Genomic DNA, 55,490 nt, shown 5'->3' with positions numbered 1-55,490 from the left:
CCCGAATCATCGGGGCCTTTTTCATACCGTTCCGCTGCGCGGCAGCACAAAGCGCCGGCCTCCACGGGTTCAGGCTTCGCGGGTGAGCAGCATGGCCCCGTAGGAATAGCCGCCGCCGAATACCGTGACCACCACCCGGTCGCCGGGCTGCAGCAGGGGCAGGGTGTCGGCCAAGCCGATGGCCGCGCCCGCGCAGCCCGTGTTGCCCAGCGTTTCCACGTTCGACACCAGCCGCTCGGCCGGCAGGCCCGTGTTGCGCAGCACCACGTCGCTGATGCGCTTGTTGGCCTGGTGCGGAATCAGCCAGGCCAGGTCCTGCACCGTCAGGCCCTGGCGCTCCAGCACCTGCTCGGTTACGCGCGTCATGTACTGGCAGGCGTACTGAAACACGTCGCGGCCGTGGGGCATCACGATGTCGCGGTCCAGCGGGCGAAGCGTGACGGCGGTGGTGGCCTTGCCCATGGTAGCCGCGCCGCCGGTAATAACCTCGTCGATGCGCAGATCGGTGGGGGCGAGGCGCTCGGCCGTGAGCAGCAGCGCCGCCGCCCCGTCGCCCCAGAGGTGGCCGGCCACGGTGTCGTGCTCGTTGTTGTAGGCCGTGTTGTGCTCCGACGTCACGACCAGCGCCCGGCGGGCCTTGCCCAGCGCGAAGTAGCCCTGCACGATTTCCACCGCGTTCAGCAGCGAGGAGCATGCCGAGGAAATGCTGACCACCGGGATGTCGGCCACGTCCAAGGCGTGCTGCACGGCGTGGGCCAGCGTTACGATGGTGTCGTGGGGCGTGTAGGTGGCCCCGATGATCAGGTCGATGTCGGCGGCCTCGATGCCGGGGGCTTCGCGCAGCACCCGCTGGGTGGCCGCCATGGCCATGGTGTTGGTGTTTTCATCCGGCCCGGCCCACCGCCGTTCCCGGATGCCGGTGCGCTCGATGATCCAGTCAGAGGAAAGCCCGTTGAGCCGGGTGAAATGGTCGTTGGAAACAACGGTAGCGGGCAGATAGGCCGCGACGTGGTGCAGATACACGGATGACGATGGGGGTAGGCAACGGAAAAAGTAATGGCGCGGTGATGGGGGAAAGCATCGGGCCAGGCCGAAGGTAGGCAGCCCTGTTGGTACGGGCGGGGCCGCACTGCGTTGTGTGGGGCATGGCCGAAGGGCTTAAGCATCGGCGTAGCCGTTCCGCGCAGGGCCTGCCTAGGGCCGGTATGACCGTGGGTGAACTGGTGCACGGGGCATCAACGAGGGAGTTGCTACCCCTGATAACTGCCTCGAACAGGCGTTTCTGCGTACACCCGGAGTCAGGGCCCTGTCGGCTGCGTGGGCAGGACCGGGAGCGGGGCCGTTACCTCAGCGTATTCGTTATGCGACCCATGCTTTTGCTGCTGGCCCTGTGCACTGCCTGCACCTCGGCCGGCATTCAGTCCGCCGAGCAGGCGCCCGGCGTCGATCTGGCCGCCTACCGCACCTACAACTTCATGGAAGGCGAGGTGCGCACCGAAACCGAGTTCGGCCGCGGCGGCGTAGCGCTGGCCGAGGTAAAGCAGGCCGTGGCCCGCGAAATGGAGCGCCGCGGCTACCAGCGCGCCGCGCAGCCCGAGCTGTGGGTCAACATCGGCGTGGTAAACGAAGAAAAGGTGCAGACGCGCCAGACCGATTTCCGCACCGATGCCGCTCCGTACTACATCGGCCAGCGCCGCTACTCCTGGCACGCCGGCGAAGTGCCGGTGCGCACCTACGAGGTCGGCACCGTGACCGTGGACGTGGTGGATGCCGCCCGCAACGACCTGGTGTGGCAGGGCGTGACGGCCCGGCCGCTGAGTAAAGACCCGGCCAAGTCGGCCCGGCGCGTCGACGAGGCCCTCACCGAGCTGTTTGGGCGCTACCCGGTGGCACCACGCTAGCCCCGTTTCGGGCCCGCTCGATACAAAAAACGGCGGCTGGAAATCCCAGCCGCCGTTTTTTTACTGATTTGCTTCCGCGCTGCTAGAGGCCGCCGCGGGTATCCATGTCATCGTTCTGGGGCGAAGCCGAACGGCGCTGCTGCACGTCCCGGTTGCCTTCCAGGCGCTCCACGTCCACGTCGGTGCGCCGCACCGTGCCGCGGATGGTTTCGTCGCGTTCCTGAACATCCTTGCCCAGGCGCACTTCCTCCACCACGCGGGCTTCTTTGCCCACCACCGGCACTTCGGCGCGCTCGGTGATTTCCATTTCGCCTTCGCGGAAGTTCTGGATGTCAGCTTCCGACGCCGGACGGTTTACAGGCACCCGCTCGATGTTGACGTGCTCTTCGCGCAGGCGCAGGTGCTCTTCTACCGGGCGCTCCACGATGCGGCTGCGCAGGCGGGCGCCGCCGGTTTCCACCACGCGCTTGCCCACCTGCATCTGCTCCTCGATGATGGGAATAGCGCCGGTGGTGTTTTGCTCCGTCATGCTTTGCTGCTGGTTTTGCTGCTGGCTCATGCCTGTCCAGCCGCTGCGGTACTGCTGGGCCCGCTCGTCCACGTCCACGGCGCCGCAGCGGTCGAGTACGTCCCGGGCGCGCTCGGCTTCCTGGGGCGAGTCGGCGTGCACGGTTACCATGGCACCGCGGCGGGCCACTTCGGAGTAGCGCGACACGTCGTCGTCGCTGCTAAAGAGGGAGCGGAAAAAGCCGCTGATGGAATCATCGTTGCGGGTTTCGGGGCTCTGAGTCGTAGCGCCGGCGTTCTGAGCGGCTACATCTATATGGTCGCGGGTTACCCCGATGCTTTCAAGTTGCTGGGCGGCCTGACGGGCCTGGTTGGCATCGTCGAACATGCCAATGACGGTTTGTTGTACCATGGTGTTTGGTTCAGGTTGTGGATGATAAAAGAACGAGCGGGGGCGGGTTAGCCTCCCGCGGAATTGGGAGTGCCGCTGTGGCGCTCCACGATGATTTCTTCCTGCCGAAGGGTCACCGGCTGGGTGGTATCGGCCTGCACCTGGCGCTTGGTGATGCGCACTTCCTCCACGAAAAGGATGCGCTTTTCTACCACCAGCACCTCGCGCAGCACCGGCATGATGGTCGTATCGCCTTCGTAGCGCACGGCGGGCGGCGCCACGTCCACGTACTGGTTGATGGGTACCCGCTCCACCTCGATTTCTTCGCGCACGGTGGGGGCTGTCACTTCGTGGTGCTCCTCGTGCACCTGCTTGGTGACGCGCACCCGGCCCGTTTCCACCACTTCGGTGCCCACACGCAGCTGCTCCTGAATGACGGGAATCACGAGGGGCTGCTCCGGTGGGGTGGGCGGGGTAGGCTCAGCAGCAGGGGTGGGGGTAACTGACATGCAAAGGTGTGGTTGGAGCCCGGCGGCAAGCCGGACCGCGTGAAACATTCCGATACGTGACGGAGGCGACTCGGAAAGCTTACGCCCTGGCAATTGGATTGTTATTGTCCAGATTGATATAATAAAATCAATAAAATTATATATAGAGGGTTTGCCCACGGGCCATAGGTTAGCGGCAGCAGGATATAGTCGTGCTGAGTAAAGGATTGAGAATCAGGAGCGCCCGCGCCAATCGAGCGAAGGGAATAGCCGGAAGCCGGCCTATTGGGCTGCGGCCGCCACTCCCGCGGCAAGCTGCTGCTGCATGGCAACAAAGTCGAAATGATTCCAGCCCTCGTAGATCTGCCCGTCCTCCAAGTGAACCATGCAGATGCCCGAAAACCGGACCGGCGTGCCCGTCAGGCGTTGGGTGGCCGTGGCCGTGCACAGGGCTGCCTCGTGGTCCTCGTCGGCAATGGCCTTGTCGACGGAAATGTGGATATCGGTGAATTCGTCGCAGAACCCGCGGTAGAACTCGCGGAAGGCGGCGGGGCCCCGGCGGGCGTCTTCGCTGGCCAAGCCGTGGATGGTGGCCTCGGGGTGCACCAACTCGTCGATGACGGCTTCGTGGCCCTGGTTCCAGACCTCGTTAAACCAGCGAAACAGCAGGGTAGAATGAACGTCGCGCATGGGGACAGGTAGTTAAAGGGTGGGAAATGACCGCGCCACCGGCTCGGGGCGCAGAAGCAAGTAGCCTTGACTGCTAAGAAGTTACAAATAATATAGCCTAAGCTGAATGCTGGCGGGCGGAAAATCAACCCCGGGGCGCAAGGCGCTGGAGGCAGGCTGAGGGGGCGCGTGTGGCCGGCCCGCCCGGCGGGCGTCGTCGGGGCCTGGGCCCACTTCATCCGGCTCATCCGACGCTTCGGTAGCAGGAAGTGGCCGGGGCAGGGGAGGGCGGCCACTTTTGACGCAGAACAAGCCCTTCTGCGCTATGAAACGCCTGCTACCCCTGCTACTGCTCTGCCTGCTCGCCGCCGCGCGCCTCGCCGCCCAACCCGCCACCGCGCTCAGCGGCACCGTACGCGATGCGGCCGGCCAGCCCCTGCCCGGCGCCAACGTGTTTCTGAAAACCACGTTCGACGGGGCCACCACCGATTCGCTCGGCCGCTTCCGCTTCACGACGCGCCAGACCGGCACCCTGCCCTTGCTCGTCACGCTGATGGGCTACCAGCCCCAGGAGCAGCCGGTGGTGCTCGACGGACAGCCCAGGCGCTTCAGCCTCGCGCTCAAGGAAGTGCGCAACCAGATCGGGGACGTGACCATCACGGCCGGCTCCTTCGAGGCCAGCGACGAAAAGCGCAGCACCGTGCTCAAGCCCCTGGACATCGTGACCACCGCCGGCGCGCTGGCCGACATCAACGGAGCGCTGAACACGCTGCCCGGCACCTCGCGCAACGGCGAGGAGGGCAAGCTGTTCGTGCGCGGCGGGGCGGCCCACGAAACCAAGCAGTACCTCGATGGGCTGCCCCTGCAAAGCCCTTACGGCGCCAGCGTTTCGGGCCTGCCGGCGCGGGGCCGCTTTTCGCCCATGCTCTTCAAAGGCACCGTGTTCAGCACCGGCGGCTACTCGGCCGAGTACGGGCAGGCGTTGTCGGCGGTGGTGGGGCTGAACTCCGTGGACCTGGCGCCCGAAACCCAGACCGGCATTACGCTGCTGTCGGTGGGGCTGAGCCTCTCGCACCAGCAGCGCTTTGCGCGCAGCTCCGTGGCCGTGACGGGCGACTACATGAACCTGCAGCCTTATTTCGGGCTGGTGCCGCAAAGCTTCGGCTGGCGGGTGGCCCCGCAGTCGGCCGGGGGCTCGGTGGCCCTGCGGAAGCGGGTGGGGGAGCTGGGCATGGCCAAGGTGTACGCCGTCGTCACGCGCCAGGAAATGGCCCTGCGCCAGCCCATGCCGGGCTACGCCGACGGCATGCCGGTGGCCCTGCTGAGCAACAATGAATACGTGAATGCCTCCTTCCGCAGCCCGCTGCGCGGCGGCTGGAGCCTGCAGACCGGTGTGGCCGGTACCCGCGACGAGCAAACCATCCGCCCCGACCAGCAGCGGCTCTACGAGCTGGAGCAGTCGGTGGTGGGGCGCGTGGTGCTCACCAACGATTCGGCCGGCACCTACTGGAACCTGAAACTGGGCGCCGAGGGCCTGGGGCAGCGTTTTCAGCAGCAGTACCAGGCCACGGCCGAGGACGAGCCGTTGCGCACGGGCTTCACCGAGGGCCGGGCCAGCGCCTTTGCCGAGTCGGACGTGGCCTTCTCCAACCACCTCGTGGCCCGCGCCGGCGTGCGCGCCGAGTATTCGGGCGTGCTCGGCCGCTGGAACGCCGCCCCGCGCCTGGCCCTGGCCTACCAGCTGCCGGGCGAAGGCAGCCAGCTCTCGGCCGCCTACGGCCACTTTTACCAAACGCCGACCAACGATTTGTTGCGTGTGGGGCAGTACAACGACGCCTTGCGCTTCGAGCGGGCCACGCACTACCTGCTGACCTACCAGCGCCTGAAAAACGACCGGACGCTGCGCCTGGAAGCCTACCTGAAGCAGTACGCTAATCTCACCCGCTACGACGCCGCCAGCCCCTTCAACCCGGGCGCCTACGGCAGCACCGGCCGCGGCTACGCCCGCGGCGTGGACCTGTTCTGGCGCGACCGGAAAACCCTCAAACGCACCGACTACTGGGTGAGCTACGGCCTGGTGGATACGCGCCGGCAGCAGCGCCAAGACCCGACGCTGGCCGTGCCCACCTTCGCCTCGCGCCACAACCTCTCGGTGGTGGGCAAATACTGGATCAGCCGGCTGCACACGCAGGTGGGGGCCACCTTCAGCTACGGCTCGCCGCGCGCCTACCACGACCCGAACCGCCCGGGCTACAACCAGGGCCGCACGCCCAGCTACCAGGATCTGAGCCTGAGCGTGAGCTACCTCACCACCATCCGGAAAAACCTCACCATCGTGTACGCCTCGTGCACCAACGTGCTCGGCCGCGAGAACGTGTTCGGCTACCGCTACGCCGCCACCCCCGACGCCACTGGCCTCTACCAGGGCGTGGCCGTGACGCCCTCGGCCCCGCGCATGCTGGTCGTAGGCCTGCTCATCTCCATCAACAAGAAGCGCCCCGCCGACATCGATACGGCGCCGGAATAAGCCGACTTGCCGGCTGACGAGGCGCGAGCTGGATGCCTCTGCTTCAGCTGCCGCCTATCAAAACGACGACGTGCCTAAAACCTCATCCGGCCCCGGCGGCAGCTCATCCCGCTAATCCGACGCTTCGGCAACCTAAAATTTCAGCCCCTCGGGCTAGCCCACACTTTTGAACCAGCAGCGCCGCAAACGCCGGCCGCTCACCCCTAACCTCAACCCCCAACCTTTCCCGCACGCCATGAAAAAGCCCCTGCTCATCCTCGCCCTTGCCGCCGCTTCCTGCTCCGCCGTGGCCCAGAAAAAAACGGCCCCGGCCCCCGTCCAGGCCGCGCAGCCCGCCGGTTACGCCGACATGATGAGCGCCACCATTCAGGAGCTGATGAGCACCGGCGACCCGGCCCAGTTGCAGGCCGTGGCCGGCAAGCTGGAGCGCGCCGCCGCTGTGGCCCCGCAGGACTGGCTGCCGCGCTACTACCAGGCCTACGCGCTGCTCATTGCCACCTTCACCAGCAAGGAAGAGGGCGACGTGAAGGACAAGCAGCTCGATCAGGCCGAGGCGGCCCTCGGGCAGGCGCGCAAGCTGCGCGGCGACGAGTCGGAGCTGCTGGTGCTGCAGGGCTACATCCACCAGGCCCGCCTGGGCATCTCGCCGATGATGCGCTCCATGAAGTACTCGCAGCTGGTCACCGAGGTGCTGGAGCAGGCCAAGAAGGCCAACCCGGCCAACCCGCGCATTTACTTGGTGCAGGCCAACAACCTGTACTACACGCCGAAGATGTTCGGCGGCGGGGCCGAGGCCGCCAAGCCCCTCTACGAGGAAGCCAAGGCGCGCTTTGCCGCTTTCGTACCCGGCAGCCCGCTGGCACCCAACTGGGGCGAGCGGCAGCTGAAGGGCCGACTGGCCGCCTACGCCGCTCAGCCGGCGGCCCAGCCCGCTAAATAACCCGCGGGTTCCGTGCCCCGCAGTGGGGCGCCGGGTTACCGCCGCGCTTTTTCGCACCTTCACTTCCAGCCATGAATCAGCTGCATACCCTCAACATCGGCCTGCACATCGCCGGCGGCACGCTCGCGCTGCTGCTGGGGCTGGTGCCGCTGCTGGGCCGCAAGGGCGGCGCCATCCACCGGCGCTTCGGGCGCTGGTTTCTGGGCGCGGTCGGCGTGGTGCTCGTCACGGCCGTGTTGGGGCTGGTTGTGTTCGACTTCCGCGCCTACCTGGTAGGCATCGTGCTGCTGAGCGGCTACCGAGCCTGGGCCGGGGTGCGGGTGCTGCGCCTGCGCGCCACCGGCCCGCGCCGGCTCGACGCGGTAGCGGCCGCGCTGGCGCTGGTGGGCGGCGTGGGCTTCCTGGTGAGCCTGCACCTGATCCGGTTGGTCTGGTCGCCGGTGGTGATTTACTCCACGGTGGGGGCGCTGCTGCTCATGAGCGTCTACGACCTGGCGCGCTTCGCCTTCGTGCCCCTGTGGCGCCGCCGGCTGTGGCTGCCCGACCACATCTGGAAAATGGTCAGTTCGTACTTTGCGCTGGTGTCGGCCTTCACGGGCACGGTGCTGCCGCAGTACAAGCCCTACAGCCAGTTACTGCCCTCCACGGTTGGTGTGGCGCTGGCGCTGGGCTTCATCGGGTACTACAGCTGGCGCCGCGCGGCGGCCCACCGGGCCTGGTCCGCACCGCCCGTAACCACCACGGCCTAGGCAGGGCCTGCTTCTTCCGCTATGTCCTTCATGTTTCCGGCCGACGCGGCCGAACGCGCCCAACTCGACCACGAGCCCACCATGCCGCCCATCCGGCGCTGGACGCGCCAGCACAAGCTGCGCTGGCTGCGCCTGCTGGCCACGGTGCTCGTCATTTCCCTGAGCATCGGCTCCTTCACCTGCCCCGACTGCTGGGGCGACGGGCGCAAGGTGCTCATCAACTACGTCATGAACTTCGCCTACACCATGGGCCTGTGGCTGACCAATGGCTACGCGGTCGACTGGCTCGACCGCTACGCCAATTGGAAGCGCGAGCCGGTGCGGCGCCTGTGGCTGACGCTAGTCGTTTCGCTGGGCGGCTCGCTGGTGGTGATTATCGCCATTAACTTCTGCTTCCTGGTGCTGTACCGCGGCCTGAGCCCGGCCGTGATGCTGGCGCCGGCCGCGCTGAGCCGCGTCGTGTTCCCGCTGATTTTTACTTCCATCATCTCACTGGTGCTCCACAGCCGCTCGTTTCTGCTGGGGTGGCGCGAGGCGCTGATCCGCAACGAGCGGTTGCAGAAGGAAATGGCCCAGGCCGAGGCCGAAACCCTGCGCCAGCAACTCGACCCGCACTTCATGTTCAACGCCCTAAACGCGCTGACGTCGCTGGTGGAGGAAGAACCCAAACTGGCCGTGCGCTTTATCCGGCAGCTTTCGCAGGTGTACCGCTACGTGCTCGACGCCCGCGGCCGCGACGTGGTACCCCTGCGCGACGAGCTGGAATTTGCCGAGTCCTACCTGTTTCTGCAGCGCATCCGCTACGGCGAGGCCCTGCAGGCGATGCTGCCCCCGGCGGCCGCCGTGCCCGCCCAGGCCGTGGTGCCGCCGCTGAGCCTGCAGCTGCTGCTGGAAAACGCCCTCAAGCACAACGTGGCCACGGCCAGCCAGCCCCTGCAACTGCGCATCGAGTTGGAAGAGGGGGGGCGCCGCCTGCGCGTGGTCAATAGCCTGCGCCCGCGCCGCGTGGCCCCGGGCGAGTCTACCGGCATCGGGCTGCCCAACCTGCAGGGCCGCTACCGCCACCTCACCCCGGAGCCCGTGCAGATCGAGCGCGGCGCGACGGAATTCACAGTAACCTTGCCCGTGCTGGCGCTGGAAAGCGAACTGGTGGGCTAGTGAAATAGCACGCCGAACGGGAGTTTGCCCCCGTTTTCCTGGTATTTGTACATTGGCCTGCGCCAGTACATTCTCCTATATTTCTCCCCTTTGCCACGCTTAAAGATGACCGCCTTCATCGTCGAAGACGAGCCGCTGGCCGCCCGCCGCCTCACCGATTTGCTGCGCCGCCAGCAGCCGCCTGTGCAGGTGCTGGCCACCGCCGATTCGGTGGAGGCCGCCGTGGCGCTGCTGCACGCCGCATCCACCCCGCCCGACGTGCTGTTTCTGGATATTCACCTGGCCGACGGGCTGAGTTTCGAGCTGTTTGAGCGCGTGGAGGTGCGCTGCCCGGTCATCTTCACCACGGCCTACGACCAGTACGCCCTGCGCGCTTTCAAGGTCAACAGCATCGATTACCTGCTCAAGCCCATCGACGAAGACGAGCTGCAGGCCGCCCTGCTGAAGCTGCGGGCGGTACGCGCGGCCCCGGCCCCCGCCGCGCCGGCACCGGCCTTCGATCCGGCCCTGCTGCAGCAGGTGTTGCAGCAGCTGCAGCCCCAGCAGCAGTACAAAAAACAGTTCGTGGTGAAGGTGGGGGAGCACCTGAAGGTGGTGCCGGTGGAAAACGTGAGCTATTTCTTCAGCCTCGAAAAAGCTACGTTCGTGCAAACCCGCGAAAACCGCCGCTTCGTGCTCGATCAAACCCTGGAACAGCTGGAGAAGATGCTCGATCCGCAGCAGTTTTTCCGCCTGAACCGCGCCTACCTCGTCCACCACGAGGCCATCCAGGACATCATTCATTACACCAACTCGCGCCTGAAAACCACCCTGCAGCCCGCCGGCCCCGAAGGCGACGTGCTGGTAAGCCGCGAGCGGGTGTCGGCGTTCCGGCAGTGGCTGGACCGCTGAGAAATCAGCGTTGGCTGCGGCGCGCGGGTGAGCAAGCCGCCCGAGCCTCGTGCCAAACCCAACCTCCGGCTGCGCACCCGGCCGCGGTGACTATTCCTAAGTATGGCTTTATTAAGGCTGAATCCCCTTCCCCAAATGGCTGATAACGCGGTGCTGCGCCGGGCGGCGGCCGCGGTGTCCCTGCTCGGGCATCCGCTGGTCACGGCGGTGCTGTTCACCGGCTTCGCGGCCTTTCGCCTGCTTGATGCGCGCACCGCCGCCTGGGCCTTGGCGCTGGTAACGCTGGGCGTAGCCGGGCCGATGGCCGCCTGGAGCTGGTGGCAGGTGCGCCGGGGGCGCTACACCAACTTCGACGTGTCGGTGCGGGAGCAGCGGCGCTCCTTTTACCCGCGCCTGCTTGGTTTGCTCGGGGCAGGGGCCGCTTTGGCCTTTAGCATCGATTCCGCTGCCGCTTTTCGGCCGGGGCTGGTCGTGGCGCTCGGACTGCTTGCGCTGTGTTACGTGCTCAATTTCTGGCTGAAAGTGTCGCTGCACGCGGCGCTTTCGTTTTTCCTGGCTGCCGGCGTGGGGCTGCTGGCGGGCGCGGGCTGGGGCAGCGCAGCGCTGGCGCTGGCGGCGCTGGTGGCAGCCTCGCGGCTGGTGCTGCGGCGGCATACGGTGCCGGAGGTGCTGGCGGGTGCGGCCCTGGGGCTGGGCGCGGCAGCCGTGCTGATGAGCCTGCACTAACCCGTTGTCCGCCGCCAACTCAGGGCCCGGGCGTGCGTACTGCGGTAAGCCCCAAGCCTTACTGCCATGAACGATGCCGCTGCCCTGACCGAACTGCAGGCCCTGCTCGCCGCTCCCGCCGACGCGGAAGCCGCCCTCACCGCCGCGCTTGCCCTGATCGGCCCGCAGGTGCGCGCCGACCGTTGCTTCCTGTACGTGCGCGACCCGGCCCGGGGGCGCGGCCGCATTGCCCTGGTTTGGCGCCTCGACGAAGCCGTGCCCGACCCGCGCCACGACTGGCAGGACGACACCGGCGAGCTGCCCCGGCAGGACCCGCTGTTTCGGGCGGCGCTGGCCGGCCAGCCCCCGGTTTATGTGGAAGACGTGGACGCGGCCGGCCCGGAGGTGCTCAACCGCGACTTCGAGCGCCGCACCTTTGGACACCGGGCGCTGGTGCACGCCCACGTGCTGGATGCGCAGGGGCAGCTCTGGGGCATTCTGCAGCCCTGCGTGTTCGGCCACCCGCACCACTGGACGCCCGCCGAGCGGGATTACCTCGAAGCCGCGCTGCCGTTGCTGCTGCCGGTGGTGCAGGCGTACGTGCGCGGGCCGGAGGTGAACTGAAGATTCCGGGCTTGCCGATCAGGCCTCGTCGTCCAAGGCCCGTTGGAGCGCCTCGAGCAGCAGGCCCACGTGGTAGCCGTCGGCCAGGCCGTGGTGGGCATTGATGGCTACCGGCATGAGCAGCTGCTGACCCTGGCGGCGGCAGCGGCCCACCGATATTTTCGGTACCGAATCGGGGTGGGCAAAGGTGCGGGCATGGGTGAGGCCGCTAAACGAAAACCAGGGCACGGCCGAGAAGTGGATGACATCCGGGCGGGCGGTAGTTTCCGACAGGCGCAGGCCGCTGCTGGCGCGCACGGCCTCCATTTCGGCCGTTAGCCCCTGCCCGAAAGCCAGTAGATCTGCCGTGTAGGGCACAAAGCTGAAGCCGAAGGTATTGTCGGGGCGCATGAGCGTGGCGGAGGCGTGCACCGCGTCGTAGCAGTACACCTGCCCCTCCTCGATGCGGTAGCGAAACGCCTCCACCGCGTTGACGGCGCGCAGCACCGCGTGCAGGTACACCTGGAAAAACGACACGCCCAGCTCCTTGGCGCGGCCGTAGGCGCGGGCGGCGTCCACATCGGCCACGATGCCGAAAAAGGGTTCTTCGAAGGCCGCGAAAAAGGCGAAATGCTCGCGGCGGTTCCAGCTTGGGAGGTCTAGCAGGTGCTTCATGGCGGGGCAAGTTCGGTAACTTTGCCCAAGGCGGGCCCACTGCGCCCACCACCAGCTTATGCCCGCTCCCAAGCTTATTGCCTTCGACGCCGACGACACGTTGTGGCCCAATCAGCCGCACTTCGACCAGGCCGAAGCCCGCCTCTACGACCTGCTCACGCACTACGCGGACGCTGACACGCTGAGCCGGAGTTTCTTCGAGGTGCAGCGCGAAAACCTGCCCCTGTTCGGCTACGGGGCCAAGTCCTTTATGCTGTCGATGATCGAAACCGTCATTCGGTTGACCCAGGGGGCCGTGACGGGCACGGAAATCCAGCAGATCCTCGACCACGGCAAGCGCCTGCTCGATTTTCCCATTGAGCCCCTGCCCGATGTGCCCGAGGTGCTGGCCGTGCTTCGGGAGCAGGGCCTGCCGCTGCTGCTGCTGACCAAGGGTGACCTGTTCGACCAGGAAAGCAAGCTGGCCCGCTCCGGCCTGGGCCACTACTTTGACCACGTCGAAATCGTGAGCGAGAAGGACGAGGCCACTTACCAGCGCGTGCTAGCCCGCTACGGCCTGCAGCCCGCCGAATTTGTGATGGTCGGCAATTCCCTGAAGTCTGATGTATTGCCGGTAGCCCGGTTGGGCGCTCGGGCCGTTCATGTGCCCTACCACACCACGTGGATCATGGAGGAGGTGCCGGCCGAGCAACTGGTGAATGTAGCGTTTCACCAAGTGGCGGTGCTGGCCGAAGTGCCGGCTTACCTGGCCACCCTGGAATAGGCGGAGTAGGAATTTTTCGGGGGAGACGCAGGACGTCGCGTAGGCAGTGCGTCCGGGCGACGTTTTTCTTGTGGGCTTATGGTGCTGTATGGGTGGGCAATTGGCCCTCAACAGCTTGGAAACACCTGAAAAGGCGCTAATGCGTGCTGTCGAGCTTTGTGAAAACAGCAAAAACCAAGCGAATTAAAAATCATTAACGACGGTGTTTGTCGGCCGATGTTGCAAATACATTCATAAAAATTTGCTTGCTGCTTAAAAGTAATACTAATTGGCTTCGAATAATGTAATCCTGTTCAACCACAACCTACACGCATGAAGAAAAATCTACTCGTAGGCTCTATTGCGGTTCTCGCAGTAGCCAGCCATGACTTGTATGCCCAGAACCGGTCCGTTACTGGGCAGGTAGTGGGAACCGACGGATCCGGATTGCCGGGGGTAAGTGTGGTGGTAAAGGGTACTTCCAACGGCACCACCACCGATGCTGAGGGCCGCTATACCCTTTCCGTAGCAGAATCGGCCAAATCGTTGGTTTTCTCGTTTATCGGTTACGATACGAAGGAAGTAGCGCTGAGCGGACAGTCCAGCGTCAACGCCACGCTTAACACCAAGACTACCGGCCTCGATGAAGTAGTCGTGGTAGGCTACGGAAGCGGCCAGAACCGGCGCGAACTAACCGGCGCTATTACGTCGGTTAGCGGGGCGGTAGTAGCCCAAAAGCCGGTGCAAAGCTTTGAGCAAGCCCTGCAAGGGCAAGCCCCGGGCCTGAACATCACGACGCCCAACGGCGTGTTGAACAACCCGCCGGTGGTGCGCATCCGCGGCGTAAATTCCGTGAACCTAAGTTCGGACCCGCTCTACGTTATCGACGGCATCCCGGCTTTCAGCGGCAACCAATCGGCGGTGGCCAACGTGGCCAACAACCCGCTGAGTAACCTGAACCCCAACGATATCGAGAGCATTGAGGTGCTGAAGGATGCTGCGGCCAGTGCTATCTACGGCTCGCGCGCTGCCGGTGGGGTTATCCAGATTACCACCAAGAAGGGCCGCCGCGGCCAGAGCCGCGTTACGCTCGACTCGTGGGCGGGCTGGTCGGAACCGGTGCGTCTTTATGAACTGCTCAACGCCGAGCAGTACATGGAGATTAAGAACGAAGCTGTACGCAACCTGAATGCCAACCGCGCCGCCGCGCCGGGTGGCGTGGCCAACAACCTGGAAGGGGCTTTTCGGCCCACGCTCGACGCCAACGGCAATGTCATCGACACGCGCTGGTACGATGAAGTGTACCGCACGGGCTTCTCGCACTCCAACAACGTAAGTTTCTCGGGCGGCACCGACAAGACCACCTTCTACTCTTCGGTAGGCTACACCGGGCAGAAGGGCATGCTGGAGGGCAACGAGTTCAAGCGCCTCTCCACCCGCCTGAACGTGGACCACCGCGTATTCAAAAACGTGTCGGCTGGCCTGCGCGTGAGCTATTCCAACAGCAACAACGCCTCGCCCAACTCGGGCTCGGTGGGCGACGCGGCCTTCAGCGTGGCCGGCCTGGGTCGTTCCCCGTTGGTGTTGCCGCCCAACATTCCGGCCCGCAACCCCGACGGTACGCCCAACCTCAGCGGCGGCGCCGTGGGGCCCAACGTCGGACCGGGTGCCAACCTGAACCCGATTCCGGCGGCTACCACGCCGTCCTTGCGCTACGACCCGCTGGTGCCGGGCTACTACAACCCGATTGTTGACCTGGAGAACAACTACTTCACCTCCGAGAGCAACGACCTGCAGGGCAGCGTGTACGCCAACTGGGAAATCCTGGCCGGCCTGAACCTGCGCACCAACTACGGCATCAACAACCTGGCCTTCGAGGACAAATCGTTCAACACGGCCATTGCGGGCGACGGTTTCTCCACGGGTGGTACGGCTTCCAACTACTTCCGCACCAACAAGCGCTGGAACTGGGCCAACACGCTGCAGTACGACCGCACCATTGGGACCAATCACACCATATCGGTGCTGCTCGGTACCGAGCAGCAGCGCACCCGCATCCAGCGTTGGGGCGCCACTCGTACGCAAGTAGCTGACCCGTTCTTTACTACGTTCCAGGGCAACTACACCAACATCACCGCCGCAGGGAGCTTCCAGGGCGAAAACTACCTGACTTCCTACTTCGGCCGCTTTACCTACGATTTCAACAAGAAGTACCTGCTGGGCTTTAACGCCCGCCGCGACGGGTACTCGGCTTGGGCGAAGAAGTGGGGCAACTTCTACGGTGCCTCGGCAGGCTACATCATTTCGGAAGAAGCCTTCTGGCAAAATTCGCCACTGGCAAAAGTTGTTAACTTCCTGAAAATCACAGGTAGCTACGGTGAAGTAGGCAACGCCAACGGCATTTCTGACTTTGTGTCGCTGGCTACTTACGGCTCGGGCCTGTACGCAGCTTCTCCGACGCTGTACTTTGCCCGCCCCGGCAACCGCGACCTGACCTGGGAAACCAGCAAGAAAACGGACATCGGCTTCTCCATGGGCCTGTTCGACGACCGCCTTACCGGGGACTTTGCCTACTACCGCAACCTCGTCGACGGGCTGATTCTGGATGCCCCGACGGCTCCGTCGCGCGGCATTCCGGCCGGCATCACCGGTGCGGGCGACCTGACCAACATCAACTCCATCGCCGCCAACATCGGCTCGATGCGTAACACGGGTATTGAAGTGAACCTGCGCTTCAACGCCGTGCAGAAAACCAATTTCAGCTGGACGGTGAGCGGTAACGTAACCACGCTCAAAAACCGCGTGCTGACGTTGGTAAACAAAGACCAGCGCATCGGGACGGCCACGTCGGGCCTTGAAACGGTAAACTTCACGCAAGTAGGCCGCTCGGTGGGCGAAATCCTGGCAGTTCCCTCTGTGGGCATCAACCCCGACAACGGGCGCCGCATGTTCCGCAAAGCGAACGGCACCATCGTGCAGTACGACCACCAAGGCACCGGCTGGACCACGCTGGAAGGGCAGGCTGCCACGGCACCCACCCAACAGGTTGACGGTATCTATTACGGCCCGACCATGCCGCGCTGGTTTGGCGGCCTGGACAACAGCTTCCGCTTCCTGAACTTCGATCTGGGCGTGTTCCTCCAGTACTCGGGCGGCAACTACATCTACAACGGTACCAAGGCCGGTCTGCACGACCAGCGCTTCTGGAACAACCACGTGGACATCCTGGACCGCTGGACGCCGGATAACCGCAACGGCTCGTGGCCGCGCGTGGTGTTCAACGACAACGTGTCGAACGGTTCGGCACTGGTCATGTCGTCGAACGTGGAAAAAGGCGATTTTGTCCGCCTGCGCAACGTTTCGCTGGGTTATTCGCTGAAGCAGGATATTGCTACCCGTCTGAACGTAAACAGTGCCCGCATTTACGTGCAAGTGCAGAATGCTGCTTTGATTACCGGCTACTCCGGTATCGACCCGGAAATTTCCACCAACGCGGGCGGCACGGCCAGCAACACCGGCGCCGGTGTTGACCGCAACTCCATCGGCCAGGCCCGCACCTACACCGTCGGCCTCAACATTGGCTTCTAAAAGAGGATTTTCAGATGAACATAGTATTGAAGAACAAACTGGCCGTAGCCGCTCTTTCGACGCTGCTGGCTTTGGGCACAGCCGGGTGCAACAAGGATCTGCTGGAACCCTCACCTGAAATTCTGATTTCCGATCAGGTCGTGTTCGATACCCCGGCGCGTATTGAACTGCAAGTCAACGGCCTCTACAGCTTCGTGAAAACCGGGGCCTTTTACGGCGGACGTTACGTGATTTATGGTGACATCCGGGCCGATGACTTCATCAACCGGACCACCAACAACGTTACCGGTTTCAGTGTGTGGAACCACACCGTGACGGGCACCTCGCAAAACGACGTGGTGAACCTCTGGGCCGCCGCCTACCAGGCCATCAACCAAGCCAACGTGTTCTTGGCGGGCATGGACGCCAACGAGAGCAAGTTTGTGGCGCCGGTTTTCCCGGGCAACTTTGCCACCACCACCGCCAACCAGTACCGCGGCGAGGCCCGGCTGCTGCGTGCCCTGAGCTACTACTCGCTGCTGCAGTTCTACGCCCGTCCTTACGCCGACGGCAACGGCAGCAAGCCCGGCCTGCCCCTGCGCCTGCAGCCCGAAACCACCCTGGCCGGCAACGACCTGGCCCGCAGCACGGTGGCCGAGGTGTACGCCCAGATCCTGACCGACCTTAACTTTGCCGAGCAAAACCTGCCGCTGACCAACGGCAGCCCCACCACCCGGGCCCACCGCAACACGGCTATTGCCCTCAAGACGCGGGTGCTGCTGAGCATGGGGCGGTACACGGACGTCATCACCGAGGCCAACAAGATCGTGTCGGCCACGGCCCCGTTCACGGCTACCACCGGCGTGGCGCACGCGCTGAATCCGTCCATCGCGGCGGTGTTCACCACGGCCCAAAGCAGCACCGAGAGCATTTTCAGCTTCCCGGCCACGGCCCAGAACGCGCCCGGCACGCAAAACCAGCTGGCATATTATTACCTGCCCACGCCCACGGGCAACGCCGAGTTCTTCCTTAACTCGAGCGGCATCCTGGGCAACGCGGCCTGGACGGCTACCGATGCCCGCCGGACGGCTTTCGTAACGACGGTCGGCACGACTTCCTACCTGAAAAAGTACGCTACCGGCACCCCCTACACCGACAACGTACCGGTAATTCGCTACGCGGAGGTATTGCTGAACCTCGCTGAGGCCCGCTTCCGCACCGCCGGGGCCGCCGATCCGCAGGCCTTGGCCCTGCTGAACGCCGTGCGTACCCGCTCGAATCCCACCGGTGCCTATCCGGCCTTTACCAGCGCCGCCGCGGCGGTGGATGCCGTGCTGCTGGAGCGCCGCATCGAGTTCCTGGGCGAAGGCCTGCGCAACAACGACATCATGCGCCTTAATGCTACGATTCCGGGTAAGAGCTCGGTTAGTGCCGTGCCGCCCAGCAGTCCGCTGTACGTATGGCCCATCCCGGCCCCGGAGCTACAAACCAACGGCCTGATGACCGACAACATCTAAGCGGTGATTGACAGTCCAAAAAAACGGCTTCTCCAGCAACGGAGAAGCCGTTTTTTTGTGCGCTCGGTAACGCAAAACGCGGCGCCCGAATGGCTGCTATCCCGGCTCTTCAGCTTTCCAGCCAGCTCTTGACCGCGGCCGCCTTCTCGCGGCTGACGATGACTTCGTCGGCGGGGGCGGGCTGCAGGTCGAGCTTGAGCTTGCCGTTGAACCACGGATGCAGGCGCTGCACAGCAGGCAGCTGGGCCAGAAATTGCCGGTTCAGGCGAAAAAACTGCCGACCATCGAGCAACTGCTCCAGCTGCTCCAGGGTGTACTCGACGAGGTAACGCTGCCCGGCGAGGGTGACCAGCGTTACCGTCTCGTTACGGCTCTGAAACCAGGCAATGGCGGTGGCCTGTATGGGTAATAGCTGCTCGCCCTGGCGCACCAGGAAACGGGATTTGGGCGCTGGAGAGGCATTCGTGCCGGGCTGCTGCGTCAGCAGGCTCTGCAGCCGCTGGGCTACTTCGGATGCCGTCAGGGCCGGGCTATGCCACTGCCGCAGCTTCTGCAGGGCGGCCTGCAGCTCAGCCAGCTTGATGGGTTTGAGCAGGTAATCGACGCTGTGGGTCTTAAATGCCTGCAGCGCGTACTGGTCGTAGGCCGTGGTGAAAATGACGGGCGTGGTTACCACCAGCTGGTCGAACACGTCGAGGCTGATGCCGTCGGCCAGGTGAATGTCGGCCAGGATAAGGTCGGGGGCGGGGTGGGTGCGCAGCCACGCCACGGCCCCGGCCACCGTATCGTGCTGGGCCACCACCCGCGCCTCGGGGGCGGCTTGGGCCAGCAGGTGCTGCAGCCGCTCGGCGGCCGGGTATTCGTCTTCGAGCAGCAGGACGTTCATCTGCGAGTTGAGAAAAAGAAATACGGGGAAGTGGGAGTGCGGAGCGGTTGACCCGGACGTCAACCTCAGCCTTGCCCCATTTCACCAATGAGCGGCAGGCGTACGGTAAAGGTATCGGGGGCGTCGTCGACCTGCACCGGGTGCTCGGGCAGCAGCAGGGCGTACCGCTCGCGGATGTTGCGCAGGCCCATGCCGGTGCTGGGGCCCAGGCGGGTGGTGCGGGCCCGGCGGGCGTTGCAGACGGTCAGCCAGCCCGCTTCGGCTGCCACGTGCACCAGCAAAGGATGCTGGCGGGAGGCCTCGTTGTGCTTGAGCGCGTTTTCGATGAGTAGCTGCACGCTCAGCGGCGCTACATGCCGTTCGAGCAGTTCGGCGGACACCTTCACACTGACTTGCAGGTTGTCGCGCAGGCGGGCTTTCTGCAGGGCCACGTAAGCCTCGACGAAGGCCAGTTCCTCGCGCAGCGGCACGGTGCGCCGCTCCCGGCTCAGGAGCACGTAGCGGTACACGTCGGCCAGCTGCTCCACAAAATTCTGCGCGGCCGCGTTGCCGGGTTCCACTAAAGCGGCCAGGGTGTTGAGGGAGTTGAAGAGGAAATGCGGATCGAGCTGCTGCTGCAGCGCCTCCAGCTGGGCCTTCTGCCCGGCGTTCTGCAACTGCTCGGCCCGGCGTACGTTGGCGGCCCACTGCAGAAAGAAGTGCCGGCTTTCGTAGCCCAGCATGACCACCGTGGTCGGCAGCAGGTTGAAGATGATCTGGGCGGCGAAGGAGTTCGGCGTGAGCTTAAAGAACTCCGGCAGGGCCACGTGCAGCAGCGCTACCACAGCCACGGTGGCCCCGCTGGTGTACAGCAGGCAGGCGCCCAGCAGCAGCCACAGGCGCCGCGTGGTTTGCTCCACCTGCGGGTAACGCTCCACCAGCCGGGCCCAGATGACGCGGGTGCCCTGCCACAGCACCACCGTAAACAGCAGGGAAATGCCCCATTCGACCAAAAAAACCGACCAGGAACTCCAGTGCCGCGCGTAAAGTAGCACGATGAGCAGGCTCAGCAGCGGCATGCCCACCAGGCGAATTCGCAGGTCGTTCATAGCAAGCGGTAAGGCGGCAAGTTACGCCGCGGCGGACGCCCCTCCGCGGCAAGGAATCGTAGTCTACGTGCGGCGAGCCTGGGACGAGTGCGCCGGAAAAGAGCCTCCACGGCACCCGCCAGCACCGGTGCACGGTGTTTAGCGGGCGAGCAGCGGCAGGCCTTGCATGGCGTGCCAGTAAAGGCCCGCTACCGCACCGGCGTACCCCGCTGCTATCAGCACCATGCCCAGCACCTGGCTGACGGATGACAGCGCCCGGCGCCCCAGCAGCCAGCCGGCCAGGGGCAGGGCCTGCAGCGCGTGCAGGCCCAGGAAGTGCGCCGCCCGCAGGTCGCCGTGGCGGGTGCTCCAGCCCAAGATGGGCAAGCCCGCGCCGCCGTCGGCCGCGCCCACGGTGTGGGCCATTTGGGCCGACATGCTGCCGCCCACGGCGCTGCCCACCAGGAAGAGCAGCAGCCCCAGCCGGATGCCCCACACCCAGGCCGCCGAGCCGAACGGGCGGTGCCGGAACACCAGCACGATGGCCCAGCCGATGGCCACGGTGTTGATCAGGATGAAAATGCCCATCACGTTGAACACCATCATGTCGAACACCGAGTCCATGTTGAAGTGCGAGGTGGTACCGCGGGCCGCCTGCATCATCACGCAGCCGATTTCGACGGCCATGGCCACGGCCACCAAGCGGCCGATGCGGCGGGCCGCGCGTTGCGCCGGCGCCGGCACGTCGGCCAGCAGCCAGGCCAGCGTCCAGAGGTAGAGGATGCCCGACAGGCAGAACTTGACCGGCTTGATCCACACGTTCAGCCCGGTGACGGTGCGCTCGTCCCATGGCCAGAGCACCAGCGCCACCGCCAGCAAGGCCACGTGCAGCCAGCCGACCCAGGCCAGCGCGGGCTGGCAGCCATGGAGCGCGCGTAGCCAGGCCGGGCGAATGGAAGACGCAGCGGCGGTGGGCAGCATCAGGGTAGGGGCAAGGGCAGTTTTCATGGCTGGGAAAGGTCTTGGCGTGGATTAATGGAAGTAATCAGGGTTACACCGACTGGGGCGTTGCCTCGGGGGCGGGGCGCAGCTGCCGCAGGCCGGCGTACAGCAGCAGGCCGATGGGGCCAACCAGGAACGTGAGCACCAGCGCGGGCAGCAGCAGCAAGCGGGGCAGGCCGCGGCGCTCCGCGTCGCGCACTTCCCAAATGCCCACGGCCAGATCGAAGCAGAGGTAGTGCACCCAGCCGGCGGTGAGGGCCCACGGGTCGCGAAACAGCGCCGCTACCCCGGCCAGGGAGCTGAAGCCGCCTTCGGCGGCCTGCGGCCCGAGGTAATGCACCACGAGCAGGGCGGCGTAGGTAGCGGCCAGCAGCAGCAGCCAGAGGCCGCTGCGGATGAGGCGCCGCGTGACCACCCAGCGCGGGGCCAAGGCCAGCAGCAGCCAGGCCGGCAGCACGGCCGTATTGGCCAGGGAAAAAACGAGTTCGGGTGTGAGCATCGGCAGGCAAGAGTATGGCCAAAACTACGCGCCGCGCCGCGCCCACCGAACCCCAAGCAGGGCGAAACGTCGGGCCGCGGGGGTGAACCGAAAAGCCGGGCGGGCGAAACGACGGCGCGGGCGCCGCCAAGGGCCGGAGCACAACCAACTCCGCACCGGCGCGTAGCTTTGCCGCGTGAGAGGATTTGTCCAGAAAGCCCTGCCGCCGGTCCTGCTCGGCCTGGTCCTGCCCGCCGCGGCCGCCGCGCTGCCGCCCGACAGCAGTCGGGTGCGGCAGGCGCACCGCCGCGTGGTGTTTCAGTTCGATCAGCGCTTTTCGCTGCTGCAAAGCCAGCTGGTGGGCATCAACGGCCTGAAGCTGGGCGTGGAGTGGCGCGGCCGCCTGCGTACCGGGGTGGGGCTGTACTTCCTCAGCAACGGGCTGCCCACCTCGGCCCCGTTTCCCAGCTTCGTGCCGCCCGGCGCCCGCGACGAGGTGCGCTTCCGCTACGCCGCGCTTTACGGCGAGTATGTGCTCATCGGCAACCCGCGCTGGGAGCTCAGCACGCCGGTGCAGGCCGGGCTGGGCCGCTACTACCTGCGCTACCAGTACCCCGACGGCACCGTGTACCGCACGCCCCGCCAGCACATCTGGCTCATCGAGCCCACCATTGGCGGGCACATGCGCGTGTTCCGCTGGATCGGGCTGGGCGCCGGCGTGGGCTACCGGCAGGCCCTGCTCACCGCAGACAAGCTCGAAGACGACATCAGCGGAGCCATCTTCTACGGCCGCGTGAAGCTGTTTCTCGGCGACCTGTACAAAGTCGTGCGCGGCCGCCAGCGGCTGTTCTCGCAGCAGGGCCTGCACCGCCGCGACTACGCCCCGCGCCCAGCCGGGGCCCAGCCCTAAACCACCGGCGCCCGCCGCAGCTGCTGAGCTGCGGCGGGCGCCGGTGGTTTTTACGAAATCGGGAAGGTTAGCGCGTCACGTTTACGCCCGTGGAGGAGCGCGGGCGCCGCAGCACGTAGTAGCGGTTGCCGTTGGGGCCGGCCCGGTCGATGTTGCCGGAGGAGCCGGCGGGCACCACCTGAATCACCTCCCAGCCCAGGTTGCCCATGTAATTCAGGGCTGTAATGGGGGTGGCAAATACCTGCAGTTTACCTACTTCCACCTTCGACAGCTCCGGGCCGCCCAGCTTCTCAGCGCCGTAGCCGAAGTCGGCGTACACGTCTTTGCCCACGATGCGCACCTCGCAGTACTCGTAGCGGACGGCCTCGGGGGGTGGCGCGGCCAGGTTGCGGGTGCCCGACTGGGCGTGCACGGCCGAAGAGCTCAGGCCCAGGGCCAGCAGCAGAAACAGGGAAGGGAAGAGGTGCTTCATAAACGCTAAGGGAGAGGGGAACACGAAGAAAGCAAAAAGGCCGGCAGCATCCGAAGGTGCTGCCGGCCTTTTTACCTCAAAAAGTGCAAAATAGTTAGTTCACGTGCGGCAGGTAGGAGTACTTGCGGCCGTAGTCGAGCATCTGCTGGGCGAAGTCCGAAGGGTATTCCAGCTTCACGTCCACCACCTTGCCGTCCTGTTCCACCGGCACGAGGCGCGGCTGAATGAAACCGGCGTAGGGCGCGATGTTAAGCTTCTGGTAGCGCTGCAGCACTTCCTTGTGCAGCACCGGGTCCACCTTCACGCCGTAGTTTTCGATGAGGTTCTTGGCCCCGTTGTAGTCGCCTTCGCTCGTCACGCGCTGGGTTTCGCGCAGCAGCTGCCCGAACAGCCCGCGCAGCTTCTGGTAGTCGTTGACGCGGAAGTACGTCTTGCCGTTTTGGGTCACCTTCTCGATAACCTTGTCCTTCTGGCCCTTTTCGTACGCCCACTTGGCCACCATCTGGCGGTTGCGCATGTGCGATTCTTCCACCGTTTCGCCCAGGGGCAGGCGCACCAGCTGGGTCATCAGGCCGTTGCGGATGTAGCTGTCGTACTCGGCCTTGCCCACTTCCAGGCTCGGCACCACGCCCATCTCCACCAGCTTGGGGTCCATCAGGTAGTAGAGGGCCACCAGGTCGGCGCGGCCTTCCTCGATGGCCGAGGCGTAGCTCTTGAGCGTCTCCTTGGGGGTGCCCACGCCGGGGTTGATCTGCCCCGAGGCGTGGCCGATGACCTCGTGCATGTCGGTGTGCAGCTTGCCCGCGAGCGAGCCGAACTGCCGGGCGCGCTGCCGTTCGGCGTCGGTCAGCGTGAACTCGTCGAGCATGCCGCCGGCCGAAGCCTGGTCGTACGCTTCCACGATGTTGCCCAGGTTCACCGACTTCGAGCCGTGCTCCTTGCGAATCCAGTTGGCGTTGGGCAGGTTGATGCCGATAGGCGTCGAGGGGGCGGCATCGCCCGACTCCACCACCGTGGTAATGACCTTGGCCGTGATGCCCACCACGTTCTTTTTCCGGTGTTCAGGCTTGATGGGCGCGTTGTCCTCAAACCACTGCGCCTGGTCGCCGATGGCCTTGATGCGCTTGGTGGCCTCCAGGTCCTTGAAGGAAACCACCGCCTCGTAGGTGGCGCGGTAGCCCAGCGGGTCGCCGTACACTTCGATAAAGCCGTTGACCACATCGGTACGCGACTTGGTGTCGCGCACCCAGGCGATGTTGTACTCGTCCCAGGTTTTCAGGTCGCCGGTGGTGTAGAACTGCACCAGCTTCTGCAGGGCCAGCTTCTGCTCGGGGTTTTCGGCCACGTCGGCGGCCTTGCCCAGCCAGTAGGCAATCTGCGTGATGGCCTCGCCGTAGAGCCCGCCCACTTTCCAGGGCTGCTCCACCACCTTGCCCGACTTGTCCTTCACCAGGCGCGAGTTCAGCCCGTAGGAGACGGGGCGCGGGTCTTTCTTGTCGATTTTCTTGGCGTAGAACGCCTCCACTTCCTTCTGCGTCAGGCCCTGGTAGAAGTTGTTGGCCGAGGTGGCCACCAGATCCTGCCCGGCTTCCTGGTTGACGCGCTTCGCGTCCAGCGTCGGGTCGAAGATGATGGGGGTGATGGTGGCCAGGAATTTCTCCACCGACTCGCCCCCGAGCAGCGGCAGGGTGCTGCGGTCGGCGGCGCGCACCAGCTCAGCGAAATACTCGCGCGAGCAGTCCGGCACGAACTTGCGGGTGCTGTAGTGGTGGTGCACGCCGTTGGAGAACCACACGCGCTTGGCGTACACGTTGAACTTCTGGGCCTGCTCCACCTGCTGGGTATTGGAGGTGGCCGCCATGCGTTGCTGGTTCAGCGGCCAGAGGGCCTCCAGCGTGCGGCGCACGCGCAGGTTGTGGCGGTAGTTCTGGTCGTAGGTGATGTCGCGGCCGGCCAGGGCAGCCTCGTAGAGGTAGTAGAGCAGCTCTTTCTGCTTGGGCTCCAGCGTTTCGAAGCCCGGCACCTGGTAGCGCAGGATGCGCAGGTCGGCAAACTGCTCCGTCACGGTCTGGAAGGGTTCAGCGGCCGCGGGGCGCACCAAGGGGGCGTCAGCCGCTGGCTGCGCGATAGAAGCGGCTGACTCGGCGACGGCCGTGGCCGTGGCGGCGCCCACGGCGTCGGTGGTAGCGGGGGAAGTGGTAGCAGCGGCACCGGCGCAGCCCGCCAGGCCCAGGCCCAGCAGCCAGGCCGCGGGGCGCAACAAGGTATGTTTCATCAAAAAACGAAATAGACGGGTGGAGTCGTGGCTGCAAAGCAACGCATTCGCACGCGATTCGCAATCGGGGCCGGCCGCACTGGCCAGGTCGGCGGCGCTACAGGCCCAGCGCGGCCAGCGTGCGGCGGCGGTCCAGCTTGCCGCTGGCCGTCTGGCCGAACTGGTCGGCGTAGTGCACGGCGCGGGGCAGCTCGTAGCGGCCCAGCCGCTCGCGCAGCAGCGCCAGCACCGCGTCCCAGTCGGCGGCGCTCAGCGGCGCGCCCTCCACGATGGCCGTCACCTGCTGGCCCAGCCGTTCGTCGGGCTGGCCCGTCACGAAGGCGCGGCGACCCGCGTGGCCCAGCTCGGCCAGCGCCACTTCCAGCACCTGTTCCACCTTTTCGGCGGCCACCTTCACGCCGCCGGAGTTGATGACGAAATCGACCCGGCCCAGCCACTCGAACCGGTGGTGGTCGTGTTCGTCGAAACGCACCAGGTCGTTGGTTTGAATCAGCTCCTGGTTGGTCACGTCGCCGCGAACGGCCAGGCAGCCGCGCGCATCCTGCTCCACGTGCAGGCCGGGCAGCACGCGGTAGTAGGCCGAGGCTTCGGGTCCGTTGAGGCGGCGCAGGGCGATGTGCGAGCAGGTTTCCGTCATGCCGTAGGTGTGGTACAGCGGCACCTGCAGCGCCCCGCTCAGTTGGGTGAGCGAGTAATCCACCGCCGCGCCGCCGATCAGGATGGCCTGCAGGCGCTCCAGCCGCGGAGCGTGGCCGTGGGCCAGCACCGTGCGCAGCTGCAGCGGCACGAAGGAGGCGAAATCAAATTCCGCTTCGGGCGGCAGCAGCGCAAACGGGTCGCTGACGGGCTCGGTGATGGTCAGGTGCAGGCCGTACTCAAACGCGCGCACCAGCATCATCAGGCCCCCGATAAACTCGCAGTTCAGGCACACCAGCATGTGCTGGCCCACGCCCAGACCGAGGTGATTCATGGTGCGCTGGGCACTGGCCACCAGCTGGCTGCGGCGCAGCGTGATGGGCTGCGCGGGGCCCGTCGAGCCGGAGGTCGTCAGCACAAACTCCTGCACGCCGTTGAGCCACTGCCGGCAGAAGGCCAGCACGCGGGCCTCGTAGCCGTTGATGTCGCCGCCGGCGTGGCCGGGGTATTGTTGAATGTCGGCGTAAGCGTAGCGGCGGCCGTTGAGCAGCAGCGAGTCGGGGGCGGTGGTAGCGGGCATGCGCGGGATGTAGAAGCGAAAACGGTAGTCAGATACCGCCAAGGCCAAAGAAAGGATGCGCCAGCCAAAGGAGCATCAGCAACACCGCCCTGGCAGGCTTGGAGGCTGGTGGCGTTGCGGCCCTCGAAAACAGCTCTGCCGAATTCGGACGATTTGAATTTTCGTATCTTATAACGGTTGTGCCACCTAGTTAGCTCGCTGCCATGAACACGTTCCCACGCCCCGCCGGTGGTCCGTTGTCAGCCGTCAATCCGGTCCCGGCACCGGCCACCACGCCGCCTCAGAACCCGGGGGCGGCCACGTCGCAGCCGTATCCGGTCCCGCCGCAGATCCAGGACGCGGCGGAAAGCGAAGAGGAAACCCAGGCCAAGCGCGAATTCTACGCCTGGTACGCCGGCTTCGAGGGCTACGGCTGCATCTTCTAGCGCCGCCGGCCTTCCGCCGAGAGCAACCAGCGCTGGTAGCGGCGCTGGGTGGGCCAGGTGAGCAGGGCCAGCCCCCAGCCCATCAGGCCGTAGTAAAACAGGTGGCGCGGGTCGCCGCTGACTTCGTACAGCAACAGCGGCGGCAGGCTCAGCAGCCCCAGCAGGCTGTTGTGCAGCAGCTGCCGGCCGCGGTATACGCGCCGGTTTTCGCGGATGGGCCGGCGCAGATCGGGCCGCAGGTAGCGCGAGAGGGTGTACAGGCTGCTCCCCACCATCAAAATCAGCAGGAAGGCCAGCAGCGCGAACGGCCCAAGCGAGGGCGCCGCGCCGCTGCTTCCGCTGGGGATTCCGCCGCCGATCCATAGCACCAGCGCGCCCATGAGCAGGGTTTGCAGCACGTACTGCGTCAGGTGAAGAAGCTGGGTGAGGCGAATAGGCGTCATGCGTCCGGGAGCCCGGACGCGGCTGGCTCGCCGGGCTATGCGTGATACGCAAAAACTACGGGGCGCTGCCAGGCCAACTCGGACGTAGCCACGGTAAAAGGGGGTGAGGAGTAGCCGCCGAAGCGGCTGACGCTAAATAGGGCTGATTTAACGCGCCGCCGACGCAGGGCTTCGGTCCCAGAGCGCCAGCATGGCCGCTAATTTCTGGTATTCCTCCTTGTCGTGTCCGTCGAGCACGCCGAAGCGGGTCTTGAACGCGGTGAAGTATTGCCGGGCCGCCGAGCTGCCGGATATCGTCGCCAGAAACAGCGTGTGGGCCAGCTCCATCTTGCCCGGCCCTTTCGGGGCGGTTTCGTAGGCAGTGGTGGCGGCCCGTATCTGTTGGCGACTGTACCTGGGGAGCTGCCGGTTCACGGCAAAGGTCCGCACGGCTTTATCGCCGACGAAGTACACCCGCTCGGTGGCCCACACCGTTTCCCGAAAGTCGAAGTTGGGGCCGGTTGGCAGGCGCTCCAGCTGCTGCACCAGCAAGGTGTCGCCGGCTACGGCGAGGCGGCACGTCAGCAACGAGCCCCAAAAGCCCACGATGCGCTGCTGCCCGCAGGCGGCCAGCACAAACTCCGAAAAGCTGGCCGGCCGGCTGTCCTCGTTGCGGTAGCCGCAGAGCACCAGCGTACGGCCGCTGGCAAGGTGGAAAGCCGTATCGGCGACGGTGCCGGCAAACTCGTTGGGGGGACAGGCGCAGGCGGCTTTGGCGCCTTGGCCGCGCACGGTGCCCGAGGTCAGCAGGGCCAGCAGCAGTAGCAGACAAGGGTAGCGCATCATCTGGGAGTGGGGCTTACAGAGGCAACACAAGGTCCTCAACTTCGGCAAATCGGCTGGGTCGCGCAAGCGGCCGCGGCCTTTTCTGCTTAAGCCGGGGCGGCTTGTATTGGACGAAGCGTAGCAAAAAACGGCCCGGACCGCGCGAGGCGAACCGGGCCGTTTTCGGGGCAGTGGCGGCAGTAGCGCTTACTGTACCAGCAGCTTCACGTACTCCACGTGGGTGCGCAGCTGCACGGTTACCACGTACACGCCCGGGCGCAGGTTGGCCGGCAGCAGGTAGCCCAGCGGCTGGTTGGCCGTGATGCTGGCGTGGGTGCCGGTGCCCACGGGCTGGCCGCGGAAGTCACGCAGCAGCAGCTCGGCCGGGCCGTCGTAGTCGCTCACCGTTAGCCAGGCTTTGGCCCCGGGCTCCACGGGGTTGGTGATGCGCACCACGGGCTGCTCGGGCGTTTGCTCGCTCAGCACGCCGGCCGCCGTGCCCGCGCTTCGCCAGGCCACGCTCTGCGTCGAGACGCGCAGGGTATAGGCCGTGGTGTTGCTGGTGGCGCCGTTGTAGCCGTACACGCGCACGTAGTAAGTAGCCGCTGGCGCGCCGTTGTAGGTAATGGTTTCGGGGTTGGTGCCCGACGAAGTGGAGGAATACAGCAGCGTGCCGCTGGCGTTATACAGCTCCAGCTCGTAGTCGGCGGGCAGGGTGCTGAGCGTCACCTTGATGTTGTTGTTGGTGCTGCTGCTCGTAAACGAGTACCAATCCACGTCGGCCGCCGGGCACACGTAGGCCAGGTTGTTCACGTTCACGCCGAGGGCCTTGCTGGCGCTCAGCGTCTCGTTGGCTTCGTAGCTGTCGGTGGGGCAGCTGGTGGTGGTGCCCCCCGAGGAGGTCCAGCTGGCCGAGAAGCCCGGGCGCGTGGTGGCGCAGTCGCTGCGCAGCTCCAGAAACACCTTGCCCGACGTAGCCTTGATGGTGCCGGGGTTCGTGGTGCCCGAGAATTTGCCGATCAGCGGCGCCTGGTTGTTGGCCCCGTTGTACACCAACAGGTGGTCGTAGCCGCTTTCCAGGTCGAAGCTGTTGAAGGTCAGGCTGACGCTGGTGGCGCCGGTGGGCGCTATGAGCTGGCACTGGCGCACGTCGTCGCCGTAGTTGCCGGCGCTGCCGCCCGAGTCGTACACGGTGCCCGAAGCGGCTGTGAGCGTGGTGACCGTCGGCGCGTTGTTCACTAGCTTGTAAAATCGTTCCCAGTCCCAGTTCACGCCCGGATCGGTGTGCGTCTGGTTGGGGTAATGCTGGTGCCCCTTGATTTTGACGCAGGCGCCCGTGCTCAGCGTGCCCGTGGTGGCCGCGCCGTAGAAGGTACGCAGCCCGCTGATGCCGTAGCCGCTGCCCACGATGTCGCGTGCCAGCGCGGCCGAGCTGTTGTACATGGCCGCGGTGTACCACGACGCGTCGTTCACGTAGCCCTCGTGCTCGGTGCCGATGGTGTAAGGGTTTTCGGAGCCCACGTGCCAGGCCTTGTTGGCTTCCGTGACCATCTGCGTCACCTGTCCGTCGCTGCTGCGGATGACGTAGTGCGCCGAGGCCTGGGCCGAACAGTTCTTAAACCACGAAATGCAGCCCGCGTAGGTGCCTTGCACCGTGTGCACGGCGTAGTGCGTCGCGGCCACGCCGTTGCGCGAGCTGTAGTTGCAGGTCGTCAGGTCCGTAATGGCCGGGCCGTAGTTGGTGGAGGCCACCACGGCGTACGTCGAGCCGCTGGGGTCGAAAGCCTGCCCGTTGGCTTCCACCTTGTGCTCCGATACCTGCGCCGTGCCGGCGCTCAGCACCCGGTAGTTGGCCCCGAAGATGCCCGGCAGGTCGAGGCGGTGGTCGGGAAAGCCGTAGCGCTGCTGGTTTTCGGCTTTCGCCAGAAACGACAGCACGCTGTAGAGGTGCGAATCGAGGGCGAAGGAGCCCACGGCATCCTTGCTGAGCGGCAGCTCGCTCAGGGCCAGGAGCACCGGCAGGTGCTCGGCGGGGAGGTTGGCCTTGAGCTGACGCTCAGCGGCCAGCCGGGCATAAGCGGCGGCGTAGGCCAGAATGTTGGTGCGCGGGTCAGCCTTGATGCGCTCCTCGCTGGCATCGGCCAGCTGGGCTACCGTGCGCAGGTTCTCGCGGAAGTAGCCCTTGCCGTCGGCAAACAGGCCCATCACGCCCGCCGGCAGCGGCATGCCCGTGCAGCTGGCTGGTTCCTCGGCCGAAATGTGGCGCATGTGGGTTTGGGTGTGGGCCACCGCTTCCAGCATGCCGCGCGGAATAACCGGGTAGCGCTGGTAGGCCTCGGCGAAGGCGGCCGCGTAGGGCGTGGCCGTTGCCACAATAGCCTGCGGGGCTGTTTGGGCCCTGAGCGTAGGGGACAGGCCAAGCAGCCCTACCCAAAGGAGTAGATTTTTTTTCATGAGCAGAACGGTGGTTAGGTGTTTGGTTTTGGTAGGGGTAAAGTACTGATAATGCGGAATTGTCCATAAAGAATGCTGTCCTGTTTTGAGATTTTGGCAATGCCATTTTGAATAAGGCCACCCAGGCTTATACAGGGCCGTTATGCAACAAGCCCTACCGCACGGCAGGGCTTGTTGGGTAGAAAATCAAGAGATAAAATTCGGCCTGCCCGGTAGCGCGGCCGGAAGCTGGGGCATCAGGGCCGGCCCAGCGCCGGGCGGCTTACACGGCTTCCGCCAGCACCGGTTCGGTGGCCAGCCTGCGCGCTTCCGCCAAGCAGTTAGTTGAGGCGACGCTGCGGGCGGAACGGTGAACCAGCAACGACACGCTCAGGGTGATGGTAAGCACGACGGCGGGCACCAGCCCGATGGGCGTGAACACCCACGTCGGCAGGGTGCTGGCCAGTATCAGCAGCACATGCCCGTACAGGCGCGGCCGGAGGCGCTGCTCGCCCTGCACGTAGCGGCGGCACTCCTGCAGCAACAGGTACGCTTGGTAGAACAAAAAGACCCCGAACAGCTGCAGTGAATAATGGTAGAAGCTGAATGAAGCCTTGCCCGCGGAAATGAAAGTATACGAGTCGTACGCGTTGCGCAGGCAGTGCATCACCATGCAGGTCATCAGAAACAGCGGCCCCCAGTACAGCACCGGCACCACGTGCTTGCGCGTCTGCCAGCTGCGCTCGGCCCGCCAGCGGTAGGCTACCCCATTGCTGAAAGCCACGGCACTTACCAGGGCAATGGGGCCACCAAAAAGCTCCAGAAACTCGGTGACGCGGTCGTAGGGAGGAATTTGCATAGGAGAAAGGCCAAGGGAAGCGACAACGCAAAGGTGGGCGAAGCACAAACCCGGCACAATCACACAAACGGGTGGTTAGAGGTTGATTGTTAACGTGGTAGGATAAATAGGGGCGCTGTCGGATGAGCAGCAGGGTACGGGCAGGGCCGCGCTCAACCTATCCAGCCCGCTCAGCAGCGGGCGTGTAAGCAACTCCGTCTAGAGAGCGTACAAATCAGCGCGGGTGGTTTTGCCGCAGCACTTCCTGGTTCAGGCCCAGCGCCATCAGCGCCTCCAGGTGCCGGGCATCGTCTTCGCGGCCCACCAGCGCCGCCAGCTCCAGCAGGGTGTCGTCGGAGCCGTCGCTGGCCTGGCCGAACAGCGCCGGGTACAGCTCCCCGAACGGCTCGGCGGCTTCGGTGTAGTACCCGGCCGGGTTCACCTTGAGCGCCAGTAGCTCCAGCAGCACGGCCAGGGGGTACTGCAGGCTGGCCGGGCTGGCCGACAACGGCCGCAGCTCGGCGTACAGGCCCTGCAGCGTCAGCCCCAGGTTACGCAGGCCCTGGTAAGCGAACCAGCGTGTGCCGGTGCCGCTGGAATGCGCTTCCCAGGCCGGACTGAAAAGCGCCTGCTTGAAATACGCTTCCCCTTCGGGGCCGCACAGCGAAAAGCCGAGCAGGAGGCCGGCGTTGCAATCGGTGGAGCAGTACTCTGTGCCGGAAGCGTAGAGCCGGGCCAGCCACGCGGCGCGGTCGGGAAGCTTGCTGACCAGCGCCGGCACAAACTCCGGAAAGACGTTTTTGCCGAGCGTGGCTTCGATGGCCGATCGGATGCTAGCCTCCAGGTCCTGGCAATCCAGGTGCAGCAGGCCCAGGGCGGCGTGTTTGGCCGTGTAATAGTCGGCCGGGCCAAATGCGTAGCGCACCAGCAGCGGCTTCACGGCGGTGTACCCGAGGCGGGCCGCCAGGGTCAGCACTTCGGGCGGCGCGTCGGCCAGCAGTTCGCCGGCCGGGCAGCATACGGCGCAAACGGCTTCGGCCAGGGCCGCGTCGCCGTACCGCTCAAAAACGGGCAGCAGGGCCGCGTGGGCGTAGTCAAACGGGTGGCGCAGGAACTGCGCGAGCAGCGCCCGGGCATCGGCCGCGCTGCCGCCCAGCAGCACGGCATTGACCAGCGCCTGCCGCACCGCGTCGTGCTGCTGGGCGGCCGGTTGCTGCAGGTGCGCCAGCAGGGCGTGCGTCGCGGGCAGCATGCTTAGCGGCCCGTCGCCGTTGAGTCGGGCAGCAGGCGAAAGTGCGTGGCCACGAAACGGTTGTCGACGACCTGGCCGCGTACTTCGGCCCGCCGGATGGCGTTGCAGAACCCGTCCTTGGCGTGGGCGTCGCCGTGCGAATCAATGGACGTGCCATCGACGAAGTAGGCCCGGCCGTCCAGGCGCACGGCCAGGTCGCAGCCCTTGCCGGGCAGGCCCAGGCGGCATTGCCCGCAGGAGGCCTCCACCACGCGGGTCGGGGCGGCGGGGGTGGGAGCGGTTTGGGCCAGGGCCGGGGCGGCCAGGGCAGTAAGCAGCGGAAGCAGCGCAAATGCTTTCATGCGGGTGGGGTGGCCCGTATGAGGGCCGCTAGTGAAGGTACGCGCCCGTAACCGGGCAAAAAAAGGCCCGCATCACTGATGCGGGCCCAAACCGGCCGCGGCCGGGCATTACGGGAACTTGGGGTACTTCGAGAAGTCCGGCTGGCGCTTCTCCAGGAAGGCGTTTTTGCCTTCTTTGGCTTCCTCGGAGAGGTAGTAGAGCAGCGTGGCGTTGCCGGCCAGCTCCTGAATGCCGGCCTGCCCGTCCAGCTCCGCGTTGAACGAAGACTTGAGCATGCGCAGCGCCAACGGGCTTTTCTGCAGCATCTTGCGGCACCACTGCAGGGTGGTTTCCTCCAGCTGCTCCAGCGGCACCACTTTGTTCACGAGGCCCATGTCCAGGGCTTCCTGCGCGTCGTACTGGTCGCAGAGGTACCATATTTCGCGGGCCTTTTTCTGCCCCACGATGCGCGCCAGGTACGAGGCACCGAAGCCTCCGTCGAAGGAGCCCACGTTGGGGCCGGTCTGGCCGAAGCGGGCGTTGTCGGCCGCGATGGTCAGGTCGCACACCACGTGCAGCACGTGGCCGCCGCCGATGGCCCAGCCGGCCACCATGGCCACCACGGGCTTGGGAATGGAGCGGATGAGCTTCTGCAGGTCGAGCACGTTCAGGCGCGGAATGGTGTCCTCGCCCACGTAGCCGCCGTGGCCGCGCACGCTCTGGTCGCCGCCCGAGCAGAAGGCCCGGCCGCCCTCGCCGGTGAGGACGATGACGCCGATGTCGGTCCGGTCGCGGCAGATGTGCATGGCCTCAATCATTTCCTGCACCGTGAGCGGGGTGAAGGCGTTGTGAACCTGCGGGCGGTTGATGGAGATTTTGGCAATGCCCTCGTGGAAGGAAAACAGAATTTCCTTGAATTCCTTGATGGGCGTCCAGGTGACTTGCTGGGACATATGGTGGGTCGTTGGGCTCTGCGTCTTCTGCGGTGAACCTCTGCGCCTGCGGCAGGCTAAAAGTCGTGGTTACGATTGTTTAGCCCGCCAAGGGCGCAGAGGGTTTCGCATAGAACGCAGAGGCTGTTCAAGAGGAAAAAGACGTGCGCACGGCGGCGCGGTATTGCTCGAAGAAAGCGGCGTTGGTGGCCGAGTCGGTGGTGATTTCCAGCACGGCCGCGTTGCCCTTCGACGAAGGCGCAAAGAAAACCGGCAGCACCTTATCTAGTTCGGCGAAAGTGGTGGCCGTGAAGTAGCGCAGCCCAAAGTCGCGGGCGGTATTCTCCGCCGTTAGCGCCTGCCGCGTTTCAAAATACTCCGCCAGCTCCGGCTGCTGCCGCGGTCCGTCGATCAGCCGAAAAATGCCCCCCGCGTGGTTGTTGATGAGCACCACGCGCAGGTTGGGCGTGGGGTAGTTGTGCCAGAAGGCGTTGCGGTCGTAGAAAAAAGCCACGTCGCCGGTAAGCAGCACCACGGGCCGCTCGGGCTGGGCCAGGGCCGCGCCCACGGCCGTGGAGTTGCAGCCGTCGATGCCGCTGGTGCCACGGTTGGCAAATACTTCGGCGGTGCTGCCGGCCGGTAGGCCCAGGATGTTGGCGTAGCGCACGGCCATGCTGTTGGCCAGGTGCAGGGCCGCGCCGTCCGGCATCCGCCGCAGAGCGCGGTAGATGGCCGTAAACTCGTTGAAGGGCTGCTTCGGCTGGGCCAGAAACTCCGCCAGAAAATCGGTGGCCCAACCGTTGGCCCGCTGCCACGGGGTGGTGAAGGCGTCTTTGGGGGCGGCCGCCCCGCCGCGCGCCGCGCCGGGCTCCTGCCAGGTCAGGCGGGAGAACGAGGCCCTCGACGGCTCGCCCGCCGTGCCGGCCAGCAGCGCCTCGAAAAACGCGGCCGGCTCCATGCGGATGATACGCGTGAGCGAACGAAACGTATCGGCTACCGCGCCGGCGGGCTGGATGTGCCAGTGCTGTTTCGGGGGGTACTCGCGCAGGTAGTTTTTCAGCGCCTTCGAAATCAACGACTGACCATAGGTAATCAGCAGTTCGGGACGCAGCGCTTCGCGCAGGCCGGCTTCCGGCACCACCATAAACACGTCCTGCCGGCCCAGCGGCGCGGTGCGCGCCGCGTCGAAGTCGGGCCCGACGGGCTGGTGCACGTTGGCAATCAGGTCGCCGACCACGGGCAGCTGGTACGCCGCGCTCAGGCGGCGCAGGGCCAGCAGCAGGTCCTCGTCGTGGGCGTGCTGGCCGGCCACCACAAGGGTCCGTGGGGTTTGCTGTAATTCCCGGCGCAGCACGTTCAGCTCGGCCGTGGGCAGCTGCGGCGCGCCGGCCACCTCCCGGCTGATGCGCACCCGTTCGTACTGGATTTCCTCGCCGGCCTTCGGGTAAAACGGCTCCCGCAGGGGCACGTTCACCTGCACCGGGCCGGCTGGGAAAGCCTGCGCGATGTTGATGGCCTCGTTCACCAGACGCGTAGCCTGCCAGCGGGCATCGGCGTGGGTAAAGTCCACGGGCAGCTCAAAGGCGGCCTTGGCATGGCGGCCGTAGAGGTTGGGCTGGCGGATGGTCTGCCCATCGAGCTGATCAATCCACTCCGGCGGGCGGTCGGCGGTGAACACCACCAGCGGAATCTGCTGAAAAAACGCCTCGGCCACCGCCGGGGCGTAGTTCAGCCCGGCCGTGCCCGAAGTGCACACCAGCGCCACCGGCCGCCGCTGGGCCTGCGCCAGCCCCAGGCCGATAAAGGCGGCGGCCCGCTCATCGGGCACCACGCGCACCCGCAGCTCGGGGTGGCGGGCAAAGGCAATGGTGAGCGGCGCCGAGCGCGACCCGGGCGACAGCACCACGTCGGTGATGCCGAGCCGGGCGCAGATTTCCGGGATGTTGTGGATGGGCTGAAGCGTGGCCAAGGGCAGGAGCGGAATAGGGCGCGGCAAAGGTAGACCGCAGACCGGTTATGGCCTCTTACGAATAACCACTCGGCAGGTATCCCACCACGACACGCGAAGCCGGTCCGCTGGCCGCCAGGGCGGGCGAAGCTTCTGCAGGAGGGCGCGAGCCAGTTTTTCTTCCCGACAGCACCGGCACCGTAACCGGCAGCAAGCAGGAAAACGAAGCCGCCCGAAACCGCAGGTGCTGGTTTCGGGCGGGGCTAGTGGTTGGGCCGGCACGCTCAATGAGACAGAGGTACTTATGCTGACGGAGGCTTCGGCTTGCCATTTCACAACGGCTTGGCGGCTCTGCCGTTACGCGTCGAGAACCGAGCCGACCGTGCGCAGCTTCATTTCCGTTTCCTGCCACTCCTTCGTCGGCTCCGATTCCGAGGTGAGGCCCGTGCCGGCGTACAGAATGGCTTCCGTCGGGCGCAGCTGCATGCAGCGCAGGTTCACGAACAGGCGCGAGGTGCCCGGGGCCGGCAGGTTCACCGGGCCGAGGAAACCGCTGTAATAGGTGCGGTCGTAGCCCTCGTGGCGCTGCAGAAAGGCCAGGGCGGCCTCGCGGGGCATGCCGCCCACGGCCGAAGTCGGGTGCAGCAGCCGGAGCATGTCGGTAGCGAAGGTGGGCGAGGTCACGCGTTTCAGGTCCACGCGAAACTCCGTGCGCAGGTGCAGCAGGTTGCCCGCCTGCACGGTGCGCGGACCGGTTTCGTCGTAGTCGCGGATGCGCAGCTGCTTAAAGCAGCTCACGATGTAGCGCCCCACCAGGGCCTGCTCCTCGATGTCCTTCTGCCGCCACATGGCCGAGTTGGCGGTGATGTCGGGCGTCAGCGGCTGGGTGCCGGCCAGGGCCATGGTCCGGAACTCCGCGCCATCGGTTTCTACCAGCACCTCGGGCGTGGCGCCCAGCCAGGTGCCCGCCTGCGGGGCGCTGACCAGGGACACAAACGCCCGCGGATGCTCCCGGCACAACGCGTCGAAAGCGCGCAGGGTGTCGAAGCCCGGGGGCAGCGGCTGGCGCGCCGCCCGGCTCGATACCACTTTGGTCATCTGCCCGGTGCGGATGGCTGCCACGCCCTGCGCTACCAGGGTTTCGTAGCTGCCGCGGTCGGCGGTGGCGGGCAGGGGCTGCGGGCTCACGTGCCAGGCCAGCTGCTCGGGCTCGGCCGTTTCGTGGATGACGCGCTGCACGGCGGCCACGGCCTCGGGCGGCAAGGCGTGCGAGAGGCGAAGCTGCTGCCCGGCCGAAAAGTCCAGCACCACGTCGGCCGGCAGCAGCATGGCCTCGGCCGTGTCGCCGTCCTGAAAGGGGTAGAAGGCAAAGCCGGCCGGCGCCGCGGGCTCTAGCGACGGCGGCAGGCCCGAGAGGTGCAGCGGCCGCAGGCTTAGCAGCAGCACGGGCGCCGGCGCGTGCGGCAGGCGCCACAGGGCCACCGCGCCCTCGTGGCGCAGGGCCAGGGCCACCAGCCGCCGCAGCGTGGCGGTGGCAGCCGTTTCCGCGGAAGGCTGGGCGGCTACGCTCACGCCGGTAGCTTTTTGGCCGGCAGCTCAATGACGGCCATGGTAATGCGGCTGACGCACACCAGCACGTCAGTTTCCTCGTGGCGGATGCGGATTTCCCAGATCTGGGTGGTGCGCCCCAGGTGCAAGGCCTCGGCCCGGCCCACGACGTAGCCCGAGCGCACGCTCTTGATGTGGTTGGCGTTGATTTCCAACCCCACGCAGGCGTAGCGCGTACGGTCTACCTGCAGCACTGCTCCGATGCTGCCCAGCGTTTCGGCCAGCACCACCGATGCCCCGCCGTGCAGCAGCCCCATCGGCTGGTGCGTGCGGTGGTCCACGGGCATGCGGCCCTCAATGGCCCGCTCGCTCACGGCGGTAATTTCGATGCCCAGATGTTCGCCCATCGTATTGCGCGACCAGGCGTTGAGTTCGGCCACCGTGGGCAGGGTAGGGGAAGCAGGCAGCATAAGGCAGTTCAGCAAAAACGGTCCGGGGGCGCTAAAGTGCTACTTTGGGCTCCCCATCCAGCAAAACTACGCCCCAAACCCGCGTGGTCAAGAAAATCTACCTCATTCGCCACGGCCAGACGTACTTCAACGTGCGCGGCATCGTGCAGGGCAGCGGTGTCGATGCCCCTCTCAACGACACGGGCCACCAGCAGGCCGCCCAATTTCACGCGGCCTACCAAGGCGTGCCGTTCAACCGCGTGCACATCTCCACCCTGATGCGGACCCAGCAGTCCATTCAGCCGTTTCTCGACGCTGGCCTGCCCCACGAGCGGCACCGCGCCCTCGACGAAATCAGCTGGGGCCACCGCGAAGGCACCCGCATTACGCCCGAAGAAGACATCGAGTACCATGGCCTGCTGCGGGCCTGGCAGCGCGGCGAGACGCACCTGGCCCTGCCCGGCGGCGAAAGTCCGGAGGAAGTGGCCGCCCGTCAGCGTCCCTTCATCGAGGAAGTGCTGCGCGGCCGGCCCGAGGAAGAAACCGTGCTGGTGTGCATGCACGGCCGGGCCATGCGTGTGCTGCTGTGTCAGCTGCTGAACTACCCGCTGAGCTGCATGGACCACTTCGAGCACCGCAACCTGTGCCTGTACCGCGTGCACTACACAGGCTCCATGTTCAGCCTGCGCACCTACATGGATACCGGGCACCTGGTGTAGAGGCTTGGCGGCGCATACTTTGCCCGTCACGGCAACTCTTCGGACGGGAGACAGTTAGCAGAGTAAGCGCGCACTTTCCCGCGCAGAATACCCGCAGCGCACTGGAATCGTTTGCGGTAAATCGGGTTTGCGGCCGGAAAAAATCCGGTCTATTTTTGACCCCCTGAACTCAATTGACGACTAGCAATGGCCGAAATCATAAAAATGCCCAAAATGAGCGACACGATGACGGAAGGCGTCATCGCCGCGTGGCTCAAAAAAGTGGGCGACAAGGTAAAGTCCGGCGACATCCTCGCGGAAGTGGAAACCGATAAGGCCACCATGGAGCTGGAAAACTACGAGGACGGCACCTTGCTCTACATCGGTCCGAAAGAGAAAGAATCGGTGCCGGTGGATGGCGTACTGGCCATCGTCGGCAAAGAAGGCGAAGATATTTCCGGGTTGCTGAGCCAGGTGAGCGGCGGCGGCGCTCCTGCGGCTGCCCCGGCTCCGGCACCGGCACCTGCCGAAGCTCCGGCCGCACCGGCTCCGGCTGCTCCTACGGCTCCCGCCCCGGCCCCGGCAGCGGCTACACCGGCCCCCGCGCCCGCAGCAGCTCCGGCTGCCCCGGCCGGCAACGGCAAGAAAGCCACCGTCGTGCGCATGCCCAAGATGAGCGACACGATGACGGAAGGCGTCATTGCCAGCTGGCTCAAGAAGGTTGGCGACAAAGTGAAATCCGGCGACGTGCTGGCCGAGGTGGAAACCGACAAGGCCACGATGGAGCTGGAAAACTACGAGGACGGCACCTTGCTCTACATCGGTCCGAAGGACGGTGAGTCGGTGCCCGTCGACGGTATTCTGGCCATCATCGGCGAAGAAGGCGCCGATGTACAGGCCCTGATCGGCGGGCAGTCGGGTGGTGCCGCACCGGCGCCGGCCGCCGCGCCCGCCCCCGAAGCCGCACCGGCCGCTGAGGCTGCTCCGGCCCCGGCGCCTACTGCTGCTGCTACCGCACCGGCCGCCGCGCCCGCCACAGCTACCGCCGGGGGCCGCGTGTTCGTGTCGCCGCTGGCCAAGCGCATTGCCCAGGACAAAGGCATCGACCTGAGCGCCGTGAAGGGCTCGGGCGAAAACGGCCGCATCGTGTCGCGCGACCTGGAGAACGTGCAGCCGGGCGCTCAGCCCCAGGCCGCCGCGCCGGCCGCTCAACCCGCCGCTGCTCCGCAACCGGCCGCCGCGCCGGCCGCTCAGGCAGCCCCGGCCGCTGCGTCGGCCCCGCAGGCCGCCGAAGGCACCTACACCGATACGCCGGTGTCGCAGATGCGCAAGGTCATTGCCCGCCGCCTCTCCGAGAGCCTGTTCACGGCCCCGCACTTCTACCTGACCATGGAAATCTTCATGGACAAGGCGATGGAAGCGCGCGTGCGCCTGAACGAGCTGTCCCCGGTGAAGCTGTCGTTCAACGACCTAGTCATCAAGGCGGCCGCCGTGGCACTGAAGCAGCACCCGGCCGTCAACTCCTCGTGGCTCGGCGACAAGATCCGCCAGAACAAAGTGGTCAACATCGGCGTGGCCGTAGCCGTGGACGAAGGACTGCTGGTGCCCGTGGTGCGCAACGCCGACGGCAAAGGCCTCTCGGCCATTGCCACGGAGGTGAAAGAGCTGGCTGGCAAGGCCAAGAGCAAGAAACTGCAGCCTTCGGAGTGGGAGGGGAGCACCTTCACCATCTCCAACCTGGGTATGTTCGGCATCGAGGAGTTCACGGCCATCATCAACCCGCCGGATGCCTGCATCCTGGCCGTGGGCGGCATCAAGCAGACGCCCGTGGTGAAGGACGGCCAGATCGTCATCGGCAACGTGATGAAAGTGACCCTTTCCTGTGACCACCGCGTGGTGGACGGCGCCACCGGCGCTGCCTTCCTGCAAACGCTGAAAGGCCTGCTGGAAGACCCGATGCGCATGCTCATTTGATTATAAGCAATAAACTGCCCCCGTTCCTCCTTCCTAGAAGGTGTTTGACTTAGACCAAACACTGGGCAGGACAAGAGGAGCGGGGGCAGTTTATTTTATCGGCTACCTTCGCGCCACCAATGCCTATTCCCGACTTCCAATCCCTGATGCTGCCCGTGTTGCAACTGGCCACAGACGGCGAAGAACACACGCTTTCGGCTTCCGCTCAACACTTAGCAGAACAGCTTCACTTGGCTGATGCCGACAGAGAAGCTGTATATGAAAGCGGCAGCGGTTTGATTTTCAAAGACCGAGTTAGTTGGGCCCGCTCTTACCTGAAGATGGCGGGCTTGTTGGAAAGCACTCGGCGTGGGTATATGCGCATTACGGAACCCGGGCGCGTATTGCTAAGCGAGAACCCCCTAGCCATCAACTTGGCTTTGCTGCGACAGCGTTTCCCCAGCTTTCGAGAAAAGCTAGAAGAAATCAATCGGGGAGCGTCGGGCCGGACCATCGTTACTACTCCTGCTGCCGTTACGGCCTCCCCGCGTGACGTGCTAAACAGTGCCTACCATCAGTGGGACGCCGCGCTGAAGCAAGACTTGCTTGAACGCATGGTGCAGTTGCCTTGGCAAGCTTTCGAAAGGCTTGTAGTTGACCTGTTAGTACGCATGGGTTACGGTGGCTCTTTCGCCGAGGCAGGTGAAGCTTTTCAGCGCGGTGGGGATGGAGGTCTGGATGGAGTTATCAAAGCCGACCGGCTTGGGTTCGACAAGCTGTATGTCCAGGCCAAGCGTTGGCAGAGTGGCAACACGGTTGGCCGACCCGATATCCAAGCCTTTGCAGGGGCGTTGTTGGAAAAAGGTGCGACTAAAGGCGCATTTATTACGACGTCCCGATTTTCAGCAGAAGCTCGTGCTTACCGGCCAGCAAATCTCAACCTGGTGCTAATTGATGGCAACGAATTAGCTCAGCTGATGATTGACTACAGCGTTGGGGTAAGTATTGAAAGCACTATTCAACTGAAACGCCTCGACAACGACTACTTCGACCAAGAACTATGACGAAAATCCGCTCGACGACGGTCCTGGGCATCCGGCACAACGGCGAAATTGCCGTGGGCGCCGATGGCCAGGCCACCATGGACAAGCACGTGGCCAAGAACAACGTGCGCAAAATCCGGCAGCTGCACGGCGGCAAGGTGGTGACGGGCTTTGCCGGCTCCACGGCCGATGCCTTCACGCTGCTGGAGCGCTTCGAGGAAAAACTCGGCGCCTTCGGCCAGAACCTGAAGCGGGCCGCCATCGAGCTGGCCAAGGACTGGCGCAAGGACCAGTACCTGCGCAAGCTGGAAGCCATGATGGTGGTGGCCGACGCGGACGAGCTGCTCATCATTGCCGGCACCGGCGACGTGCTGGAGCCCGACTCCGACGTGGCCGCCATCGGCTCGGGCGCCATGTTTGCTCAGGCCGCCGCCCTGGCCCTGAAGAAGCACGCCCCGCACCTGACGGCCCGCCAGATGGTGGAAGAAGCCCTGCACATCGCGGCCGATATCTGCATCTACACCAACCACAACCTCATCATCGAGGAGCCCACGCGCGGGTAGCGCGTACTGCCTGAAAATTCAGCATCGGTCCGTGAACTACGCCCGTGGGGGCTGCGTTAGGGGCCGGTGTTTCGGTTCAAGTAGCCCGTAGACACCCGTACAACCCAACCCGCAATGAACGTAACCAACTTCCTCAAGCACCACTACCGCCACTTCAACGCCGCCGCCCTCATTGACGCGGCCGAAGGCTACAACAAGCACCTCGCCGAAGGCGGCAAAATGATGATTACGCTGGCGGGTGCCATGAGCACCGCCGAAATGGGCATCCAACTGGCCGAGCTGATTCGCCAGGACAAGGTGCAAATCATCAGCTGCACGGGTGCCAACCTGGAGGAAGATATCTTCAACCTGGTGGCCCACGACTTCTACGAGCGCGTGCCCAACTACCGCGACCTGACGCCCGCCGACGAGCAGGCCCTGCTGGAGCGCCACATGAACCGCGTCACCGATACCTGCATCCCCGAAGAGGAAGCCATGCGCCGCCTCGAGCACTCGGTGCTCAAGTTCTGGGAGCAGGCCGACAAGAAGGGTGAGCGGTACTTCCCCCACGAGTTCTTCTACCAGATCCTCAAGTCGGGCGAGCTGGAGCAGTACTACCAGATCGACCCCAAGGACAGCTGGATGCTGGCCGCCGCCGAGAAAAACCTGCCCATCATCTGCCCGGGCTGGGAAGACTCCACGCTCGGCAACATCTTCGCCGGCCACGTCATTTCGGGCGACATCCAGAACGTGCACACCGTGCGCACCGGCATCGAATACATGATCTACCTGGCCGACTGGTACACCCAGAACGCCCAGGAGGAAAGCAAAGTGGGCTTCTTCCAGATCGGCGGCGGCATTGCCGGCGACTTTCCCATCTGCGTGGTGCCCATGCTGCACCAGGATCTGCAGCGCACCTCCGTGCCGCTGTGGGGCTACTTCTGCCAAATTTCGGACTCAACGACTTCCTACGGCTCGTACTCCGGCGCCGTGCCCAACGAGAAAATTACCTGGGGTAAGCTGGGCCAGGACACCCCGAAGTACATCATCGAATCGGACGCCACGATTGTGGCCCCGCTGATTTTCGCGATGGTGCTGGGCCAGTAAGACTCCACTGCACCCCCAAGCAAAACGCCCGCCGCTGGATTCAGCGGCGGGCGTTTTTGTTTGTCTCTTTATAAGGTTGTGTAAATCGGCTCCCGCAACGGCGCCTGCCGATATTCCGCAGCGGGCGTTTCGCATGTCAGCGTTTAATGGCGGCTATCCAGAGGGTTTAATAATGGTTTCTTGGACAAGCGTATCCGTGACGCCAGATAAATTAAAGTTGATTCCGGCGGCACGATATGCCTTAAATGTCTGCACATATTCATTCCAAGCGCGGGCCACTTCGGCATCGTACGCTGCTTTGGCAAATTCAAAGCGCTTATGAGCATCAAATCGCCTATTCGCAATGTCCCAGATTACCGAATTTGAAGTGTGCACGACCTTTACTTCACTATCGATGCCGGCGCATTCCGGGATACCGCAACCGCAAGTTCAAATAAAATAGCGGCCAGACTTTTCGACGGATTCCCGCAAGGCCAGGATATCTACTGGTAAATCGATCCAAGAAAAGGGCGGTTCATTATCAATAACCGCTTCGGCTGCCAATAGCGGGGATGACGGGAAGTCAGGCGCTTCCCCAAATTTGATATCGATTCGAATACTATTCATTAGCTAATGGATAACGGGGCAATGATGGTACATTATCGGCCAGTATATATTGGGGAAAAGCCTTAATTATTTAGCTACACCATTAGGGAATGTCTTGTGCAAAACAGACACAGTTGAAATTCTCTGACACACCCTCAGAGCTAGGGTAGGATAGCCAACGGTTTCCGCCGGTACGGATCCGCTTGGCGCGCTAGCGGCGGGGCTGCTCGATCGGGGTCTTCCGGGCGGTTTGGGCCTTGAAGTCTTTCAGCAGCGAGGGGTCCTGGCGGATGAGCGAAACCAGGATAGCCACCTGCACCAGCACAATGGTGAGCAGCAGTACCACCGTTTGCAGCACCACCGTGCCGATGCTGCGCACCCATTTGTCCTCCACCGGAATGCGCGCCGGTTCGAGCAGCTGGCGGTACACCCACGCGGCGTAAGCCATGTAGGGCAGCATGGCCAGCATCAGTAGGGACTGCAACGCCGGAAAATGCGGTATCAGCAGCAACAGCGGCAGCATGACGAGGGAGGAGATGATGGTGGTGGTGCCCGACACGAAGGCCTGGCTCAGCAGCATCTCGGCGAAGTTGAACCGGGCCGGCCGCAGCAGCCACGCTGCCAATAGCGCATTGACCGGCAATACCACCAGGTAAATCAGCGTCGGGTACTTGGCATAGAGCTGCATGTAGCGCTCCAGCATCAGCTGCAGCAGCCGCGGCATGTCGTTTTGCTGGCTGGGGGGCACGGCGCTCATGCCCACCGCCGAGAGCAGCAGCATGCTCACGGCCGTAATCAGCAGCAGGTAGGAGATGGGCCGGAAGTGCTGGGCCCGGCGGCCGGCCATGTACTCGTGCAAGGCGGCACCGGGCCGCGTCATCATCTGCCAAAACGTGTACCCGACGCCCTTGTCGACGTGCCAGATGGAGTGCGGTAAGTCGTGCAGGAGTAGGTAGCGCAGGGTGAAGCGATGGGTGTGGTGGGCGTCCTGCCCGCAGTGGCCGCAAAAACGCTCGGCCACGGGCTGGCCGCAGTTCAGGCAGGACGCGTGCGGGTGGGCGGCCGGGGCATCCACGGCTAGGTGCGCGGCGGGCGCGGTTGGGGTAGAGGTCGAATCCATAGCCAAGTTGGGTATCGGGCAGCAACTAGGCGGGTAAGATACGCAAAGCGGCAGGGCTAGTAGGCGACAACGGGCTTTTTGCTGGATTTTCACGGTTTGGCCGCGCGCTTCGCCAAGACACCGGAAAAGCACCGCCCGGCCCCGCAGTGCGGAGCCGGGCGGCTAAATGGTGGCGTACGAGTGCCCCTGCGCGTTAGAAGCGGAACAGCGGCCGCTCGGGGTTCCACACGCCCCACGGAATCATCAGCAGCACCAGCAGCAGCGCGATGCCGAAGTAGATGGCCGCGCGCTTGTGCTTGAGCACCGGGTCGGTGGCCTTCTTCGAGAGCGAGCGGCCGATCTGGGCGAAGACGACGGCTAGGATCATGACTGTGATGTGCTCCACGGCCCAGAAACGGGCGCCGGCGTCCTTCATCACGGCCGAGCCGGCCGCGTCGAACGCTTTCACGCCGAAGGGGCTCAGGGCGAAGTACAGAATCAGGCCCAGCAGCAGCTGCAGGTGCATAGAGCCCACGAAGGCGGCGCCCATGCCGTTGTCGGCCCCGACGTAGGGCCGGCGGTTTTGCCAGCCGGTGAAGGCCCGGAACAAGGCAATCAGCCCGAAGATGAGAACCAGCCAGCGCGACCAGGAGTGCAGCGCGAGTACGATGGAATAAGCAGTCATGGAGAGAGAGTTGGTGCGGGGCAAAGTAAGGGAATGATCAATGAACAATCCGCAATGAACGATGGGTGAAACCGGGCCGGTGAGCGGGCGTAGCCGCATTGCTCATTGCTCATTGCTCATTCATCTTCGCCCTCGAGTGGATAAACCTCCTCGGGAATGAACTGTTCGCCCTCCTGGCGCAGGATGGCCAGGTTGCTGATGCGCAGCTTCAGGTTAAAGGTCTGCTCGTTCAGGTACTGCAGCACCGGGCCCAGCAGCTCGGGCGTGGTATCGTGCAGCGCCAGGGAGATGTGCGGCAGCCACAGCTCGGGCTGACTGAACTTATCGGTGCGCAGACACAGGGGCAGGGTGGCCGTGATGAGGCGGTGGTGCAGGCGGTTCAGCGCATCCGAGCGGAGCACCGGAATATAGATGACCGGGTTTGGGCCCGGAAATAGCCCCAGGCCGGTGGTGTGCGCCTCGAAGGGCGCGGTAGTGGTGGCGATGTCCTCGAGCACTTCCTTCAGGGCCTCGTGCTTGTTAATGCCGGCCAGCAGGTAGGTGATGTGCGGATCGGGCGTGGCCTGCACGTCGTCGAGCCCGAACTCGTCCTCCAGGCTCTGGATGATGCCGTTGATCCGGGCGGCGTTCTGCGGGTTGAGCAGGGAAGTAATGGCTAGCATACGCGGCGCTTAAACTCCGGAAGGGCCGTCAAGGTTGGCGTTGCGGCCATATTGGTTTTGCATCTGGGCGTTGAACGGCCCGCTTTGGCCGCGCGCAATGCTCAGCGTTTGCCACGCCGCTCCGCGGATGGCCTTGGCCAGCAGCACCAGCTGCCCGGTGTGGTAGGCGTAGTGGGCCACCTGCCGCTGCAGGGCCGCCAGCGCCGTGTGCGGTTCCTGCCGGATGTACACCGTGCGCAGCCAGTCCTCGGGGTGCGCCTCCAGGTGGTCGAGCACGGCCCAGAGCACCGGCCAGGCCGCCTGCCACTGCTGTTGCAGGGCCGCGATGCCGTCGGCGGAGGTGGGTTCCTCAAACTCCGCGTCGCGCCGGCGGTTGGGCTTCTCACCATCGGTGGTCCAGAAGTCCGTGAAGCGGGAGCGGAGGTTGCCCGTCAGGTGCTGCACGATGACGGCCGCGCTGTTGGAGCCCGGCTCGGGGCGCCACAGCCACTCGGCGGGCGTGATTTGGGCCAGGGCTTTATCGGCCAGCGTCTGGTAGCTGCGGAAGCTGTGCCGCACGGTGGCCAGCAGGGCCGCGGCCAGATCGGGGGAAACGAGCGAAGACATAAGCGGGCTGAGAGGGCAGAACGGGGCGAAGGTAGGCCGTGACGCCCCAACTCCGCCGCGCATCCGGCCGCGGGGGCGGCTTTTGCGTTAGAAGCCTACTTGCTGCCCGCCGTGTCTTCGACTTCCGCTTCCACCGCTGCCGTTCCCGCCGCTTCGCCGCCCGCCCGCCGGCGCTTTCGCTGGCTGTGGTGGCTGCTGGGTTTACTGGGGCTGCTGGGGCTGGCCGTGGTGGCCGCCCGGCTGTTCGACCCCTGGCTGCGGCGCACCCTGGAGCGGCAGGTGGCGGCCAAGTCGCAGGGGCGTTACGAGCTGCGCATCGGCAGCCTGCGCAGCAGCTTCGCGCAGCGCGCCGTTACGCTGCGGCGGGTGTGGCTGCGGCCCACCGGCTGGCCCCGCAGGCAGCCGGCCGCGGGGCAGCCGGCGCCCTGGGTGCTGCTCACCGTCGACGAGGTGCGCGTGGCCGGCATCGGGCTGGGGGCCCTGCTGCGGGGCGAGGTAGTGAGCGTGGATACGCTGCGCATCCGCACGGTGCGGGCCCGGGTGCTGAGCACGCCCCAGCGTCCGGCGGCCGGCAAGCCCCTGCACGAGCAGCTGCCCACGCGGTTGCCCGGCATTCGGCTGAACCAGCTGCTCATCGACGACGTGCGCGTGGCCTCGGGGCTGCACGGACCGGCGCGCACCCGGCTGCGCCAGGGCCGCCTCGCCGCCACCGACGTGCTCATCAGCCGCGGCGCGGCCCAGGATTCCATGCGCCTGAGCTATGCGGCCACCGTGGAGCTGACCGTCGACGGGCTGGAGGCCAACGTGCCCGGTCACCACCTGCGCCTCGGGGCGGCCCGCTTCAGTTCCCGCGGGCGGCGGCTCCAGATCGATTCCCTGGGGGTGCAGCCCGTAACCGACGGCCAGCAGCCGGCCGGCGCCGCCCGCGCCACGCTGTGGCTGCCCCGCCTGGCGCTGGCCGGGTTGAACCCCCAGCAGCTGCGCCGCCGCATTCTGCAGGCCGATTCACTGCTGCTGACCGCGCCGCGCCTCGCGCTGGCTTTGCCGGCCCAGGCCCCGCCGCCCCTGCACCAAGCGCTGGCGCCCTACCTGCGGCGCGTGCTGCTGGGGCACGTGGTGGTGGCCGGCGGGCGGCTGCGCCTGACGCGCACCAAGCTGGCCCCGCAGCTGGCCGACCTGCACCTGCACGGTACCGACGTGCGCGTGGACGCCGCCGCGGCCCGCGACCCGCGCCGGGTGCTGTACGCCCGCGACTGGACGGCGCGCAGCGGCCCCGGCCAGCTCACCATTGATGCGCCTTACTACCGCGTGGGCTGGCAGGGCCTGCGCCTGGACACCCGCGCCCGCACGCTGCAGCTGAGCGGCGGGCTGATCCGGCCCACCATGTCGCCCGACGGGCTGGCGCGCAGCAAGGGACACCAGGCTTCGCACCTCACGCTGCGGGTGCCCACTGTGGCCGTCACCGGGCTGGACTTCGGGGGCCTGCTGCGCAAGGCGGTGCGGGCGCAGACGGTGGAGCTGCGCAGCCTGCGTCTGCAGATCATCGGCAACGCCAAGTACCCGCTGGGCAGCAAGCTGGCGCTGGTGACGCCCGAAAACGTGCGCCGCCTGCCGTTTCGCCTCGACGTGCGTACGCTGCGGGTGCGTGACTTTCTGCTGGCCATCAAGTTTACCGGGCAGCGCGCCCGCCGGCCGGGCTATTTCCGTATCACCCGCTTCAACGGCACGGGTACCAACCTCACCAACGACCCGCGGCGCATGACGGCCGCGCGCCCGGCGGTGCTGCGCGTCACGGCGTATCTGCAGGACCGCTGCCGCCTGCAGGTCACGGCCTGGCTACCCCTGCTCGATGCGCAGGGCCGCCACCGCCTGGAGGGCACGTTTGGGCCGGCACCCTTTGCCATTCTGAACTCCATCACCGAGCCCACGCGCTTCGCCCGCTTCGAGCGGGGACAGGTGCGCCACATCCGGGTGCGGCTGCAGGTAAACCGCCAGCAGGTAACCGGCACGATGTGGGCCCGCTACTCCGATCTGAAAGTGGACATGCTCAGCGGCAAGGGCGGCGGCCCCGACCGGCAGACCTTCCTGACCAAAGTGGTATCCAAAGCCGCCAACGTGCTGGTGGTGCGCAACGATAACCCCCGCCGCCGCGGCGAGGCCCTGAAAGTTGGGACGGTGCGCTCCGACCGCGACCTGCGCTACAGCGTGTTCACCATCTGGCTGCAGGGCGTCAACAGCGGCCTGCTCAACAGCGTGGGCGTGCCGCGCAAGCTAGCGGAGGAGTTGAGCGAGCTGTAAGGGCTGTGTGAACACGAAGCAAAATGAACGTCCTGCTGAGCCCCGCGAAGCATCTCTACCGCTTCGTTGGATAGAAATTACTATCAGTAGAGATGCTTCGACAAGCTCAGCATGATGGCTTATTGTCTTTTCAGCTACTGTCCACTGACCCTAGAAGCTCACCCGGTTGATGCTGAACGTGGCCACGGGCGGCTGCTGGTTGGCCTGGAGCGCGTTCAGGTTGGAGTACAGCACGTACGGCTGGTCGGCCCGGCGGGCCAGCGTGGTGGGGTACACCGGCGGCGTGCTGAAGGTGCCCGACACGGCGGCGCTGGTCCAGCCGTCGGTGCTAGCGAGGCGAAATACGCGGGCCTGCGCGTTGCACACCACCAGCAGCGTGTTGTTGTCGGCCAGCTGCAGGCCGTCGGCCCCGGCCAGGCTTGGGCCGATGGTCACGCGGCTCAGGGCGCCGGGGTTGTTAAGTGGCACTTTCAGGATGGCGCCCTCGTTGGTTTTGGCCACCAGCAGGTAGCCATCCGGGTGCACCACGATGCCGTTCAGCCCGAAGGCGCCGGCCGGGGCTCCCAGCTGGCTGTTTTCCACCAGCACACTGGCCGTGCCTTGCGCGTCGAAGCGGTAAATGAGGGGCGCAAACGAATCGGTGACGTAGGCAGTGCCCTGCGCGTCCACGGCAATGTCGTTGGCGAAGTGGTTCAGGGCCGGGCGCAGCGCCCCCAGGTCCACCAGGGCGATGAGCTGCTTGTTGTCGCGGTTGAACACGGCCAGCTTGGCCAATTTGCGCTGCGTCACCGCGCTGGTGCGGGTTGCGTTGTACCCCGGGTCTGACACGGCGACGAGCAGGCGGTTGCGGGCGTCGTCCACGTGCAGGCCGATGGAGGACACCAGGGCAGGGTCGTTGACGAAGACGCTGTAGCTGCCATCGTCGCGCACGAGGCCCACGCTGCCGCGCGTTTGGGAGCTGACGAGGAAGTAACCGTGTTTGGCGTCGTACGCGACGCCTTCGGGATAGAGGCCGGCTTGGGTAAACGCCACGCTGTCGGGCGGAGCGGGCTCCTCCTTGTCGTCGCCTTCGCAAGCGGCCGCGCCCAGCAGCAGGGCCAGCAATGAGGCATGCAGGAAGGCTGCCGGGCGGCGGCAACGTAGGATAAAGGTTTGAATATCAGGCATGGCAGTGGCAGCGGCGGGTGCACTCCACATACGCAGCCCGGCCCGGTCGCGGTTATGGCCGCGCCGGGTGGCTCGGGGTTATTGGCTTTGGCTGGGTACGTCGTCGGGCACGGTAGGCAGTTCGATGACAAACGTGGAGCCCCGCCCTTCTTCGCTCTCAAACCGGATGCTGCCCTCGTGCAGGGTCACCAGCGTCTTGATGACGGACATGCCCAGGCCGATGGTCCGCTCGCCGCGCAGGCCGGGGCGCCGGGCCTTGGTAAATTTCTCGAAGAGCAGGGGCTGTAGCTTAGCCGGAATGCCGATGCCGCTGTCCTGCACCGTGATGAGCACGCGCCCCAGCTGTTCCTCCACGCTTACCTCAATGGTGCCCCCGTCGGGGGTAAACTTGAGTGCATTGCTGAGCAAGTTATTGATGACCTGCTGAAACTTGTTGTCGTCGATGTAAGCGTACACGGCCTCCGAGCTGCTGCGAAAGCCGATGCGCTTGGCCAGCAGGTGCTGCGCGCTCTGGTAGCTGTCGAGCAGGTCGCGCAGCAGCGCTACCACGTTCAGGCGCGTGAGCTTCAGGTCCACGTTGGCCGATTCCAGGAACTCCTGGTTGACGAAGTCGCGGATCAGATCCACGCTTTCCTGGCAGGTGACGCGCATGAGGCGCAGCAGCTCCTTCAGCGCCGGGTTTTCGTAGCTGCGCGACTGCTCGGCCACGTGCTCGGCCAGTTGCTGCAGCACCAGCAGGGGGCCCGACAGGTCGTGGGAAAGAATTTCGAGCGTGGCGTTCTTCTTAGCGTTGAACTTGTCGGCATTGGCCATGTACTCTTTTACATGGGTGATGTCGTGCACCGACCCGGTGAGCAGCAACTCGCCCTGCTCATCGTGGCTGCGGCCCGCGGTGAGGCACAGCCACTGCCGGCGGCCGTCGGGGTGGCGCAGGCGCAGCTCCACGTCGGCCACCAGCGGCTGGCCGCGCAGCAGCAGCAGCACCTGCTCGCGCAGGTATTCCAGGTCATCGGGGTGCAGGGCGGTCAGCCAGCGGGGCAGGTCTTCGTCGACGCGCTCGGGCGGGCTGCCGAGCACCCGCTTATAGGCGGGACTCACGTAGGTGACCCGCCGGGTATCGGGCCGGTACGCGAAGTAAATGGTCTGGCTATGTTCGGCCAGCGGGCGAAACAGCGCGGTGTAGTCGGGCATGGAGCGTAGGCAGTAAAATGCGGTAGCCGGTTTACCCCAATCGGGCCGGTTTCGTTGCCCGGCCCGTCGGCACCGGGGCCGGATTAGCGCCCCGGGCGGGCGCGGCGGTAGGAGGCATAATTCTGCCAGTCGACGGGCGTGTAGCCGTCGGCAATGGTCACGCGCAGCAGCTCCGGGAAGGCGCTTTCGGCGTTGTCGCTGTTGCTCATCAGCAGCACCCCGATGCCGCGCCCAGGAAACAGAATGGAGTAGTGCTGAAACCCGTCGCCGTGGCCTTCCTTGAACGCGCCCACGCCGTGGGGCGACTGCAGCAGCCCCCAGCCCAGGCCGTACGCCAGCTGCAGGTGGTCGTAGAGCGTGGTGTCGCGGTGGGCCAGCGGGCCCATCTGCTGCACGGAGCGCAGGCGCACCTGGGGCCGAAACAGCTCCTGCCACGAGGCGGGCCGCAGCAGGCGCCGCTGCAGCACGGCTTCCAGAAAGCGGGCGTAGTCGGCGGGCGTGGTCTCGAGCGTGCTGGCGCTGCGCGGCTCGTTGTCCTTGTCCTTTTCCAGCACCCGGCCGTCGGCGCCGTGGCCGTGGGCGTAGTCGGCCTCGAAGCGGGGCTGCCACTGGTAGCTGGAGGTGCTCATGCCCAGCGGGCCAAACACTTTTTCCTGCATCAGCGCCTCCAGCGGGCGGCCCAGCTTGTGCTCCAGCACCACCTGCAGGTACACCAGCCCCTCGCCGGAGTAGCTGTAGCGCGTGCCGGGTACCCGGTTTACGCGCAGCTGCTCGTCTTTTTCGTCCCAGCGCCAGTTGGCAAAACCGGTGGTGTGCGTCAGGCACATGCGGGCGGTGATGCGCCGGTACAGCGAGTCGCGGCGCAGGGCGCGGTAGTCATCGTGCCAGCGCGTCTGCGGGGCGTACTCGTAGATGGGCTTCGGCAGGTAATTCTGCAGCGGCTCGTCGAGGGTGAGCTGGCCTTCCTCCACCAGCCGGAGCACCAGCACCGCAAACACGGCTTTGCTCAGCGAAGCCCCGTAGAACTCCGTGTCGAAGCGCAGCGGCTCCCCGGTGGCCGTGTTTTTCACCCCGAAGGCCTGCCGGTACACCGCCCGGTTGCCGTTGAACACGGCCACGGCCAGCCCGTGCACCCGCGCCGAGTCGGTGATTTCGCGGATGCGCCGCGTCAGCTCGTCGGGCCGAATGCGGGTGCCGTCGAGGCGGGTGATGCGCCGGGGCGCGGCGCAGCCAGCCAGCAGGGCCGCTAGGGTCAGCAGCAGAAGCGTACGGAAGGTGTGCATAGGCCAAACGGCTGCGGTTCAGGGGAAAGTACACATTTTCCTGCTCGGGCGTGTGGTTGGCGGCAGTAGCCGATGGAGCAGTGCCAACCCTGGGTTTTCGCAGGAAGGCAGCCCCAGCGGTTAGCGGATGCGTTTGCCTTGGTGGTTATACTCCCGGTGGCTACGCTTTTTGACGACCAGGTAGTAGCGCAGCGCTACCAAGTGCCGGCTGGCCTTGTCAAACTCGTTGTTGACGACGCCGGCGTTATAGCCATAATTCACGTCGACGTTCGACAAGCTGAAACCGATTTCCGGCCGCAGCTTCAGGCTTACCGCGTCGAAATCGGTGTAGAGCACCGGGGCCAGGCCGACATTGGCAAAGACTACGTGGACGCGGGCCTGCACTTTAGGGGCTATTACCAGCCGATCGAGGTAGGATACCTCGCAGCCATAGTGCCACGCGGTGGAGTATAGCGGCAGCGCCCCCATGCGGTACACGTAGCTGCGGTAGTGGCCCACTTCGGCGAATAAGTACCGGCCGTAGTTCAGGCCCAGCGTCACGCCGCGCTCTTTCCAGCTGTCGGAGGCAGGTTCCTGCGCTGTCCGAATGCCCTGCGCCGATGCGCAGGGCGCAATGAAAGCGGCTAACAGGCCGCACAGGGACGTGACGAAGCGGATCAACGGGGCGTCGGTGGGGCGCTATTGCCAAAGAGAAAAATCTTGCCCTGGAAAGCTGACCTCATCGGGCTGTTGCAAAGGAGAAAGGCTAAGCGGCCCAAACGCCGTACCTTTGCCCTTCCTGCGCTGCAAGGTATCTACATGATTTCCATCTCCGACCTCGACTTTCACTTCGGTGCCCGTACGCTGTACGACAAGGCCTCTCTCCACATCAAGCCCAAGGACAAAATCGGCCTCATCGGGCTGAACGGCCAGGGCAAATCCACGCTGCTGCGCCTGCTGGTGGGCGAATACAAGCCCGACGGCGGCAGCATCAGCATGAGCAAGGACGTCACGCTGGGCTTCCTGAACCAGGACTTGCTCAGCTACGACTCACACGAGCCCATCCTAGTGGTGGCCATGCAGGCCTTTGCCGAGGCGCTGGACCTGCAGAAGAAAATCGACGCGGTGCTGCTGGAGTTCGAGAACAACTACACCGACGATTTGGTCGACAAGCTGGCCTCGCTGCAGGAGCGGTTTGAGGCCCTGGGCGGCTACACCATGCAGGCCCGCACCGAGGAAATTCTTGAGGGCCTGGGCTTCACCACCGAGGAGCTGCAGCGGCCGCTGAAGCTGTTTTCGGGCGGCTGGCGCATGCGCGTGATGCTGGCCAAAATCCTGCTGCAGGAGCCTTCCCTGCTGCTGCTCGACGAACCGACCAACCACTTGGACTTGCCCTCGATCAAGTGGATTGAGAACTACCTGGCCGGCTACGAAGGGGCGGTGATTATCGTGTCGCACGACCGGGAATTCCTCGACAACACCACCAACATGACGGTGGAGGTGACGGGCGGTAAACTGGTGCCTTACGCCGGCAACTACTCCTTCTACCAGGAGGAAAAAGTGCTGCGCGACGAAATTCAGCAGGGCGCTTTCGACAACCAGCAAGCCGCCATCCGGCAGGCCGAGCGGTTTATCGAGCGGTTCAAGGCCAAGGCCTCCAAGGCCAAGCAGGCCCAGAGCCGCCAGAAGATGCTCGACAAGATGGAGCGCATCGACTCGGTGGCGCCCGAAGCGGCCAAGGTGAACTTCTCCTTCCGCTTCTCGGTGCAGCCCGGCCGCCACATCCTGCGCATGGAGCACGTGACGAAGAAGTACGGCGACAAAATTATTTTCCGCGACACGAACGTGCACATCGAGCGGGGCGATAAAATCGCCCTGATCGGGGCCAACGGCAAGGGCAAATCCACGCTGATGCGCATGGTGTCGGGCTCGGAGGCGCCGACCTCGGGCACCCACCAGCTGGGCCACAACGTGATTATGGCCTTCTACGCCCAGCACCAGCTAGAGTCCTTGAACGTGGACAACGAGGTGCTGCAGGAGATGGTGCAGGCCGGCTCGAAGCGCACCGAAATGGAATTGCGCACGGTGCTTGGCTCCTTCCTCTTCACCGGCGACTCGGTGTTCAAGAAAATCAAGGTGCTCAGCGGGGGCGAGAAAAGCCGCGTGGCCCTGGCCAAAACGCTGATTTCGGAGGCCAACTTCCTGCTGCTCGACGAACCGACCAACCACCTGGACATGCAGTCGGTCAACATCCTGATCCAGGCGCTGGAGCAGTTCGAGGGCACGTTCCTTGTCATCAGCCACGACCGTTACTTCGTGGAGAACGTGGCCACCAAAATCTGGTACATCGAGGACTTCCAGCTGAAGGAGTACCCCGGCACCTACCACGAGTACGAGCAGTGGCAGGAAGACCGCGCCAAGGAAGCCAAGAAGCTCGGCCTCACGGCCCCGGCCGCCCCCAAGCCCAAACCGGTGGAGGTGAAAAAGGAGCTGAGCCAGCAGGAGCGCGAAACCACCCAGCGCGAGCTGAAGCAAACCAGCAAGCAGCTGCAGGAAGTGGAAGCCCGCGTGAGCAAGCTGGAGCAGGAGCTGGCCGGCTACGAAAAGCAGCTCGGCGACCCGAACATCTACAACAACGCCGCCCAGCTGAAAGACGCCACGGTGAAGTTTGAGCAGGTGAAGAAGGAGCTCGGCAAAGCCAACGACCAGTGGAGCGAGCTGGCCGAGAAAATAGAAGTGCTGGAGGGCAAGCTATAGCCTGCAGAGGCAACTTCCACCGGCATGAAAAAGCCCCGCCAGAGGCATTGCTACAGTATCATAGATAGGGTACCGTTTTTCTTAGCGCGCAGCAGGAGTACCGCTT

At 65.1% G+C, this 55,490-nt stretch carries 51 protein-coding genes; 20 read left to right on the top strand and 31 right to left on the bottom strand.

Annotation, left to right across the window (positions count from 1 at the left end; genetic code table 11):
- Positions 1–69: 69 nt before the first annotated feature.
- The gene (locus tag ACYVKQ_RS21500; protein WP_460677426.1) at positions 70–1,023 is read right to left on the bottom strand and encodes a 3-oxoacyl-ACP synthase III family protein; all 954 of its coding nucleotides are present in this window, start codon (positions 1,021–1,023) and stop codon (positions 70–72) included.
- Positions 1,024–1,361: 338 nt separating this feature from the next.
- Here ACYVKQ_RS21500 and ACYVKQ_RS21495 point away from each other — a divergent pair, with 338 nt between their 5' ends.
- The gene (locus ACYVKQ_RS21495; protein WP_460677425.1) at positions 1,362–1,901 is read left to right on the top strand and encodes a DUF4136 domain-containing protein; all 540 of its coding nucleotides are present in this window, start codon (positions 1,362–1,364) and stop codon (positions 1,899–1,901) included.
- Between the two features lie 82 nt (positions 1,902–1,983).
- On the opposite strand, the gene ACYVKQ_RS21490 is transcribed toward ACYVKQ_RS21495, so the two are convergent.
- The 3 genes from ACYVKQ_RS21490 to ACYVKQ_RS21480 form a co-directional block, all read right to left on the bottom strand.
- Positions 1,984–2,820: a YsnF/AvaK domain-containing protein gene (locus tag ACYVKQ_RS21490; protein ID WP_460677424.1), complete on the bottom strand. Its 837-nt coding sequence runs from the start codon at positions 2,818–2,820 to the stop codon at positions 1,984–1,986.
- A 47-nt stretch (positions 2,821–2,867) separates the two neighbouring features.
- Entirely contained in the window at positions 2,868–3,308 is a 441-nt protein-coding gene (locus tag ACYVKQ_RS21485) for a YsnF/AvaK domain-containing protein (RefSeq protein ID WP_460677423.1), read from the bottom strand.
- Between the two features lie 261 nt (positions 3,309–3,569).
- A complete protein-coding gene (locus tag ACYVKQ_RS21480; protein ID WP_460677422.1) occupies positions 3,570–3,977 on the bottom strand; it encodes an ester cyclase in 408 nt (135 codons plus the stop codon).
- Positions 3,978–4,281: 304 nt separating this feature from the next.
- Between ACYVKQ_RS21480 and ACYVKQ_RS21475 the strand changes: the two genes are divergently transcribed.
- The 7 genes from ACYVKQ_RS21475 to ACYVKQ_RS21445 all read left to right on the top strand — a co-directional run bounded on the left by ACYVKQ_RS21475 (position 4,282) and on the right by ACYVKQ_RS21445 (position 11,550).
- Positions 4,282–6,483 (top strand): TonB-dependent receptor, encoded by a 2,202-nt coding sequence (locus tag ACYVKQ_RS21475; protein ID WP_460677421.1) that lies wholly within the window; start codon positions 4,282–4,284, stop codon positions 6,481–6,483.
- 235 nt (positions 6,484–6,718) lie between these two features.
- Complete coding sequence (locus ACYVKQ_RS21470) at positions 6,719–7,423, top strand: hypothetical protein (protein ID WP_460677420.1); 705 nt, start codon at positions 6,719–6,721, stop codon at positions 7,421–7,423.
- Between the two features lie 71 nt (positions 7,424–7,494).
- A complete protein-coding gene (locus ACYVKQ_RS21465; RefSeq protein WP_460677419.1) occupies positions 7,495–8,172 on the top strand; it encodes a hypothetical protein in 678 nt (225 codons plus the stop codon).
- 21 nt (positions 8,173–8,193) lie between these two features.
- Positions 8,194–9,330 (top strand): sensor histidine kinase, encoded by a 1,137-nt coding sequence (locus ACYVKQ_RS21460; protein ID WP_460677418.1) that lies wholly within the window; start codon positions 8,194–8,196, stop codon positions 9,328–9,330.
- Positions 9,331–9,435: 105 nt separating this feature from the next.
- Positions 9,436–10,221, top strand: coding sequence for a LytR/AlgR family response regulator transcription factor (locus ACYVKQ_RS21455; RefSeq protein WP_460677417.1), 786 nt, complete (start codon positions 9,436–9,438; stop codon positions 10,219–10,221).
- Positions 10,222–10,356: 135 nt separating this feature from the next.
- The gene (locus ACYVKQ_RS21450) at positions 10,357–10,947 is read left to right on the top strand and encodes a hypothetical protein (RefSeq protein WP_460677416.1); all 591 of its coding nucleotides are present in this window, start codon (positions 10,357–10,359) and stop codon (positions 10,945–10,947) included.
- Positions 10,948–11,013: 66 nt separating this feature from the next.
- Positions 11,014–11,550 (top strand): GAF domain-containing protein, encoded by a 537-nt coding sequence (locus ACYVKQ_RS21445; protein WP_460677415.1) that lies wholly within the window; start codon positions 11,014–11,016, stop codon positions 11,548–11,550.
- An 18-nt stretch (positions 11,551–11,568) separates the two neighbouring features.
- On the opposite strand, the gene ACYVKQ_RS21440 is transcribed toward ACYVKQ_RS21445, so the two are convergent.
- A complete protein-coding gene (locus ACYVKQ_RS21440; protein WP_460677414.1) occupies positions 11,569–12,204 on the bottom strand; it encodes a CatA-like O-acetyltransferase in 636 nt (211 codons plus the stop codon).
- A gap of 58 nt (positions 12,205–12,262) precedes the next feature.
- Here ACYVKQ_RS21440 and ACYVKQ_RS21435 point away from each other — a divergent pair, with 58 nt between their 5' ends.
- The 3 genes from ACYVKQ_RS21435 to ACYVKQ_RS21425 all read left to right on the top strand — a co-directional run bounded on the left by ACYVKQ_RS21435 (position 12,263) and on the right by ACYVKQ_RS21425 (position 18,030).
- Entirely contained in the window at positions 12,263–12,967 is a 705-nt protein-coding gene (locus ACYVKQ_RS21435; protein ID WP_460677413.1) for an HAD family hydrolase, read from the top strand.
- Between the two features lie 312 nt (positions 12,968–13,279).
- A complete protein-coding gene (locus ACYVKQ_RS21430) occupies positions 13,280–16,534 on the top strand; it encodes a SusC/RagA family TonB-linked outer membrane protein (RefSeq protein ID WP_460677412.1) in 3,255 nt (1,084 codons plus the stop codon).
- Between the two features lie 14 nt (positions 16,535–16,548).
- Positions 16,549–18,030 (top strand): RagB/SusD family nutrient uptake outer membrane protein, encoded by a 1,482-nt coding sequence (locus tag ACYVKQ_RS21425; RefSeq protein ID WP_460677411.1) that lies wholly within the window; start codon positions 16,549–16,551, stop codon positions 18,028–18,030.
- A 109-nt stretch (positions 18,031–18,139) separates the two neighbouring features.
- On the opposite strand, the gene ACYVKQ_RS21420 is transcribed toward ACYVKQ_RS21425, so the two are convergent.
- From ACYVKQ_RS21420 to ACYVKQ_RS21405, 4 genes are all read right to left on the bottom strand, one after another.
- Positions 18,140–18,916 (bottom strand): LytR/AlgR family response regulator transcription factor, encoded by a 777-nt coding sequence (locus ACYVKQ_RS21420; RefSeq protein WP_460677410.1) that lies wholly within the window; start codon positions 18,914–18,916, stop codon positions 18,140–18,142.
- 65 nt (positions 18,917–18,981) lie between these two features.
- A complete protein-coding gene (locus ACYVKQ_RS21415; RefSeq protein WP_460677409.1) occupies positions 18,982–20,004 on the bottom strand; it encodes a sensor histidine kinase in 1,023 nt (340 codons plus the stop codon).
- Between the two features lie 138 nt (positions 20,005–20,142).
- Positions 20,143–20,991, bottom strand: a complete 849-nt coding sequence (locus ACYVKQ_RS21410; protein ID WP_460677408.1) for a hypothetical protein — start codon at positions 20,989–20,991, stop codon at positions 20,143–20,145.
- 43 nt (positions 20,992–21,034) lie between these two features.
- The gene (locus tag ACYVKQ_RS21405) at positions 21,035–21,484 is read right to left on the bottom strand and encodes an ABA4-like family protein (protein ID WP_460677407.1); all 450 of its coding nucleotides are present in this window, start codon (positions 21,482–21,484) and stop codon (positions 21,035–21,037) included.
- Positions 21,485–21,659: 175 nt separating this feature from the next.
- On the opposite strand from ACYVKQ_RS21405, the gene ACYVKQ_RS21400 reads away from it, so the two are divergent.
- The gene (locus ACYVKQ_RS21400) at positions 21,660–22,373 is read left to right on the top strand and encodes a hypothetical protein (protein WP_460677406.1); all 714 of its coding nucleotides are present in this window, start codon (positions 21,660–21,662) and stop codon (positions 22,371–22,373) included.
- Positions 22,374–22,440: 67 nt separating this feature from the next.
- Here ACYVKQ_RS21400 and ACYVKQ_RS21395 read toward each other — a convergent pair whose 3' ends face one another.
- The 3 genes from ACYVKQ_RS21395 to ACYVKQ_RS21385 all read right to left on the bottom strand — a co-directional run bounded on the left by ACYVKQ_RS21395 (position 22,441) and on the right by ACYVKQ_RS21385 (position 26,336).
- Entirely contained in the window at positions 22,441–22,845 is a 405-nt protein-coding gene (locus ACYVKQ_RS21395) for a hypothetical protein (protein ID WP_460677405.1), read from the bottom strand.
- A gap of 94 nt (positions 22,846–22,939) precedes the next feature.
- Complete coding sequence (locus ACYVKQ_RS21390) at positions 22,940–25,120, bottom strand: dipeptidyl-peptidase 3 family protein (protein ID WP_460677404.1); 2,181 nt, start codon at positions 25,118–25,120, stop codon at positions 22,940–22,942.
- A 97-nt stretch (positions 25,121–25,217) separates the two neighbouring features.
- A complete protein-coding gene (locus tag ACYVKQ_RS21385; protein ID WP_460677403.1) occupies positions 25,218–26,336 on the bottom strand; it encodes an AMP-binding protein in 1,119 nt (372 codons plus the stop codon).
- Positions 26,337–26,539: 203 nt separating this feature from the next.
- Here ACYVKQ_RS21385 and ACYVKQ_RS21380 point away from each other — a divergent pair, with 203 nt between their 5' ends.
- A complete protein-coding gene (locus ACYVKQ_RS21380) occupies positions 26,540–26,761 on the top strand; it encodes a hypothetical protein (RefSeq protein WP_460677402.1) in 222 nt (73 codons plus the stop codon).
- Here ACYVKQ_RS21380 and ACYVKQ_RS21375 read toward each other — a convergent pair.
- The 10 genes from ACYVKQ_RS21375 to ACYVKQ_RS21330 form a co-directional block, all read right to left on the bottom strand.
- A complete protein-coding gene (locus ACYVKQ_RS21375) occupies positions 26,758–27,204 on the bottom strand; it encodes a hypothetical protein (RefSeq protein WP_460677401.1) in 447 nt (148 codons plus the stop codon). The two genes, ACYVKQ_RS21380 and ACYVKQ_RS21375, sit on opposite strands and share 4 nt — an antisense overlap.
- 147 nt (positions 27,205–27,351) lie before the next feature.
- Positions 27,352–28,029 carry a hypothetical protein gene (locus tag ACYVKQ_RS21370; protein ID WP_460677400.1) on the bottom strand — a complete coding sequence of 226 codons (678 nt, stop codon included), beginning with the start codon at positions 28,027–28,029 and terminating at the stop codon, positions 27,352–27,354.
- Between the two features lie 186 nt (positions 28,030–28,215).
- Entirely contained in the window at positions 28,216–30,462 is a 2,247-nt protein-coding gene (locus ACYVKQ_RS21365; protein WP_460677399.1) for an N-acetylmuramoyl-L-alanine amidase, read from the bottom strand.
- 262 nt (positions 30,463–30,724) lie between these two features.
- Positions 30,725–31,300: a hypothetical protein gene (locus ACYVKQ_RS21360; protein ID WP_460677398.1), complete on the bottom strand. Its 576-nt coding sequence runs from the start codon at positions 31,298–31,300 to the stop codon at positions 30,725–30,727.
- 214 nt (positions 31,301–31,514) lie between these two features.
- The gene (locus ACYVKQ_RS21355) at positions 31,515–32,531 is read right to left on the bottom strand and encodes a hypothetical protein (protein ID WP_460677397.1); all 1,017 of its coding nucleotides are present in this window, start codon (positions 32,529–32,531) and stop codon (positions 31,515–31,517) included.
- A 2-nt stretch (positions 32,532–32,533) separates the two neighbouring features.
- Positions 32,534–32,872, bottom strand: a complete 339-nt coding sequence (locus ACYVKQ_RS21350) for a DUF6370 family protein (protein WP_460677396.1) — start codon at positions 32,870–32,872, stop codon at positions 32,534–32,536.
- A 108-nt stretch (positions 32,873–32,980) separates the two neighbouring features.
- Complete coding sequence (gene menB, locus ACYVKQ_RS21345; RefSeq protein WP_460677395.1) at positions 32,981–33,805, bottom strand: 1,4-dihydroxy-2-naphthoyl-CoA synthase; 825 nt, start codon at positions 33,803–33,805, stop codon at positions 32,981–32,983.
- Positions 33,806–33,932: 127 nt separating this feature from the next.
- Positions 33,933–35,753 (bottom strand): 2-succinyl-5-enolpyruvyl-6-hydroxy-3-cyclohexene-1-carboxylic-acid synthase, encoded by a 1,821-nt coding sequence (gene menD / locus ACYVKQ_RS21340; protein ID WP_460677394.1) that lies wholly within the window; start codon positions 35,751–35,753, stop codon positions 33,933–33,935.
- Positions 35,754–36,089: 336 nt separating this feature from the next.
- Positions 36,090–37,304 (bottom strand): chorismate-binding protein, encoded by a 1,215-nt coding sequence (locus ACYVKQ_RS21335; RefSeq protein ID WP_460677393.1) that lies wholly within the window; start codon positions 37,302–37,304, stop codon positions 36,090–36,092.
- On the bottom strand, positions 37,301–37,750 hold the full coding sequence (locus ACYVKQ_RS21330) for a hotdog fold thioesterase (protein WP_460677392.1): 450 nt from the start codon (positions 37,748–37,750) through the stop codon (positions 37,301–37,303). Before ACYVKQ_RS21330 ends, ACYVKQ_RS21335 begins: the two co-directional genes overlap by 4 nt.
- A gap of 44 nt (positions 37,751–37,794) precedes the next feature.
- Here ACYVKQ_RS21330 and ACYVKQ_RS21325 point away from each other — a divergent pair, with 44 nt between their 5' ends.
- The 5 genes from ACYVKQ_RS21325 to ACYVKQ_RS21305 all read left to right on the top strand — a co-directional run bounded on the left by ACYVKQ_RS21325 (position 37,795) and on the right by ACYVKQ_RS21305 (position 43,072).
- Entirely contained in the window at positions 37,795–38,448 is a 654-nt protein-coding gene (locus ACYVKQ_RS21325; protein ID WP_460677391.1) for a histidine phosphatase family protein, read from the top strand.
- 186 nt (positions 38,449–38,634) lie between these two features.
- The gene (locus tag ACYVKQ_RS21320; RefSeq protein WP_460677390.1) at positions 38,635–40,401 is read left to right on the top strand and encodes a pyruvate dehydrogenase complex dihydrolipoamide acetyltransferase; all 1,767 of its coding nucleotides are present in this window, start codon (positions 38,635–38,637) and stop codon (positions 40,399–40,401) included.
- A gap of 119 nt (positions 40,402–40,520) precedes the next feature.
- A complete protein-coding gene (locus ACYVKQ_RS21315) occupies positions 40,521–41,444 on the top strand; it encodes a restriction endonuclease (protein ID WP_460677389.1) in 924 nt (307 codons plus the stop codon).
- Positions 41,441–41,986: an ATP-dependent protease subunit HslV gene (gene hslV, locus ACYVKQ_RS21310; protein ID WP_460677388.1), complete on the top strand. Its 546-nt coding sequence runs from the start codon at positions 41,441–41,443 to the stop codon at positions 41,984–41,986. The genes ACYVKQ_RS21315 and hslV overlap by 4 nt, the downstream gene beginning before the upstream one ends.
- A gap of 114 nt (positions 41,987–42,100) precedes the next feature.
- Complete coding sequence (locus ACYVKQ_RS21305) at positions 42,101–43,072, top strand: deoxyhypusine synthase family protein (RefSeq protein WP_460677387.1); 972 nt, start codon at positions 42,101–42,103, stop codon at positions 43,070–43,072.
- 429 nt (positions 43,073–43,501) lie between these two features.
- Here the strand turns inward: ACYVKQ_RS21305 and ACYVKQ_RS21300 are convergent, their stop codons facing one another.
- From ACYVKQ_RS21300 to ACYVKQ_RS21280, 5 genes are all read right to left on the bottom strand, one after another.
- A complete protein-coding gene (locus tag ACYVKQ_RS21300) occupies positions 43,502–43,678 on the bottom strand; it encodes a hypothetical protein (protein ID WP_460677386.1) in 177 nt (58 codons plus the stop codon).
- Positions 43,679–43,868: 190 nt separating this feature from the next.
- The gene (locus ACYVKQ_RS21295; RefSeq protein WP_460677385.1) at positions 43,869–44,777 is read right to left on the bottom strand and encodes a DUF3667 domain-containing protein; all 909 of its coding nucleotides are present in this window, start codon (positions 44,775–44,777) and stop codon (positions 43,869–43,871) included.
- Between the two features lie 193 nt (positions 44,778–44,970).
- Positions 44,971–45,441: a hypothetical protein gene (locus ACYVKQ_RS21290; RefSeq protein WP_460677384.1), complete on the bottom strand. Its 471-nt coding sequence runs from the start codon at positions 45,439–45,441 to the stop codon at positions 44,971–44,973.
- 116 nt (positions 45,442–45,557) lie between these two features.
- A complete protein-coding gene (locus tag ACYVKQ_RS21285) occupies positions 45,558–46,103 on the bottom strand; it encodes a 2'-5' RNA ligase family protein (RefSeq protein WP_460677383.1) in 546 nt (181 codons plus the stop codon).
- Between the two features lie 9 nt (positions 46,104–46,112).
- Positions 46,113–46,709: a DUF1572 family protein gene (locus ACYVKQ_RS21280; protein WP_460677382.1), complete on the bottom strand. Its 597-nt coding sequence runs from the start codon at positions 46,707–46,709 to the stop codon at positions 46,113–46,115.
- A 111-nt stretch (positions 46,710–46,820) separates the two neighbouring features.
- Between ACYVKQ_RS21280 and ACYVKQ_RS21275 the strand changes: the two genes are divergently transcribed.
- Entirely contained in the window at positions 46,821–49,007 is a 2,187-nt protein-coding gene (locus tag ACYVKQ_RS21275; protein ID WP_460677381.1) for a hypothetical protein, read from the top strand.
- A 150-nt stretch (positions 49,008–49,157) separates the two neighbouring features.
- Here ACYVKQ_RS21275 and ACYVKQ_RS21270 read toward each other — a convergent pair whose 3' ends face one another.
- The 4 genes from ACYVKQ_RS21270 to ACYVKQ_RS21255 all read right to left on the bottom strand — a co-directional run bounded on the left by ACYVKQ_RS21270 (position 49,158) and on the right by ACYVKQ_RS21255 (position 53,308).
- On the bottom strand, positions 49,158–50,174 hold the full coding sequence (locus ACYVKQ_RS21270; protein WP_460677380.1) for a gluconolaconase: 1,017 nt from the start codon (positions 50,172–50,174) through the stop codon (positions 49,158–49,160).
- 78 nt (positions 50,175–50,252) lie between these two features.
- The gene (locus tag ACYVKQ_RS21265) at positions 50,253–51,365 is read right to left on the bottom strand and encodes a PAS domain-containing sensor histidine kinase (protein WP_460677379.1); all 1,113 of its coding nucleotides are present in this window, start codon (positions 51,363–51,365) and stop codon (positions 50,253–50,255) included.
- A gap of 83 nt (positions 51,366–51,448) precedes the next feature.
- Entirely contained in the window at positions 51,449–52,648 is a 1,200-nt protein-coding gene (locus tag ACYVKQ_RS21260) for a serine hydrolase domain-containing protein (RefSeq protein ID WP_460677378.1), read from the bottom strand.
- Between the two features lie 120 nt (positions 52,649–52,768).
- Entirely contained in the window at positions 52,769–53,308 is a 540-nt protein-coding gene (locus tag ACYVKQ_RS21255) for a hypothetical protein (protein ID WP_460677377.1), read from the bottom strand.
- Positions 53,309–53,446: 138 nt separating this feature from the next.
- On the opposite strand from ACYVKQ_RS21255, the gene ACYVKQ_RS21250 reads away from it, so the two are divergent.
- Positions 53,447–55,384 carry an ABC-F family ATP-binding cassette domain-containing protein gene (locus ACYVKQ_RS21250; RefSeq protein WP_460677376.1) on the top strand — a complete coding sequence of 646 codons (1,938 nt, stop codon included), beginning with the start codon at positions 53,447–53,449 and terminating at the stop codon, positions 55,382–55,384.
- Positions 55,385–55,490 lie beyond the last annotated feature (106 nt).

The organism is Hymenobacter coalescens (assembly GCF_054783195.1).
The sequence above is the reverse complement of the archived record's forward strand: the minus strand, read 5'-3'. Positions and strand labels throughout refer to the sequence as shown.

Bases quoted from the DNA above. Each gene is read 5' to 3' on its own strand.
- ACYVKQ_RS21380 (WP_460677402.1), top strand. From the start codon at position 26,540: ATGAACACGTTCCCACGCCCCGCCGGTGGTCCGTTGTCAGCCGTCAAT.
- ACYVKQ_RS21280 (WP_460677382.1), bottom strand. From the start codon at position 46,709: ATGTCTTCGCTCGTTTCCCCCGATCTGGCCGCGGCCCTGCTGGCCACC.
- ACYVKQ_RS21360 (WP_460677398.1), bottom strand. From the start codon at position 31,300: ATGCAAATTCCTCCCTACGACCGCGTCACCGAGTTTCTGGAGCTTTTT.
- ACYVKQ_RS21250 (WP_460677376.1), top strand. From the start codon at position 53,447: ATGATTTCCATCTCCGACCTCGACTTTCACTTCGGTGCCCGTACGCTG.
- ACYVKQ_RS21315 (WP_460677389.1), top strand. From the start codon at position 40,521: ATGCCTATTCCCGACTTCCAATCCCTGATGCTGCCCGTGTTGCAACTG.
- ACYVKQ_RS21270 (WP_460677380.1), bottom strand. From the start codon at position 50,174: ATGCCTGATATTCAAACCTTTATCCTACGTTGCCGCCGCCCGGCAGCC.
- ACYVKQ_RS21285 (WP_460677383.1), bottom strand. From the start codon at position 46,103: ATGCTAGCCATTACTTCCCTGCTCAACCCGCAGAACGCCGCCCGGATC.
- ACYVKQ_RS21465 (WP_460677419.1), top strand. From the start codon at position 7,495: ATGAATCAGCTGCATACCCTCAACATCGGCCTGCACATCGCCGGCGGC.
- ACYVKQ_RS21320 (WP_460677390.1), top strand. From the start codon at position 38,635: ATGGCCGAAATCATAAAAATGCCCAAAATGAGCGACACGATGACGGAA.
- ACYVKQ_RS21455 (WP_460677417.1), top strand. From the start codon at position 9,436: ATGACCGCCTTCATCGTCGAAGACGAGCCGCTGGCCGCCCGCCGCCTC.
- ACYVKQ_RS21435 (WP_460677413.1), top strand. From the start codon at position 12,263: ATGCCCGCTCCCAAGCTTATTGCCTTCGACGCCGACGACACGTTGTGG.
- ACYVKQ_RS21490 (WP_460677424.1), bottom strand. From the start codon at position 2,820: ATGGTACAACAAACCGTCATTGGCATGTTCGACGATGCCAACCAGGCC.
- ACYVKQ_RS21375 (WP_460677401.1), bottom strand. From the start codon at position 27,204: ATGACGCCTATTCGCCTCACCCAGCTTCTTCACCTGACGCAGTACGTG.
- ACYVKQ_RS21405 (WP_460677407.1), bottom strand. From the start codon at position 21,484: ATGCTCACACCCGAACTCGTTTTTTCCCTGGCCAATACGGCCGTGCTG.
- ACYVKQ_RS21305 (WP_460677387.1), top strand. From the start codon at position 42,101: ATGAACGTAACCAACTTCCTCAAGCACCACTACCGCCACTTCAACGCC.
- ACYVKQ_RS21300 (WP_460677386.1), bottom strand. From the start codon at position 43,678: ATGAATAGTATTCGAATCGATATCAAATTTGGGGAAGCGCCTGACTTC.
- ACYVKQ_RS21470 (WP_460677420.1), top strand. From the start codon at position 6,719: ATGAAAAAGCCCCTGCTCATCCTCGCCCTTGCCGCCGCTTCCTGCTCC.
- ACYVKQ_RS21410 (WP_460677408.1), bottom strand. From the start codon at position 20,991: ATGAAAACTGCCCTTGCCCCTACCCTGATGCTGCCCACCGCCGCTGCG.
- ACYVKQ_RS21440 (WP_460677414.1), bottom strand. From the start codon at position 12,204: ATGAAGCACCTGCTAGACCTCCCAAGCTGGAACCGCCGCGAGCATTTC.
- ACYVKQ_RS21385 (WP_460677403.1), bottom strand. From the start codon at position 26,336: ATGCCCGCTACCACCGCCCCCGACTCGCTGCTGCTCAACGGCCGCCGC.
- ACYVKQ_RS21430 (WP_460677412.1), top strand. From the start codon at position 13,280: ATGAAGAAAAATCTACTCGTAGGCTCTATTGCGGTTCTCGCAGTAGCC.
- ACYVKQ_RS21290 (WP_460677384.1), bottom strand. From the start codon at position 45,441: ATGACTGCTTATTCCATCGTACTCGCGCTGCACTCCTGGTCGCGCTGG.
- ACYVKQ_RS21420 (WP_460677410.1), bottom strand. From the start codon at position 18,916: ATGAACGTCCTGCTGCTCGAAGACGAATACCCGGCCGCCGAGCGGCTG.
- ACYVKQ_RS21425 (WP_460677411.1), top strand. From the start codon at position 16,549: ATGAACATAGTATTGAAGAACAAACTGGCCGTAGCCGCTCTTTCGACG.
- ACYVKQ_RS21355 (WP_460677397.1), bottom strand. From the start codon at position 32,531: ATGCTGCCCGCGACGCACGCCCTGCTGGCGCACCTGCAGCAACCGGCC.
- ACYVKQ_RS21265 (WP_460677379.1), bottom strand. From the start codon at position 51,365: ATGCCCGACTACACCGCGCTGTTTCGCCCGCTGGCCGAACATAGCCAG.
- ACYVKQ_RS21485 (WP_460677423.1), bottom strand. From the start codon at position 3,308: ATGTCAGTTACCCCCACCCCTGCTGCTGAGCCTACCCCGCCCACCCCA.
- ACYVKQ_RS21330 (WP_460677392.1), bottom strand. From the start codon at position 37,750: ATGCTGCCTGCTTCCCCTACCCTGCCCACGGTGGCCGAACTCAACGCC.
- ACYVKQ_RS21260 (WP_460677378.1), bottom strand. From the start codon at position 52,648: ATGCACACCTTCCGTACGCTTCTGCTGCTGACCCTAGCGGCCCTGCTG.
- ACYVKQ_RS21295 (WP_460677385.1), bottom strand. From the start codon at position 44,777: ATGGATTCGACCTCTACCCCAACCGCGCCCGCCGCGCACCTAGCCGTG.
- ACYVKQ_RS21415 (WP_460677409.1), bottom strand. From the start codon at position 20,004: ATGAACGACCTGCGAATTCGCCTGGTGGGCATGCCGCTGCTGAGCCTG.
- ACYVKQ_RS21475 (WP_460677421.1), top strand. From the start codon at position 4,282: ATGAAACGCCTGCTACCCCTGCTACTGCTCTGCCTGCTCGCCGCCGCG.
- ACYVKQ_RS21350 (WP_460677396.1), bottom strand. From the start codon at position 32,872: ATGAAAGCATTTGCGCTGCTTCCGCTGCTTACTGCCCTGGCCGCCCCG.
- ACYVKQ_RS21450 (WP_460677416.1), top strand. From the start codon at position 10,357: ATGGCTGATAACGCGGTGCTGCGCCGGGCGGCGGCCGCGGTGTCCCTG.
- ACYVKQ_RS21365 (WP_460677399.1), bottom strand. From the start codon at position 30,462: ATGAAAAAAAATCTACTCCTTTGGGTAGGGCTGCTTGGCCTGTCCCCT.
- ACYVKQ_RS21495 (WP_460677425.1), top strand. From the start codon at position 1,362: ATGCGACCCATGCTTTTGCTGCTGGCCCTGTGCACTGCCTGCACCTCG.
- ACYVKQ_RS21395 (WP_460677405.1), bottom strand. From the start codon at position 22,845: ATGAAGCACCTCTTCCCTTCCCTGTTTCTGCTGCTGGCCCTGGGCCTG.
- ACYVKQ_RS21480 (WP_460677422.1), bottom strand. From the start codon at position 3,977: ATGCGCGACGTTCATTCTACCCTGCTGTTTCGCTGGTTTAACGAGGTC.
- menB (WP_460677395.1), bottom strand. From the start codon at position 33,805: ATGTCCCAGCAAGTCACCTGGACGCCCATCAAGGAATTCAAGGAAATT.
- ACYVKQ_RS21390 (WP_460677404.1), bottom strand. From the start codon at position 25,120: ATGAAACATACCTTGTTGCGCCCCGCGGCCTGGCTGCTGGGCCTGGGC.
- ACYVKQ_RS21460 (WP_460677418.1), top strand. From the start codon at position 8,194: ATGTCCTTCATGTTTCCGGCCGACGCGGCCGAACGCGCCCAACTCGAC.
- ACYVKQ_RS21445 (WP_460677415.1), top strand. From the start codon at position 11,014: ATGAACGATGCCGCTGCCCTGACCGAACTGCAGGCCCTGCTCGCCGCT.
- hslV (WP_460677388.1), top strand. From the start codon at position 41,441: ATGACGAAAATCCGCTCGACGACGGTCCTGGGCATCCGGCACAACGGC.
- ACYVKQ_RS21370 (WP_460677400.1), bottom strand. From the start codon at position 28,029: ATGATGCGCTACCCTTGTCTGCTACTGCTGCTGGCCCTGCTGACCTCG.